Source organism: Burkholderia sp. 28_3 (assembly GCF_003253915.1).
In the GTDB taxonomy this organism is placed as follows: domain Bacteria; phylum Pseudomonadota; class Gammaproteobacteria; order Burkholderiales; family Burkholderiaceae; genus Burkholderia; species Burkholderia cenocepacia.
In genome coordinates, this window is record NZ_QKZF01000004.1 from 56,285 (window position 1) to 112,922 (window position 56,638).

Sequence of the window (56,638 nt, forward strand, 5' to 3'; positions counted from 1 at the left end):
CAGCACGCCGCCACCGTCGCCGGCCGCGCCGCCGCGCCAGCCCCACTTGTCGCCGTTCGCTTTCGCGAAGCAGTTCGACAGGTGCTGCTGCGTCTCGTCGAGCACGTTGACCGCGTAGCCATCCGCGCCGGCCAGCTCGCCGAGGCTCAGGCTGCGACGGTCGACCGAAAACAGGATCAGCGGCGGGTCCAGCGACACCGAATTGAACGACGCGACCGTGATACCGATCGGCATCCCCTCCTTGCGCGGGGCGGTAATCACCGCGACGCCCGTCGCGAACATCGACAGTGCGGCCCGGAAGCGCCGCTGCTCGTCGGCATCCGCGCCGGTTCCGGCATGGTTCTCGCTCATCTCGTCCTCCATGGGTTGCATTGCCGGATTCCGCCGAGGAATCCGCATCAACAAAGCACCGTTAATTAGCTTTGTTATTTAGCTTTTATTAAATGTAAACACAAAGCCCGATTCAAGATGTCGTAAACCCTGATCTTGAAAGCTTTGTTTGAAAGACAACCCTACTCGCGGGATGGATGTTGCACGGCGCGCACGAATGTCCACGTACACTGAGGCAACCGTATTCCCCAGCGCTCGCGATCCATGCGGGACGCCGCCTTCCGGAGCCCCTTTCGATGCAATCCCGTCCGATCTACATGGACTACAGCGCGACGACGCCGGTCGATCCGCGCGTGGTCGCCAAGATGGTGCCGTTCCTGCACGAGCAGTTCGGCAACCCCGCCTCACGCAGCCACGCCTACGGCTGGGATGCCGAGCACGCCGTCGAGGAAGCGCGCGCGCACGTCGCCGCGCTGCTCGGCGCCGATCCGCGCGAAATCGTGTGGACGTCTGGCGCGACCGAAGGCAACAACCTCGCGATCAAGGGCGCCGCGCACTTCTATCAAGGCAAGGGCAAGCATCTCGTGACGGTGAAGACCGAGCACAAGGCCGTGCTCGATACGTGTCGTGAACTCGAACGCCAGGGTTTCGACGTCACGTACCTCGACGTGCGCGAAGACGGCCTGCTCGACCTCGATGCGTTGCAGCAGGCGCTGCGCGCCGACACGATCCTGGTGTCGGTGATGCTCGCGAACAACGAAACGGGCGTGATCCAGCCGGTGGCCGACATCGGTGCGCTGTGCCGCGCGCGCGGCATCGTGTTTCATTGCGATGCGGTGCAGGCGGCCGGCAAGATTCCGGTGGACGTGAATGCGCTGAACGTCGATCTGCTGACGGTGACCGCGCACAAGGTGTACGGCCCGAAGGGGATCGGCGCGCTGTACGTGCGCCGCAAGCCGCGCGTGCGCCTCGAAGCGCAGATGCACGGCGGTGGCCACGAACGCGGGATGCGCTCAGGCACGCTGCCGACCCACCAGATCGTCGGGATGGGCGAAGCGTTCCGGCTCGCGAAGGAAGAAATGGCGGACGAAAGCCGCCGCGTCGGCGCGTTGCGCGACCGGCTGCTGGCCGGCCTGTCGACGCTCGACGAGGTTTACGTGAACGGCGACCTCGCGCGCCGGATTCCGCACAACCTGAACGTCAGCTTCAATTTCGTCGAAGGCGAATCGCTGATCATGGGGATCAAGGGCGTCGCGGTGTCGTCAGGCTCCGCGTGCACGTCGGCGTCGCTGGAGCCGTCGTATGTGCTGCGCGCGCTCGGCCGCAGCGACGAGCTCGCGCACAGCTCGATCCGCTTCACGCTCGGCCGCTTCACGACCGAAGCCGAGGTCGACAGCGTGATCGCGCAGGTGCGCGACACGGTCGGCAAGCTGCGCGAATTGAGCCCGCTGTGGGACATGCATCTCGAAGGGGTCGACCTGGATACGATCGAGTGGGCCGCGCACTGAGCGCGGCGGCCGGCGCGCGTCAGCCTTTTTCCTGGCGCGCGATCATGTGCGCGAGATCGAGCGTCGCGCGATCGCCGTTGGTGACGAGGCGGTCGATCACCGAGCAAAGCGCCTTGAACTCGGTTTTCGTCACGCCTTCGAACAGCACGTTGTTGATGCGTTGCTGCGTATCGGCGAGCGCTTTCAGCAGCTTCGAGCCGGCCGGCGTGACCGTGAGCCGCATCTTGCGCTTGTCGTCGGGGTCCGCGCGTTTGTCGATCAGGCCGAGCTTCTTCAGCTTGCCGGTCTCGATCGTGACGAACGCGCCGCTCAGGTGCAGATGATCGGCGAGGCGGTTGACGGTCACGACGTCGTCGTGCGACAGATGGGCGACCGACACGAGCAATGAATACTGGATGCCGGTGAGGCCGATCAACGAGCCGAAACCGTCGCGCACCGACAGCAGGCGCGCCGCGAACGGCAGCAGCCCGTTGATCAGGTGGCGGAATTCCGTGTCCGTGCCGTCGATCAGGCAGGCCGGGTTGGTAATGGTCAGAACGGACTCCTCTTGCTGCTTGGCCATGACGTCGACGCTCCGTGCGGTCATGCGAATTTAGCTTTGAAACGAAATTATACGGCAAAGGCACCTGCGGCCTCGGCCAGCCCGGCCGCCCGCATGCGGCCCGATTTCCCCTATCAGGAGGTTCGCGCATGCCCTTCCCGCTTCATCCCGCCACGGTTCGCGCGCTGCTCGAATGCTATCTGCGCGCGAAGGACCTGAACCAGGCCGCGCTGATCGCCGACTGCTTCGCGGCCCATGCCGAGCTGAGCTTTTCGCTCGCCAGCGACGACATCGACTTTCCGCCGCGCGTGACCGGTGTGACGGCCATTGCGCATACGCTGGTCGAGGCATTCGGCGAGCGGTTCGAGCAGTGCCGGACCTACTACGTCTGCGCGCAGCCGCCCGTCGACGGGCACGGCGTCAGCCGCATGCCGTGGCTCGTCGTGATGCGACAGAAGGACAACGGCGCACTGCGGATCGGACATGGCACGTACCGCTGGCAGTTCGCCGTCGACGGCGCAAACGACGACGTTGCGCGAGTTGCCGCGCTGCACATTCATATCGCGCGGATGGATACGATCGACGATCCGCAGTCGTTGAAACTCGCGCGGCTGCAGGCGGCGTTCGGGTATCCGTGGCTGCCGGCGCACGCGTTCGCGCGCGGGCTCGCGGACGTCGCGGCGGCGCATCCGGATTGGGCATTCCTCGCGCCGTTCGAGCAGGCGGCCGCGTCGGCCATCAACTGACGCCGCGCTGCATCACGGCGCCGCGCGCGATCCCTCATTGCCGGCCAGCAACTGCGCGGCGGTCATGACGCGCGGGTCGTCGCCCGTCAGATGCGCGCCGTAATAGGCGATCGACGCCTGCTCGTCGAGCAACAGCGGAATCGCGACCCGCCCGAGCAGCGCGCGTTCGATCGCGTCGCCGAACGTGAATCCCGCCAGATAGACGCCGTCCATCACGCAATTCGTCGTGAATACGCGGCCCTGCGCATCGACATAAAACTCGACGTAGCCGAGATCGTCCTCGGCGATTCCGATCATCGTCGTGTCGAGCGCCCGCTCCCACGCGGCAATCTGTTCATCCTGACGCTCCAGTGCGCGAAACGCGATGCCCATCGGCGCGCAGGTCTCCCCGCTGCGCCGGGCCGGCTCCGCCCCCACGATCAACGTGCCGAATTCGCGCAGGATCGTATCGCCCGGATGTTCGCCGTCGCGGGCCGATAGACGGCCGTCGGCAGGGCCGCGCCACCCGGCCGCGACAAACAGCGGCCTGACCGTCAACGGAATCTCGATCACGAAAATGCTCCTGAAGTTACCGCATACGATACGACACGAGCGAACACTCTCCGCAGCGCGGACAGCATGCGCCGCGCTCGCCCTCACACACCGTCGAGCGCGCGCCGCACACCGTCCCAATCGAGCCCGAACCGCGCGAGATACTTGCGCAGGCGGTCCGCGTCGTTCGGCTGCTTCTTGCTCTGCCGCGATACCGCGAACAGCGTGCGCCCGGCTTCCGACAGGCTCGCCGACGTGCGGCACACGTCGAGCACGCGTTCGAGCTGCGCACGGTCGAACAGGTCGAGTTCCGCCGCGCGCGCACCGAACACCGCGTCGACGCACGCATCGGATGCCCCCGTGCCCCCCGGCGGCGACCACGTGCGCGTCAGCCGCTCGACTTCCTGCTCGGCGAGCGCCTCGGTAATGCGCCCCGCATCGGCCAGCGTCGCCATCCGGGTGACCGACGCCGACAACTCGCGGAAGTTGCCGGCCCACGTCGCGCGCGGCGAGGCCGCGAACGCGAGATAGCGCCGCTTCGCCTCGACGTTGAACCGCACCTGCTCGCCCTGCTCGCGACCGAACCGGTCGAGCTCGAATTCGAGGTTCGGCTCGATGTCCTCGCGGCGCTCGGCCAGCCCCGGCAATTCATAGGTCCAGAGGTTGATCCGCGCATAGAGGTCCTCGCGGAACGTGCCGGCCGCCACCATCTGCCGCAGATCGCGGTGCGTGCCCGCGATCAGTTCGAAATCGCTGGTCGCCTCGACGTCCGCGCCGACGGGCAGGAAGCGCTTCTCCTCGATCGCCTTCAGCAGCATCGCCTGTTCGTCGAGCCCGAGTTCGCCGATCTCGTCGAGAAACAGCAGCCCGCCGTCCGCCGCGCGCAGCAGCCCCGCGCGCGCCGACTGCGCCCCTGTGAACGCGCCCTTCACGTGACCGAACAGCGTCGACATCGCCGCGTCGCCGCGCAGCGTCGCGCAGTTGATCTCGATGAACGGCCCCGCGAGCCGATGCCGGCCGCGCTTCAGCTCGTACACGCGCTTCGCGAGAAACGACTTGCCGGCCCCCGTCGGCCCGACCAGCAGCATCGGCGCGCGCGAACGCACCGCCACGCGCTCGAGTTGCTCGATCAGCGCATTGAAGCGCGCGTTGCGCGTCGCGATGCCGGCCTTCAGGAACGACACCGTTTCGTCGCGCTCGCGCGTGAAGCGCTGCGCGATCCGGTTGTAGCGCGACAGGTCGAGATCGATCACCGAGATCGTGCCCGGCCCGCTCGGCCCTTCGTCGGTTCGCTGCGGCGGCCCCGTCTGCACGAGGCGCGCGGGCAGGTAGCGCGCTTCCGCGAGCAGGAACCAGCAGATCTGCGCGACGTGCGTGCCGGTCGTGATGTGGATCAGGTAATCCTCGTGTTCGAGGTCGAACGGATACGCGCGTGCGTAATCGTGCAGCGTCGCATAGACCTCCTCGAAATCCCACGGATCGTGGAGCGTGACCGGCGTGAGCCGCACATCGGTGTGCGGCGACACGCGCGCGAGATCGTCCCGCACCTGGTTGGCGAGACGCGTGTAGTCCAGCGAATGCAGCAGTTCGAGCCGGTCGATCGGCAGGTCGGGCTGCTCGCACAGCGAAATCGTCGGCCGCCATTTGCGGTAACGGCGCGGCGCGCGGCCGCCTTGGTCGAGCACCGTGCCGAGAAAACCGATCGCAACGGTTTTGCGCATGTTTATCTCGTGGGATAAGAAGCGATCCGATTGTATCGGATATTCATGACCGCGAGGTGCCGACAGCGTCGATGCCGGACCCTGCAAATCAGATAATTCCCTTTTAACTTCAATATGTTGCGAGATTTCCAGAAGCACCGGCCGCTCCCTGGCACGCTCCTCGCTAAATAAAAGACGCCGGATGTCCCGCTGGCCCACGAGCCAGGGTTCGACAAGCCCTGCTGGTGCGCCGCCGCCGAACCTCGTTCGTCGCGGTAGCGCATGCCGCCATGGACAGACGAAGGCAACGGGGCGCGCGCCAGGATGCCTCGCCCGGGTTCGAATCCCGGGGCGCCCATTGTTCGAAAGCTCAGCCAGGTGGAGCAGCCGGCGAAAGCCGGCCGGTGGCGGGTTCGAATCCCGCTCGAACGCTGTCCGCAAGGACGGTCTCGTATGAAGGCAGTACCCGCCGGTGCGGGCCGACAGGCCCGCCGCGCGTCGGACCGGTTGCGGTTCCGCGCGATCGGCCGGGCGGCCGCACGGCCCGCGCGAAGGCGCACGACGACGCAATGCAGCAGGCGTCGCCATGCGTTTCGACGCCGGCCGGCGCGCCGCCCGCCCGATTGCGTCGCCCCGCGATCCGCACGATGCGCGTTACCCGGCGGCCATTGAAGAAAAGGACAAAAATATGTGGAAGCGTCATGTGGTGAAAAAGAACGAACGCGCGCTGCTGATGAGCGAGGGCGACTTCGTGAAGGTGCTGGAACCGGGCGTGTTCAAGGCCTTCGATCCGTTCAAGCGCCTGTCGGTGCAGACCGCGCGTCTCGACGCGCCGCTCGCCGACGACGCGCTGGCCGACTACCTGCGTCACGACGCACCGGACGTGCTCGCGCGGTATTTCGTCGCGATGGATCTCGCCGACGACGAATCCGGCCTGCGCTATGAAGACGACGTGCTCGTCGAGATTCTGGCGCCCGGCACGCGCCGGCTGTACTGGCGCGGCCTGACCGCGCATCGGCTGGAGCGCATCGATCTCGCGCAGGACAGCATGCTGCCTGCGGCGCTGGTGAAGCGCATCGCGCAACCGTCGCTGCGTGCGCGCGGCGTGGCGGGGCTGACGGGCGTGCTCCTGGCGCAGGTGCCGGCGTACCACGTCGGCGTGCTGAAGGTCGACGGCAAGATCGAGCGACTGCTGGACGCGGGTGCGTCGGCGTTCTGGCGCTTCAACCGCGACGTCGCGGTCGAGCTGGTCGACCTGCGCTTGCAGGCGATCGAGGTCGGCGGGCAGGAAATCCTGACGCGCGACAAGGTCGCGCTGCGGCTGAACCTGTCGGCGACGTGGCGCTATGCGGACGTGCTGCATGCGTTCGGCCAGTTGCAGAAGCCGGTCGAACACCTGTACCGCGAGTTGCAGTTCGCGCTGCGTTCGGCGGTCGGCACGCGCTCGCTCGACGAGCTGCTGGAGGACAAGCAGTCGCTCGACGAGGTCGTGATCGCGCAGGTGCGCGCCCGTCTCGACGGTTCGGGCGTGGACGTGCGCAGCGTCGGCGTGAAGGATATCGTGCTGCCGGGCGACATGAAGACGATTCTCGCGCAGGTGGTCGAAGCGGAGAAATCCGCGCAGGCGAACGTGATTCGCCGCCGCGAGGAAACGGCGGCCACGCGTTCGCTGCTGAACACCGCGAAGGTGATGGAAGAAAACCCGACCGCACTGCGGCTCAAGGAGCTGGAAACGCTCGAGCGCGTCGCGGAACGGATCGACCGCATCTCGGTGTTCGGCGGTCTCGACCAGGTGCTGAACGGGCTCGTCAGCATCAAGGGCACGTAATGCAGGTTCCGGCGCGATGCAGATGTGTCGCGCCGGTCCCGAAATGAATCAAGTGAAGCAAATGACCGACATGGACATGGATTATCAGGTGATGGAACTGGCGAACGGCAAGCCGGTGAAAATGTGGACGCAAGGCGTCGCCGTCGAGGACGAAGCGCGCGCGCAACTGCGCAACACCGCGCAGATGCCGTTCATCTTCGGCCACGTCGCGGTGATGCCGGACGTGCACCTCGGCAAGGGCTCGACGATCGGCAGCGTGATTCCGACGAAGGGCGCGATCATCCCGGCCGCGGTCGGCGTCGACATCGGCTGCGGAATGATGGCCGCGCGCACGACGCTGACGGCGGCCGACCTGCCCGATTCGCTTGGCGGGCTGCGCAGCGCGATCGAACGCGCGGTGCCGCACGGCCGCGCGCCGGGCCGGCGCGACCCGGGCGCATGGGGCGATCGCACGCCGGCCGCCGTGACCGACGCGTGGAAATCGCTGCAGCCGGGCTTTCAGCGCATCGTCGACAAGTATCCGAAGCTGGCAAAGACGAACCACTACGCGCATCTCGGCACGCTCGGCACCGGCAACCACTTCATCGAAGTGTGCATCGACGAGGCGGACCGCGTGTGGTTCATGCTGCACAGCGGCTCACGCGGCGTCGGCAATGCGATCGGCAGCCTGTTCATCGAACTCGCGCAGGCCGACATGCGACAACACATTGCGAACCTGCCCGACCGTAATCTCGCGTACTTCACCGAAGGCAGCCGGCACTTCGACGATTACGTCGAGGCGGTCGGCTGGGCGCAGGACTACGCGCGGCGCAACCGGCAGGCGATGATGGACGCGGTGATCGGCGCGGCGCGCGGCGTGATCGGCACACCGTTCTCGGTCGACGCGCATGCGGTGAACTGCCACCACAACTACGTGCAGCGCGAACGCCACTTCGGCGAAGACGTGCTCGTCACGCGCAAGGGCGCGGTGTCCGCGCAGAAGGGGCAGCTCGGGATCATTCCGGGTTCGATGGGCGCGAAGAGCTTCATCGTGCGCGGGCTCGGCAACCCGGAAAGCTTCTGCTCGTGCAGCCACGGCGCGGGCCGGACGATGAGCCGTACCGAAGCCAAGCGCCGCTTCACCGCCGACGATCAGGCGAAGGCGACGCAGGGCGTCGAATGCCGGAAGGACGCGGGCGTCGTCGACGAAATCCCGATGGCCTACAAGGACATCGACGCGGTGATGGCGGCCCAGCGCAGCCTCGTCGAAGTGGTGCATACGCTGCGCCAGGTGGTGTGCGTGAAGGGATAGCGCGGTGTGCGGCCGAGGGCCAGCGGCCGCGCACAACGAAAGGAAAACGACAACGATGAAAACCGACAACGCAATGACGGCCGTGCGCAGCGCGCATCCGATCGACCCGGCGGTACGGGCGCGCGTGATGGCGGAGCTCGCGGAAGTCGAACGCCGCCATGATGTATGCGTGCTGTTCGCGTGCGAATCGGGCAGCCGCGGCCGGGGATTCGCTTCGCCGGACAGCGATTACGACGTACGCTTCGTGTACGCGCACCGGCGCGACTGGTACTTGAGCGTCGAACCGCAACGCGACGTGATCGAGCGGCCGCTCGACGACGAGCTCGACGTCAGCGGCCGGGAATTGCGCAAGGCGTTGCAACTGCTGCGACGCTCGAATCCGACGCTGCTCGAATGGCTCGACTCGCCCGTCGTGTATCGCGAAGATGCGCGCTGGGCGCCGCGGCTCAGATCGCTGGCATCGGCGTTCTTCTCGCCGGTACGCGGGCGTCATCACTACCTCGCGATGGCGAAGAAAAATTTCCGCGGCTATCTGCAAGGCGACACGGTGCGTTACAAGAAGTACCTGTACGTACTGCGTCCGCTGCTCGCGGTGCGCTGGATCGACATGGGGCTCGGCATGCCGCCGATGCGCTTCGTCGATCTCGTCGACGGGACCGTGCACGAGCCGACGGTGCGCGCGGAGCTCGATGCGCTGCTCGCGCTGAAGATGAGCGCGAACGAAGGCGAATACGGGCCGCGCCGGCCGGCGATCCACGCGCTGGTCGAGACGATGCTCGCCGATGCCGAACACGATCGCGAATACAAGCGGCCGTGGGGCGACGTGGCGATGCTCGACGCGTTCCTGCGCGACGTGGTCGACGGCCGATGAAAAGTGAACGGCGCGATGCCTGCGGGGATCGCGCCATTTTTGCATCCGCGCTCGTCCGATCGATGCAGGCGAGCAACGATCGTGCCCGCGTACGACGTGTCGTCGCAACGATCGCAGCCCAGCGCGGCGGTATACTCGATGCCGTTCGGCACAGCGCGCCGCCGCATGCGCCGCAGCCTTCGACCTGCCCCGCCTGCTGACGATGCGCTTGCAATCCGACATCTTCCGCCCGTCCATCCACAGTCGATACGAACCGTCATGTCGCACCGCCTTTCGCTCGCCATCGCCGCCCTCCTCGCCGTTTCCCCGTTCGTTGCCAAGGCCCGCCCGCTCGCGCGGCCGCCGGTCGAACGCGACTTCAAGAACTGGTCGGTCGTTTGCGACAACGGCAACCGCTGCATTGCCGAAAGCCACGCGGACGATATCGATGATGCACGCACCCGCCTCATCCTGCGCGTGACGCGCGATGCCGGCCCGGACGCGCCAGCCTCGCTCGACATCTATGCGTCGGCGCCGCTGGACCTGCGCAGCGCACGCGTGGATGGTCGTCCGTTCGATGCAATGGCGGCCCGATGGCATGCGTTCGGCGGCAAACTAGCCGATGACGACGCGCACCCGTTCCGGATCCGGACCAACGATCCGGCAACGGTCGCCGCATGGCTCACCGCGTCGCGCAATGCGCAACTGCTGAGCTTCGGCGATCCGGCGTCGGCCCAAACCGCCCGCACGCCGTTGACGGGATTGAGTGCCGCGCTGCTGTTGATCGACGACACGCAGGGCCGTGTCGGCACCGTCACGGCGTTGCTGCGCCCGGGCACCCGGCCGGCGTCGGCGGTGCCCGTCGCACCGGCACTGCCCCCCGCCGTCACGCCGGCCCCGGCCGTCGCAAACCTGTCGGCCGCGGAGCAACGGCCGCTCGTCGATGCGGTGCTCGCGAAGTTCGGCGGCGACGTGAAGCAATGTGCGACCGATGTCGAAGACGAAATGCCGGCGAACGATCGCAGGAAGGCGTCGACTGCCGTGGCGGTCTCCGCCGACGAAGCGCTGGTCGCGATACCGTGCCAGACCAGCAGCCTGTATAACCACACCGACCTGTGGTATCGCGTGCGGCGAACCGCGCCCTACTCGCCGACGGCGATGAATTTCGGCGAGAACGCGAACGCGGGACTCGATTCGGCGTCGTTCGCAAACGAACTGACCGACGCCGGCTACGATCCCGCCAGCGCGACGCTGTCGAGCAAGGTCAGACTGCGCAGTGCCGGCGATTGCGGCTCGACCGCGTCGTGGATCTTCGACGGCCGGCACTTCGTGCTCAGCGATATCGCCACGCACGGCACTTGCAACGGCTTGTTCGACGATCAGTGGCCACGCCTGTATCGACGGGCCGATGCGAGCGGAAGCCGCTGACGCACGTATCGCACCGAAACACGCCGGCAGACATAACCCATAACGAACCGAGGGGCCGAACCATGCATCACCCGTTTATCGCCGCGTCGCGCCACACAGCCGCGACGCGGCGTACGCGCGAGCGGCTCAGCGCGCTTGCGTTTGCGCTGATCGCCATCACCGCATTCGCGTCGACGCCGGTGCGCTCGGCAAACGCCGACGAGTCGGTCGAGATCCCGTTCTGGTCGCGTGACTGGGCCGGCACGATCGGCAACCGGCACGTCGAAGTCTCGTTGTCGCGCGTCGGCGACACGGTATCGGGCTGGTACTGCTACGCGCCATGCACGTCCGACAAACGCTATCGGCTCGCATTGAAGGGAACGCTCGACGCGCACGGTGCGACGCTGTCGGAACGGGATAGCGGCGCGAAAGCCGACGCCGATCGCGTAACGGGCAAGTGGCGCGTCGCTTCTCTCGACGATGCGGTAACCGGCACGTGGACCGCACCGGACGGCAAGCGCACCTTCCCTGTCTCGCTCGCGCAGAAGCACGACGGCAGAGCGTTTCCCTACGACATCCGCCTCGTCGCCGACCATCTGCCGGACGACGGCGGTTCGTGCACCGACGCGCCTGAAGTCACCGCAATCCGCCTGTACGACCACGGCCGCCTCGTCCAGACGCTAAAGACCGATTCGCGGGGCACCTGCAACCTGTTCACGCCGGATTTCGCCGACGTGAACTTCGATGGCTGGCCCGACTTGATGCTCGCGCAATCGATGGGGGCCGGTCCGAACATCCCGTACCAGACGTGGATCTTCAACCCGAAAACGCGGCGCTTCGCCGATGCGCCGCCGGGACTGCAAGACATCACGTCGCCGGATTTCGATCCGGTGCACCGGATCGTCTGGACGAGCTGGCGCGCGAGCTGCTGCGAGCACGGCGTGACGACCTACCGCTGGCAGGGCAACGACGTGAAGGAGGTCGACTCGGCGAGCAGCTACTTGCTGCCCGTGCTCGACGGAAACACGCGTCGCTATTGCTACATCGTGCCCGGCTACGGCAACGGCCATATCGAGTATCCGCAACGCATCGAGCAGACCGATACCGGGCTGCGCTCGACGCTGGGCGCGCTGAAGGACTGCGAGGCGGGCGATTCGGCTCAGATGTCGCGGGTATATATCGACATCTGGAAGCCGGGCGCGCCGGGTGGCGCCCCGACGCTCGTGCGTACCGAAAGGGTCGCCTGGAAACGGACGTCGACGCGCGCCGGCATGAAGTTCTGCCCGGACGTGCCGTTCTACGACAACGGCCGCATCCGCCGCATCCTGTTGCGCGACGATCCCGACCAGTGCAGCGACTCGAATCCCGACGAGAACTAGTGTGCGGCGCGCCCGCAAGGGCGCACCGGCGTCACTTCACGCGGCGCCCACGATCGAGATCGAGAACCCGTCCCAGCCTTTCTGCCCGACCGTCTGCACGGCGGTCGTCATGAGCGCCGGCTCGGCCGCGAGCCGCGCGAACCCGGCGCGCACGCCGGCCACGTCCGGCTCGCGATTGTCCGGATCGACCACGCGCCCGTTGCGCACGACGTTGTCGACGACGATCACCGTGCCGGGCCGCGACAGCTTCAGCGCCGCATCGAGATAGACGGCGTTGTTGTCCTTGTCCGCATCGATGAAGATGAAGTCGAACGGCGCCTCGCCCGTGTCGATGAGCCGCGCAAGACTGTCCTTCGCGCTGCCGACCACCACCGACACGACCTGCGCGAATCCGGCGCGCGCGATGTTCTGCGTCGCGACCTTCGCGTGTGCGGGGTTCAGCTCGAGCGTCACGAGCGCGCCGCCCGGCGGCAACGCGCGCGCCAGCCAGATCGTGCTGTAGCCGCCGAGCGTGCCGACCTCGAGAATCCGCCGCGCGCCGCGGATCGTCGCGAGCAGCTGCAACAGCTTGCCCTGGTTCGGCGCGACGTTGATCGCCGGCAGCCCGGCCGCGTCGCTCGCCGCCAGCGCGGCGTCGAGTACGGCGTCGGACGGCACGAGCGTCGCCGAGAAATACGCATCCACCTGGTTCCACCGATCCTGATCCATCGCGCACCTTTCGTCTGCGGAAAAGGGCATTCTATGCGCCGCGCCTCCATAAGCAACCCACCATTCGTTCTAAGGGCAGCCGCGCACGTGCTCCTATAATCGCCGGACGGCAGGACCCCTCGACCTTCACAACAACAAACGGAGCACCCATGACCGATCAGGCCAAGCCGAACTGGCGCCTCGAAACCATCGCCGTGCACGGCGGTTATCGTCCCGACCCGACCACGCGCGCGGTCGCCGTCCCGATCTACCAGACCGTTGCGTACGCATTCGACGACACGCAGCACGGCGCCGACCTGTTCGACCTGAAGGTCCAGGGCAACATCTACACGCGGATCATGAACCCGACGACGGACGTGCTCGAGCAGCGGATCGCCGCGCTCGAGGGCGGCATCGGCGCGCTCGCGCTCGCGTCGGGGCAGGCCGCCGTCACGTACGCGATCCAGACGATCGCCGAAGCCGGCGACAACATCGTGTCCGCGAGTTCGCTGTATGGCGGCACCTACAACCTGTTCGCGCACACGCTGCCGCAATACGGGATCGCCACGCGTTTCGCCGACCCGCGCGACCCCGCGTCGTTCGAACCGCTGATCGATGCGCGCACGAAGGCGATCTTCGCGGAATCGGTCGGCAACCCGCTCGGCAACGTCACCGACATCGCCGCGCTCGCGGCAGTCGCGCATCGCCACGGCATCCCGCTGATCGTCGACAACACGGTGCCGTCGCCGTACCTGCTGCGACCGTTCGAGCACGGCGCGGACATCGTCGTGCACTCGCTGACGAAGTATCTCGGCGGGCACGGCACGAGCCTCGGCGGCGCGATCGTCGATTCGGGCAAGTTCCCGTGGGCCGACCACGCGGACCGCTTCAAGCGGCTGAACGAGCCGGACGTCAGCTATCACGGCGTCGTCTATACCGAAGCGTTCGGGCCGGCCGCGTATATCGGCCGCGCCCGCGTGGTGCCGCTGCGCAACATGGGCGCGGCGATCTCGCCGTTCAACGCGTTCCAGATCCTGCAGGGAATCGAGACGCTCGCGTTGCGTATCGAACGCATCAGCGACAACGCGCTGAAGATCGCGCAGCATCTCGCGCGCCACGAGCACGTCGAATGGGTGAACTATGCGGGCTTGCCCGATCATCCCGATCATCCGCTCGTCGCGCGCTACCTGTCGGGCCGCGCGCCGGGCATCCTGACGTTCGGCGTGAAGGGCGGCCGCGACGGCGGCGCGAAGTTCCAGGATGCGCTGAAGCTGTTCACGCGGCTCGTCAACATCGGCGATACGAAGTCGCTCGCGACGCACCCGGCCTCGACCACGCATCGTCAGTTGTCGCCGGCCGAACTCGCGAAGGCCGGCGTGAAGGAGGAAACGGTGCGGCTGTCGATCGGCATCGAGCATATCGACGACCTGCTCGCCGATCTCGACCAGGCGCTCGCGCAGCTTTGACCGCAACGGGCGCGCCGGCCGCTTGCCGGTGCGTCCGCATCAAACCGCTTGACTCTGGAGCGGCTTCAAGGTGTTCAATCCCCGGTTGATGCCGGGGCGATGCCCGGTGTGTACGATCGTGCGACGCAGCGTCCGCTGCGCCACGCCAACCGCCGAGAGGACTCATGACACCGACCGCGAAGCTCGCGCTGCTCACGTTACCGCCCGTGCTGGCGGCCTGTTTCGGCGCCCTCGCGGCCGCGTGGCGCGCGCCCGGCGCGAAAACGTCGAGCGTGATCCAGCATTTCACCGGCGGCATCGTGTTCGCGGCCGCCGCGCTCGAACTGCTGCCGCAGGACCGCGCACATGCGCTGTTTCCGGTCGTCATCGGCTTCGTGCTGGGCCTTGCGCTGATGCTGGCGATCCGCGCGCTGTCGGGCGCGATCGAGACGCGCTTCGAGACGGCGCGGTTGCCGGTGAGCCTGATCATCGTCACCGCGATCGACCTCGCCGTCGACGGCCTGGTGCTCGGCATCGCCTTTTCCGCGAGCGACGAAAGCGGCATCATCCTGACCGTCGCGCTGACGCTCGAGGTGCTGTTCCTCGCGCTGTCGGTCAGCGCGGCGCTGGCCGCGGCCGGCATCGGCCGCTTGCTGTCGATCGTCGTGCCGGTCGCGCTCGCGGCGCTGCTGAGCGTCGCGGCCGTGGCCGGCAATGCGGCGTTCGCCGGGCTGCCGGCGAATATCTATGCGGCGCTGCTGGGGCTCGGCACGGTCGCGCTGTTGTACCTCGTCACCGAGGAACTGCTGGTCGAAGCGCACGAAGTGCCCGAGACACCGTTCGCGACGGCTGCGTTCTTCATCGGCTTCATCGTGTTCTTCCTGATCGAAGGATCGGTGAAAGCCTGACGCGCCGCGCTCGACGGCGCGACGGCTACCAGGTCGTCGCGCCGGTCGGATAGGTATCGACGATCCGCGTGCCGTTGACCGGCGTGACACCCGCGTTGCGCAGCGCGGTCCACAGATCGATCGCATGTTCGCGCGATTTGCGGCTGCCGTCGTCGGTCAGCACGTTCAGCGCGACCACTTCGTCGCGCGTGGTCAGTTGCAGTTGTTCCTTCAGCTTGCGTGACTGATGCGATGCGGTGCGAACGTCGCCAAGCACGATCGCCTTCGCCGCGACGGTCGACTCGTCGCCGGCATCGGCCGGCACGAACGTCAGCCGGCCGTTGGCGACTTCGCATTGCCCACGCGTGAACGTCGCAGTCCACGCGCCGGCCGGCACGGCCGCGAACTCGCAACGCATCCGCTCGTTCGCGCGGCTGCCGGCGTCGTGCGCCGGCGCGTGCGACAGCGCGCGTTCCGGCCAGCCTGCCGCCATCGCGGCCGTCGACATCAGGCATGCCGCCAGCACGATTCCCTTCGCGACATTGCGCATCGCGCTCTCCTTTCCGTCGATCAACGTTCAAAGCACCGCGAAGCGGTTGTCGTGTGCATCGACCATCGGCATCTTCTCGCCGCGATGAACGGTCGCGCGATGAATCTCCTGATTGCGCGCGACGGCGGCCGGACTCGCCGGATAGTCGTGATTCGGGCTCGGAATCACGCCGTCGTGACGCGCGCGCACCAGTTCCTGAATCACTTCCTGACGGCTCTTCGGCTGCGCGGCCACGGCTTGGGAGAACGCTGCAATCGACAGCGCGGCGGCGGCAATGACGATCATCGGACGCGGGATGTTCATGTTGGGGCTCCTTGCTGGAATGCCGTGACTGGAGCCTTCACTTTGATCCCGCGGCGGTGCGGATCCGTGATCGCCTGATGACGGTTTCGTCATCGTTCACGCATCTTTCACATCGCAGTGCGAATGAAATTCACCGCACGTTTCAGCGCGCATGACATTGCGATGACATTTTTCTCATTTGTCCCTCACCGTCACGATCCGAACGCTTTCCAGAATCGCCACCGCAATCGCGATATTCCGGCCCGTCGCGACACAGGTTCGGCGCCGGCATCGAACGATGCACGAAACGATCATCTTGAACTTCAGGGACACACCATGAAAACTCCGGTTCGACTCGTCATGATGTCAGGGGCGCTGCTGACGACCGCGCATGCGGCGCAGGCAACGGAAGTCACGCTGTACGGCCTGTTCGATACGTCGCTGACGGTCGTGTGGAACGCCGATGCGCAGGGCAATAACCTCGTCGGCCTCGGCAACGGCAACCTGCTCGGCAACCGCTTCGGCGTGAAAGGCGCGGAGGATCTCGGCGGCGGGCTGAAGGCGATCTTTACGCTGGAAAACGGCTTCAACCCGAACACCGGCGCGCTCGGGCAAGGCAACCGGATGTTCGGTCGGCAAGCGTTCGTCGGGCTGGAAAGCGCGCGCTGGGGGACGCTGACGCTCGGCCGCCAGTACGACGCGCTCGCCGATGTCGCGTGGCCGATCACCGGCGATTTCTACTTCGGCAGCGTGTACGCGACACCCGGCGACGTCGACAACTACGACACGTCGTCGCGCACCGACAACGCGGTGAAGTACACGTCGCCCGTGGTCGGCGGCTTCCAGTTCGTCGGCATGTACGCGCTCGGCGGTGTGGCCGGCAAGAGCGGCGCCGGCCAAACCTGGTCGGCCGGCCTGTCGTACAACCATGGCCCGTTCGACGCGGCGGGCGGCTACTACTATGCGGCCAACCGCGCCTCGCTCGCCAACGGCGTCCGGACCGGCTGGAACGGCACGTCGGACGGCACGTTCGACGGGTCGCTGGTCAACGGCGGCTACCTCTCCGCGAAGTCGATCGGCATCGCACGCGGCGCGTTGCGCTACACCTTCGCGCCGTTCACGGTCGGTATCGACTACAGCAATGCGCAGTACAAGGCCGATGCGATGTCGGCCTTTCGCAGCACGCAGAAATACGACACCGCGCGCGGATTCTTCAACTATCAGGCAACCGCCAGCCTGCTCGTCGGCGTCGGCTACAGCTACACGAAAGCCCGCGGCGATACGAGCGCGACCTACCATCAGGTGTCCGCCGGCGCCGACTACGTGCTGTCGAAGCGCACCGATCTCTATGCGGTCGGCGCGTGGCAGCGCGCGAACGGCGAACAGCGCACGCCCGACGGCGGCACGCAGGCGGCCCAGGCGTCGATCGGCTCGTACGGCTACGGCGGCACGCGTACGCAGGGCATCCTCAATCTCGGGTTGCGCCACCGGTTCTGACTGCGACAGCCAACCCTGCGCGCTGCGTGACGAAAATTTCATGTTCCGATCAGGTTCGCGATGCGTCGCGTCGCTACGATCGGAACGGTAGCGGGCCATGCCCGTTTCCGTCCACGCAGCGGGTCGCTGCCGCACGGCACGATCACGCATTAGGCCCGGGCTCGCCGAGTACCGGGCTTTTTTTTACGCGGGCCCGACGATCACGGTGCGGAATTGCGCCGCGGGTACACGCACGGATGCGTTTTCACATACAGGTTCGGATTGCCGCAGCGATGCCCGGCATAGTCGATTTGCTCGCCCGGCGTCAGATCGGCCGGCGCGGGCTTGCGCGCGGCAGCAGGGGGGGTGACCGTGGCGCCGGAACGTGTCGATGCGCAACCCGAGAACAACGGGACGATCAGGACTGCGATCAAGGCGAGGCGAATGGCGGGACGATGCAATTTTCGGTCCGGAATGAAGGTCTGAACGACGCCGTCCGCGCTCGATGCTGCTGGCGCGACCGGCACGAACGCCGCCGGCGCGGTCGGCCAGCGGCAGGCTTCATGTTCCGCTTCCCGCTCATCGCACCCATGACGCGAACATGACGGTTGCGTCATGTCGTTCGAGACCGCATGACGCGTTCTTGCCTCCGCAATCTGACGCATTTTTCATCTCGCGATCACGATCACGCACGGCTGCTTTCGCATACTGGGTCCATGGTTCGCCACCCGGCGGCCCTGAACAAGGAGAGCACTCGATGAAAACGGCAAAACTCGCAGCACTGTTCGTCACCGCCACGCTGTCGCTCGGCATGGCCACCCAGGCGGCGTTCGCCCAGACGCAACCGCAAGGCAAGTCCCGCGCGCAGGTCGTCAACGAACTGAAGCAGGCGCAGCACGACGGCGTCGTGCCGACGAGCAAGACGCAGTACCCGCCGACCGGCGAGATCGTCGCGCGCAACAAGGAACTTCACGGGATTTCGGTGCATGGCGGCGAGAAGAAGCCGCAGACCGACAATCACGACAACCTGACCGCGAAGCAATGATGACCGGCCACATGGCCGCGGGCAGCGCGCCGCGCGCGGCCCTCTTGCGGCAAACGCGCGGGCGTCGCCGCCCGCGCTGTCAGGTGCTGATGGCGGCCGGCCGTTGCGGTTCGGCCGGCCGGCGCGGAAAGCGCAGCCAGAAGGTCGTGCGGCGGCCCGGCTCGCTGTCGACGCCGCATTCGCCGCCGTGATTGTCCATGATCGACCGGACGATCGCGAGGCCGAGCCCCGTGCCCGACGCCGAATTGTGCCGCGACGGATCGACGCGATAAAAGCGCTCGAAAATCCGCCCGACATGTTCCGCGGCGATGCCGGGCCCCGTATCCGACACGGCGATCGTCGTCGCGCCGCCCTGCTCGACGCAGTCGATCGTCACGACGCTGCCGCGCGGCGCATAGGTCAGCGCATTCGACAGCAGGTTGCTCAACGCGCGCTGGTACAGCGTCAGGTCCGCATCGACCCACGCGTGGCCGTCGACCTTCACCGTCACGCCTTCGTCTTCCGCCAGCGGCTCGTAGTAGCCCGCCACCCGCTCCGCCTCCTCCGCCGCATTCAGGCGCCGCACGCTGATCGACGTGCCGGCCTGCTCCGAACGCGCGAGAAACAGCATGTCCTCGATCATCCGCGACAGCCGCTGGTATTCGTCGATGCTCGACTCGATCACGCTCCGGTATTCGTCCGCGCCGCGCGGCTGCGACAGCACGACTTGCGCGGCCGCCTGCAGGTTCGTCAGCGGCGTGCGCATGTCGTGCGCGAGGTTCGACGAGAACTGGCTCAGCCGCGTGAACGATTCGTTCAGCCGCGCGAGCATCCCGTTGAACGCGTGCTCGAGCTCCTTCAGCTCGCCTGACGTATCGAGTTCCGGCAGCGGATGCGCGAGCCGGCTCGTCGACATCTGCTCCGCGCGCGCCGCGAACCGCCGCAGCGGGCTCAGCCCGAGCGCCGCGATGCCATAGGCGATCACGGCCGCGAGCACCACGCCGAACACCTCGATCACGACGATCGTATAAGCATGCGTGCGCAACAGCAGCACGTCGGCGCTGCGATCGTACTGCACGGCGACGCGCACCACGGGCGCACCGGCGCCGGCCAGCGGCACGGTCGTCAGCAGATACTGGTGCCGCGCGGCCGGCGGCGCGACGCCGACCGGCACGCGGCCCGCGTTCATCGACATCAGCGGCGCATACGGACGAAAGCCCGGCGTGCCGACGAGGCGCGTACCGGCGGCATCGAAGATCGCGAGATCCATGTTCGGATGACCGTGCAACTGGTCGATCCAGATATCGGTGTTGCGCGCGACGTCGGCCGTCGTGCGCGCCTCGGCCAGGTGCGCCCCCAGGGCGGCGGAAATGCCGGCCATCTGCTCGGCCGCCGTCGTTTCGACGCGGTTGCTCAGCGCCTCGTACAGCGCGACGCCGCTCGACGCGAGGATCACCGACGTCGACAGGATGATCAGCGCGGTCAGGCGGCCGCGCAGCGTCCGCGGCAGCAGGCGCGCGATCATGCGGCCGCGCCGCCGCGCGCTTCGAGCACGTAGCCCATGCCGCGCACCGTGTGGATCAGCTTCGGTTCGTACGCGTCGTCGATCTTCGAGCGCAGCCGGCGGATCGCCGAATCGACGACGTTCGTGTCGCTGTTGAAATTCATGTCCCACACCTGCGACGCGATCGTCGCGCGCGGCAGGATCTCGCCTTCGCGGCGCATCAGCAGCCACAGCAGCGCGAACTCCTTCGCGGTCAGCAGGATCGTGTCGCCCTGCCGCGTGGCCTTGCGGCGCGTCAGGTCGAGTTCGAGATCGGCCACGCGCAGCGTGTTCGAGTCGCGCGGCTGGCCGCGCCGCAGGATCGACTTGATGCGTGCGGTCAGCTCGACGAAGTCGAACGGTTTCGCGAGATAGTCGTCCGCGCCAAGTTCGAGCCCCTTCACGCGATCGCCGACGTCGTCGCGCGCGGTGAGGAACAGCACGGGCGTCGACTTGCTGCGCCGCAGGTTCTGCAGCAGCGTCCAGCCGTCCTGCCCGGGCAGCATCACGTCGAGCACGAGCAGGTCGTACTCCTCCGTTTCGGCCTGGTGCTGGCCCGTGATGCCGTCCTCGACCCAGTCGACGACGTAGCCGGCCTCGGTCAGGCCCTTGCGCAGATACGCGCCCGTCTTCGGTTCATCCTCGACAATCAGAATTCGCATCACGCATTACCCTTGAAGAAACCCAGCCGGCGCAGCACGCCCGCGCCGAAGCCGCCACGCAACGCCGCGCGCCACGACACCGCATGGCTGACCCGGTACAGCACCGGCAGCACCAGCAGCGTCAGCGCCGTGGACGACAGGATACCGCCGATCACGACCGTCGCAAGCGGACGCTGCACTTCGGCGCCGGTGCCGGTCGCGAACGCCATCGGCAGGAAGCCGAGCGACGCGACCAGCGCGGTCATCAGCACGGGGCGCAGCCGCGTGAGCGCGCCGTCGTGCACCGCGGCGTCGAGCGGCATCCCTTCGTCGCGCAGGTTGCGGATGAACGAGATCATCACGAGACCGTTGAGCACGGCCACGCCGGACAACGCGATGAAGCCGACCGCCGCCGTGATCGACAGCGGAATTCCGCGCAGCCACAGCGACACGACGCCGCCGCTCAGCGCGAACGGAATGCCGGTGAACACCAGCAGCCCGTCCTTCACGTTGTTGAACATCACGAACAGCAGCACGAACACCATGAACAGCGCGAGCGGCACGACGAGCTTCAGGCGCTCGCTCGCGCTCTGCAACTGCTCGAACTGGCCGCCCCACGACACCCAGTAGCCGGCCGGCACGCGCACGTCCTGCTGCAACTGCTCGCGCGCATCGGCGACGAACGAGCCGACGTCGCGACCGCGCACGTTCGCGCTGACCACCACCCGGCGCTTGCCGTCCTCGCGGCTGATCTGGTTCGGGCCCGGCGCCACGTCGATCGTCGCAAGCTCTGCGAGCGGCACGTACGGCGCCGCCGCGAGCGGTGCGCTGGCGCCGGCGGCCGGCGCGGGCAGCGCGATCGGCAGCCGCTTGATCGCCTCGATGTCGGAGCGCAGCTCGTCGGGCAGCCGCACGACGATGTCGAAGCGACGGTCGCCCTGGAACAGCGTGCCGGCCTTCTGCCCGCCGACGGCCGCGGCCACCGAATCCTGCAGGTCGGCCACGCTCACGCCGTAGCGCGCGAGCTTGTCGCGGTCGAGGTTGACGGTCAACACCGGCAGGCCCGTGGTCTGCTCGACCTTCACCTCCGACGCGCCCGGCACCTTCTGCAACGCGGCCGCGATCTGCTCGCCGGTCTGGTTCAGCACGGCCATGTCGTCGCCGAAGATTTTCACGGCGACGTCGCTGCGCACGCCGGAGATCAGTTCGTTGAAGCGCAGCTGGATCGGCTGCGAGAATTCGTATGCGTTGCCCGGCAGCTCGGCGAGCGCTTCCTCGATCTCGCGCACGAGCTGGTCGCGCGGCTTCTTCGGGTCGGGCCACCGGTCGGCCGGCTTCAGCATGATGTAGCCGTCCGACAGGTTCGGCGGCATCGGGTCGGCCGCGATCTCGGCCGTGCCGGTACGGGCGAACACGCGCTCGATCTCCGGGAAGCGCGCCTTCAGCGTCTTCTCGATCGCCTTCTGCATCTCGATCGATTGCGACAGGCTCGTGCCGGGAATCCGCAGCGCGGACACGGCCAGATCGCCCTCGTTGAGGCTCGGGATAAATTCGCTGCCGAGCCGCGTCGCGAGCCCGAGCGTGACCAGCACGATCGCGCCCGCGCCGATCATCACGCGCGTCGGGCGCGTCATGAACGCGGCGAGCACCGGTTCGTACGCGCGCCGCGCCCAGCCCATCAGCCGGTTCTCCTTCTCCTCGACCCGCTCGCCGATGAACAACGCGACGGCCGCCGGAATGAACGTGACGGTCAGCACCATCGCGGCGGCGAGCGCCATCACGACGGTCGTCGCCATCGGATGGAACATCTTGCCTTCCACGCCGGTCAGCGCGAAGATCGGCAGGTACACGACCATGATGATCAGTTGCCCGAAGATCAGCGCGCGGCGCGCCTCCTGCGACGCGCCGAACACTTCGGCAAAACGCTCGTCGCGCGTGAGCGGCCGCCCGGCCGCCGACTGCGCATGCGCGAGCCGCCGCACGCAGTTCTCGACGATCACCACCGCGCCGTCGACGATGATCCCGAAGTCGAGCGCGCCGAGGCTCATCAGGTTCGCGCTCACCTTCGCGTTGACCATCCCGGTGAAGGTCATCAGCATCGACAGCGGAATCACGAGCGCGGTGATCAGCGCCGCGCGGATGTTGCCGAGGAACAGGAACAGCACGGCGATCACGAGCACCGCGCCTTCGAGCAGGTTCTTCTTCACCGTCGCGACGGCCTTCTCGACGAGCACCGTGCGGTCGTACACCGGAATCGCCTTCACGCCGGCCGGCAGCGTGCGGTTCACGTCCTCCATCTTCGCCGCGACGGCCTTCGACACCGTGCGGCTGTTCTCGCCCATCAGCATGAACACCGTGCCGAGCACGACTTCCTCGCCGTTCGACGTCGCGGCGCCGGTGCGCAGTTCGCGGCCGATGTCGACCACGCCGACGTCCTTCATCCGCACCGGCACGCCGCCGACGTTGGTCAGCACGATGTTCGCGATGTCGTCGACGGTGCGCGCCTGGCCCGGCACGCGCACCAGATACTGCTCGCCGCGCTTTTCGATGTAGCCGGCGCCGACGTTGTCGTTGTTGCGCTCCAGCGCGCGCACGACGTCGGCGAGCGTCAGCCCGTACGACATCAGCTTCGCCGGATTCGGCGCGACGCGATATTCCTTCACGTAGCCGCCGATCGAGTTCACCTCGGTCACGCCGCGCACGTTGCGCAACTGCGGCCGCACGACCCAGTCCTGCAGCTCGCGCAGGTCGGCCGCCGTATAGCGCGTGCCGTCGGGCTTGCGCGCGTCGGCGTCGGCCTCGACGGTCCACAGGTAGATCTCGCCGAGGCCGGTCGACGTCGGCCCCATCGCGGGTGCGATGCCGGCCGGCAGCTTGTCCTTCGCTTCCTGGATGCGCTCGTTGACGAGTTGCCGCGCGAAGTAGATGTCGGTGCCGTCCTTGAAGATCACGGTGACCTGCGACAGCCCGTAGCGCGAGATCGAGCGCGTCTGTTCCAGCCCCGGCAGCCCGGCCATCACGGTCTCGACCGGATACGTGATGCGCTGCTCGGCCTCGAGCGGCGAGTAGCCGGGCGCGGACGTGTTGATCTGCACCTGCACGTTGGTGATGTCGGGCACGGCGTCGATCGGCAGCCGCTGGTAGCTGAACACGCCCAGCGCGGCCACGGCCGCGATCGCCAGCATCACGAGCCAGCGGTGCGCAATCGCGAAGCGGATCAGGCGCTCAAACATGTCGGGATTCCTTGAAACGAGGCACGGTCGCCCGTACCGGGCGGGCCGCGCGGCCCGTCACCCGGCGGACCGGAAAGCGGGCCGCATAGCGGGCCGCCAGTCGCGCCACGACGCACGCGTATTGCTGCTCATTCATGTTCCGCGCTCCCCTTGCCGAGTTCCGCCTTCAGCACGAAGCTGTTCGATGCCGCGTATTCCTGGCCGGGCTTGAGCCCCTTCAGCACTTCGGTCGCGCGTTCGTCGCGCCGCCCTGTTTCGACGGCCTGCGCGACGAAGCCCTTCGGCGAGCGCACGAATACCGACGGCGCGCCGTCGACGTCCTGCAGCGCGTCGCTCGCGACCGCGAGCGGCACACCCTGCTTGCCCGCGTCGACCGACACGTTCACGAACATCCCCGGCCGCCACACGCGGTCCGGGTTCGGCAGCACGACGCGCGCCGGCGCGGTGCGCGTCTGCTCGCCGAGCAGCGAACCCACGTACGCGATCGGGCCGCTCGAGCGCGATTCGAACGCGGTCGCGATCACCGTTGCGTCGCGACCGACGCGCACGTCGTTGAGCCGCTGCGCGGGCACCGCCATCTCGGCCCATACGGTCGACAGATCGGAAATCACGAACATGCTCGCGTCCGCGGCAATCGCCTCGCCGGGCGTCGCATGCTTCTCGACGATCGTGCCCGCGAACGGCGCGCGCAGTTCATACCGGTTCAGCGCGCCCGCGCCGACCGGTGCATTCAGCGCGGCGAGCTTCTGCCGCGCGTTCTGCACGGCGATCTCGGCCTCGCGCAACTGCACCTGCGCCTGCTGATAATCCTGCTCGGCCGAAATGCGTTCCTGCCACAGCGTGCGTTCGCGCTCGTAGGTTGCGCGCGCCCCCGACAGCCGGCGCTCGGCCGTCAGCAACTCGCTGCGGCGGTCGGCCAGATCGGTGCTCGCGATCACCGCGAGCACCTGCCCCTTCGCGACGTTCTGCCCGAGCGATACCGATACCTGCTCGACGATGCCGGCCACGCGCGGCACCACGTGCGCGGTGCGATCCTCGTTGAACCTGATTTCGCCGGGAAGCTGGAACGGCGTCGCGATCTGCGCGGGGCCGGCTTTCGCGAGCGCGATCTTCGACGTCGCCAGTTGCGCGTCGGTCAGCGCGATCGCGCCGTCGGCGCGCGCGAACGGGAACGACGCGGCGTCGTTGCCGGCCTTCACGTCGATCGTCGCATCGAACACGTGCGGCTTCGCGATCGACTGCGCGGACACGAACTTCGGGCCGGCCGCGTCGAACCGCAACGGTTCGTGCGTGCGGTCGTAGCGCACCAGCGTGCCGGACACGGTCACGCCCTTGTCCACCGGCTTGCCGTCGACGAACGGATAGACGACGAGCCGCGCGTCGCCGGGCTTTTCCGTCATCACGATCTCGACGGACAGCTTGCCGCGCTTGAGTACGACACCGCCGCGCGCGCCGGCGCCGGCGGCCGGCTGCACGACTTCGGCGGCGGTCGGCGCGGATGCACCGCCGCCGCCCCGCGTGACGGCGAGCGCGCCGATCACGATCCCTGCGCCGCCGAGCACGGCCGTCGCAATAACGAAGATTCTGCTGCGTGACATGATGATCCTTCAGGTAGGAGGGGCGCTTATCGCGCGACGGCCGCGAGCGGCGTGCCGACGAGGCGGCCGATATCGGCGCGGGCCGCATGGGCGCCGGCGAGCGCGCGCACGTATTGCGACTGCCCCTGGAACAGCGTGCGCTGGGCGTCGAGCACGTCGAGGAAGCTGAACTTCCCGAGTTCGTAGCCGCGCGACATCGCATCGAGCGCAAGGCGCGCGGCCGGCAGGATGTCGGACTTCAGCCGCTGCGCTTCCTGCTCGGCCGCCTCGAAATTCGCGTATGCCTGCGTCAACTCCAGCCGCAGGCGGGTGCGTTCGCGATCGAGATCGGCGTTCGCGCGCTCGGCCTTGTGCGTCGCCTCGAGCAGCGCGCCCTTGTTCGTGTTGAACAGCGGAATCGGGATCGACACGCCGACCACCGCCTGGTTGTCCGGCACGCCGCCGGTGGTCACGCGCTTCACGCCGGCGCTGACCGTCACGTCCGGAATGCGCCGCGCGCGTTCGAGCGATATGGCCGCGTTCGAGCGCAGCATCTCGGCGCGCGCGACCCGCGCGAGCGGCGCATCGTCGAGTTGCGCGGTCAGCGCGGACAACGGCTCGACCGGCGGCACGGTTTCCAGGTCGCCGAGCACCGCGAGCCGGTCGTTGCGCGCCTCGCCCATCACCGCGTTCAGTTTCTCGCGCGCGACCTCGACACGGCCGCGCGCGGTCACGACTTCGATCTGCACGCCGGCCGCCGCGACCTGCGCCTTGGTCGCCTCGACCGGCGACACCTTGCCGGCCTGCGCGCGGCGCCCCGCGAGGTCCGCCGAACGCGCGGCGATCGCGGCCGACTCCTCGGTCACCTGAAGCTGGCGCTGCGCGGCGAGCAGCCCGTAGAACGCAGCGATCACGTCGGCGCGCACGGCGGCGCCCTGGTCGTCGAGCGACGCGCTGGCCGCCTCCCGGCCGTATGACGCGACGTCGAGCCGCGCGCGGCGCTTGCCGCCCAGCTCGATGGTCTGGTTGATCAATGCGGTGGACGTGCGTTCGGCGCGGCTGAAACCTTCCTGTAGGAACGACACTTCGGGGTTCGGCCGCGCGCCGGCCTGCATCAGCGCGCCGGCCGATGCATCGACATCCGCGCGCGCGCCGCGCAGCGCCGGATTGTTCCGGGCCGCGACCGCGAGCGCGTCGGACAACGTCAACGACGACGCAGGAAGCGCATCGGACGGCGGTGCGCCGATCGGCGCGGCGGCGGCAGCCGGGGCCGGCCCCGGCGACAGCGATGGCTGCGCATGAGCCGTCGCGGCCATCGCGAAAACGATGGCCACGGCGAGGTAGGGCTTGAGCATGTTCGGTTCTGCGGTAACGGTTTGCGACCGATGCTACGGACCAGCCGCAGTGCGAACATGAGGCGAAGATGATATTTCCGTCATGTTTGGTGCGATGTACTCGCCGAATCGACGTGCATATTTGCTCGGACGGTCACGTCAGCAAAAAAATATCTTTCTAAATTTAGAATTAGTTCTATAGACGTATTCGCTCGAAAAGATGACTGTTCAAGGCCCCGGTAACACGAACAAAACCATGCTGCTCTATGACCTCAAGGTCGTGCTACCCGCTTGAAAACCTACGAATCGAGACTTTGAATCAATGAAAAACCTCTTCGATCACAACAAGTACGACTTTGACGCTAACGAAGAAAAAGAATGGTTTCTCGTTCACTCCGGAGCCGTCACCAACACAAACCCGGGATCGATGGTTGACGTTTACATCAACACAACACCCATCTGCCCCAACATGACCAATCGACAATTTAGAATTACGGCATCGCGACTACTTAAATGGTCCATAATTCTGGTTGAACGCAGGATTACCGATCTGAAGCGATATGACAAAACAACCAAGGACAGAATGATCTATTGGTTCAATCGATGCGATGAAAATACACGACAATACCTTCTCGACGGCTTCTCACGACATCTCTCCATTCTCAAAACGCTAACACCACACCATTTCGTTCGAAGTGATCCGAATCTCGATAGAATGTTAGGTTGTGTTCCGAACATGGTCGATATCGACAATGAAGCCGCTCACGTTTGCGGGCCCAACACGGAACGCAGGCTTATCAGTATTGCGATGAAGTTTTGTACCGGCTTACGCGATCAGAATATGTTCGGAGATTCCCGCCTATCCACGGTCATTCACGAAGTCACTCACTTCGTCGATACCTTCGGTAGCGGCGACCCTCGTTACGGGCTCGATCCCACGGCGGCCGCATGGGCAAGGGCCAATCCCGACCAGGCATTGAGGAACGCGGATACACTCACAGGATTCGTGATTTACGGCGAAGAATTATTTGCAGAGTAAGGAGCCGAATTCATCATGAGAATTTTTATTGCGTCACTAATCGCAACTATCGCAACGCCGTTCCTTTTCCCGGCAAGCTCTGCGGCGGAATGTCAGGAGTCACAAAATCTGCCATCACGGCAATTTTTCGTAGCCTTCCCCCACAACAGCCACGAGATCTCAGAATCCGAGCAAATACGAATTGGACAATGGATTTCAGCAATGAACTCCGATTATCCAATACAAAACTGGATCACTATAATTGGGAGCGCTTCCAAGATTGAGGCCAATCCGGTACGACTTGCAACGAAACGGGCTTCCGCGACGGCGAAAGTCGTCATAGACGACGGTCTGACAAACGCACCGCTTCAGATAAAAACGCAAATTTACCCCGCCAGCAGTACAGCCGGATCGACGTCGGAAACACGTGAAGTCACCATTCAAGTGAGCCCCGGCTGCCTTGACAACTGCTGTACCGGCCATTGACATGAAGTCGGCTCATTCACTGCCCCCGCGCTCGCGTTGACCCGTGTACCTCCAACGCTCGCGTGCAACGGTCCATCGAACCCATCCGGACGAGCGTTTGATGTTCGATTCGAGCGATATGTCAATCAGCGAACCCGGGAAGCTATCCGTGCACTCTCGAGAATCAAACGCGCCCTTGCTTCCCCCGCCGTCGCCGCACAAGCCAGTCGAGCAGTTGCCGCCCGTCGCGTTCGCCGAACCAGCGCGCGTGCCCGATCAGGTAGCCGTCGTACGCGATGTCGACGATCGCCGGCGCGTCGATGATGCAGCCGAAATACGCGACTTCCGACAGCGCGAACTCCGTATGCACGATCGGCAACAACGCGACCAGCGCCGCATACGCGTCGTCGCTCAGCGGTTCGAGCGATTCGTAGCCGTCGAGCAGCGCGTCGATCTGGTCGTATTCGACGCGCCGCGCATCGGCCGGCGCTATCCAGTCGACCGTATTGCGCTCGATCGCGAGCGCGAGGTCCATCACCGCGCAGGTGCGGTCCGACAGGCCGAAATCGAGCACGGTCCGCACCTGCGCGCCGGGCCCCGCATCGGTCCACAGCAGGTTCGACGCATGCCAGTCGCCGTGCGTCCACAGCGGCGGCAACGCGGGCAGCAGCGGCACGAGGCGCGCGTGATACGGGCCAATCGCATCGGCCACGTCACCACGCCAGTCGCGCGCGCCCAGCGCGCGCACCAGCAGCGGCTGCGCATCGACCCAGCGTTCGAGCGCGCCCGCCAGGTCGGTGGACGATAGCACGCGAAAACTCGACAGCAGCGTGCGCACGGGCCGTGCGGGCGCATCGTAGCCGGCCGACGCGCGATGCAGTTCGGCCAGCGCGCGGCCGGCCGCGTACGCATGCGAAGGATGCGTGAACGGCTGCCACGACATCACGCCGCGATACGGATCGACGCCGGGCGCGAGAACATGCACCTCGTATGTCCATTCGCCGGACGCGAACGCGGTCGCACCATTGCGATCGGCCAGCACGTCCACCACCGGCATCCCGCGCTCGCGCAGATGCGCGATGAAGCGATGCTCTTCCTCCAGCCCCGCGACATCGCGCAGGCTCGCGTGATGACGCTTGACGAACAACCCGCGCCCGTCCGCCATCCGCACCAGCACCGCTGCCGCGAACTGCCGCGGGCTATGCCACGTCAGCCGTACCGGCTCGCCCGCGCCGTCGATCCGCGCGAGCACGGCCGCCACCTCGTCGTGCGTCATCAGCGGCCAGTCGCGTTCGGCCTGCTCGCCGTCCACGCCGAATTGCGGCGGTGCGACGTCACGCGACAGGGGGCCGTCCGGCTCGAGGGGGAATGACATGACCGACGTTGCTCCGTAGTTGAATCCGTGCGTGAATCAGCGGGCGCCGCCGCCCGATGCGCGCGGGCCGCCCGCGGCTGCCCGCAATGCGGCGGCCGTGCGGCTCCAGTCGCGCCAGCCGACCACCGCCAGCCCGATGAACAGCGCATAGAGTCCGGCCGTCAGATACAGCTCCTTGAACATGAACATCCCGACGTAGACGACGTTCACGACGATCCACAGCCCCCACGACGCGATGTAGCGCCGCGCGGTCCAGTATTGCGCGACGAGGCTGAACGCGGTCAGCGACGCATCGACGAACGGCAGCGCCGCATCGGTCCAGCGCGCCATCATCCCGCCGAGCAACGCGCTGCCGATGACCGCCGCGACCAGGTCGGGCAGCATCCTGAGCGGCCGTACGCCGGTGACGGGCGCGACATCGCCGGCTGGCGCCGCCTCGCCGTCGGCCTCGCTCGCGCGCTGCGCGAGCCAGCGCTGCCAGCCGTACACCTGCAGCACCGCGAACGCACCCTGCAGCAACATGTCCGAGTACAGCTTCGCGTCGAAGAAGATCCAGCCGTACAGCGCGACCGACGCGAGGCCGACCGGCCAGCACAGCATGCGCCGCTTCGCGGTCAGCCAGATCGCGAGCGCGCTGACGATCACGCCGGCGATTTCGAGTGGGGACATCGTCTGTGCTCTCCTGGTGGGCTGCCGGGGCCGCGCGTCACGCGGCCGATGCCGGTCGGTCAGAAATCATAGGTCAACGATACGCGCGCGGTGCGCGGCGCACCCGGGAACAGGTACGCATCGCCCTGCTGCTCGCCTGCGTCGCGCCAGTAGAACTTGTTGAACAGATTGTCCACCGACACGCGCAACACCGTGCGATGGCCGCCGATCTTCGTCGTATAACGCGCGCCGAGATTGAACACGAACCACGACGGCACGCGCGCGGTGCCTTCCTCGTTCGCGTTGCGCGCCGCGCTGTATTCCACGCCGCCGAGCACGTTCAGGCCCGCGACGCCCGGCACCGCGTAGTCCGCATACAGCGACGCGCGCAGCGCGGGCACGTTGATGATCTGGTGCCCTTCGTAGGCGGGCGAGCCCGAATCGACCGCGCGGGCGCGAATCGCCGCGACGCTGGCCGTCAGCCCCAAGCGCTCGGTCACGCGCCCGGCCGCGCCGAGTTCGATCCCCTGGTGCCGCTGCGTGCCGCGCTGCACGAACGTGTAGGACGTGCCCGACGCGTCGGGGTCGGCGAACTGGAACGGCTTGCTGATCGAGAACACGGCGGCCGTGAGGCTGAGCCGGTCGAGCCAGTCGTATTTCGCGCCGACCTCGAACTGGTGCGATTCGACGGGCGGCAGGAACGCATACGCGTTGGTCGCGCGCACCGGCGCCTGATCGCCGAGCGACAGCGCCTTGCTGTACGACGCATACAGCGACAGCACGTTCACCGGCTTGTAGACGAGCGCGACCTGCGGCAGGAACACCGAGCGGTCGGTATGCGTCGTCTCGCCGTCGAGGCTGCTCCAGCTGCGCTGCCGCAGCAGCACTTCCTTGCCGCCCGCGAGCACCTGCCAGTGTTCGCCGATGCTGATGCGATCGAGCCCGAACACGCCGTACTGCCACGCGTCGAGGCGCGGGTACGACGGCCCGGGCGAATTCGGCGACGGCGAAAAGGTCAGGTCGGGCCCGTAGACGTTCTCGCTGCCGACGTAGTCGTACACGGCGTCGGCCATGTGCACGACGCGGCGCTGCACGCTCACGCCGAGCGTCAGCTCGTGCCGCAGCGGCCCCGTCGCGAACTTGCCGGTCGTGACCGCGCGCAGATCGTCGTTGCGCCGGTATTCGCCGGGGCTGCGGAAATCGTACACGTCGTAGTCGCCGTTCGCGCCGAAGAAGAACGGCGACGTCGCGCCGGCCGCGCAGCTTGCCGCATACGAACAGCCGTACGCGAACGCGCTGTTGTCGTCGATCATCGTGCGGCTGCGGCCCGCGGCGATATAGGCCTTCCAGTCGTCGTTGAACTGGTAGTCGAAACGCGCATTCAGGTTCAGCGCATCGGTCGTCACCGGCTTCGCCCACGGCTGCGTGCCGAGCGCCTTCGACGTCGTCTTGACCGACGGCACGACGGTGCCGCCGAGCAACTGGTAACCGGGCGCGGAACGCTGGATCCATTGCTGGAATTCGGCATTGAGCTGCAGGCTCGCGCGCGGGCTGATGTCCCAGTCGGCGGCGATCGAGCCGAACGTGCGTCGCCCGTTCGTGCCGTCGATATAGGAGTGCATGTTCTCCTTCGCCGCATTGATCCGGAACCCGAACTGATGGTCGGGGCCGAAGCGCCGGCCGAGATCGACGGCCGCCGACGTCGAGCCGCGGCTGTCGACGCCGCCCGTCACGCTCGCCACGTTCGCGGAGCGCTTGGTCACGAAGTTGATCACGCCGCCCGGCGCGACGACGCCGCTGTCGATGCCCGCGAGGCCCTTCAGGATCTCGACGCGCTCCTTGTTCTCGAGCGGCACGTTCTGCTCGCCGGACACCGTCAGCCCGTCGATCCGGATCGCGCTCGCGAGATCGACCGGAAAACCGCGGATCGCGAAGCCTTCGAAATAGCCGACCGGCGCATAGTCGTTGACCACCGACGCATCGTTGCGTACGACGTCGCTCAGCCGCTTTGCCTGCTGGTCGTCGATCAGCGCGCGCGTGATCACGTTCACCGACGCCGGCGTGTCGCGCAGCGGCGCGTCGTCGAGCCCCGCGACCGACGCTTCGCGCGCGCGCAGCGGGTGGCCGCGCTCGCCGCTCACCGTGATCGCGGGCAGCGTCGCGTTGCCCGCCGCGTCGGCGCCCGGCGCGGGCGTGTCGCCCTGGGCCGCGGCCGCCTGCGCCGCGAAAAGCGTGACGCCGAGACCGACACCGAGCCCGACTTTCGCGCGCCGCCGCCGTGCGGGCGCCGCTGTTGTTCTATTCACCGTCATTGTTCTGGATGGAAAACTCGCCACTCGATCTGTCGAAACCCGTTACGAAGCTGCGAAGCGTGCGCCCGCGAATGCCGCCGGACACGTGCGTCGACACGATATTCATCAGACGAACCGGACCTTGCGGCACGCAGGCGGGCCGACCGGTCGGAACAACGCAGGATGGGACATCGGATTCGGATGACGCGCCGGGAACCGACGCAGCGGCCGACGGGTTCGTCGGATGCCTGTCGGCCGGCCGGCTGCCTCGCGCGGTCGTGTCATGCGGGGGACGCTTCGAACGCCCCGGTGCGGGCGGCGGGCACTCACGCCGGCCGTTCATCGGAACGGCGGCCTGCCCGGCGCGCGACATCGCGGCGTGGCGCGCATTTTACCCCGGGCGCGGCGAAGGGCCGCGGAATCGGGCGGAACGGGAAACGGGGAAGGGGGGAACAGGGACAGGCGGTTCGGGCGGTGCGACGACGGTGGCGATGTGGTCGTGATGTGGCCGCGATGCCGGTGGTGCCGTGCCGGCCACTGACATCCGCGCGATCGTGCGCCGATCAGGCGACCTCGAACCGGAGCGGCAATGGCGGCGCGCTACCGGCTCACCGGCCGCTCGCTCAGAAACCCTGCATCGTCACGGTCGGATCGACGACCAGATGCACGACGCCGTAAATCACCGCGCCGACCAGCAGCGCAAGCAGGATCGCCACGAACGGCAGCAGCGTGAAGTTGGCGTTCGCGAGGTCGGTCGCGTGCGCCTTGCTGTTGCGCACGCCGAAGAAACTCCACAGGACCAGGCGGACCATGCCGAGCAGTTTCATGATGGGCTCCTTTATCGAATCGGTTGACGCTATCGTCGATCCGGACGGCATCCGAAAAAAGAAGCAGTTGCGCGCGCTTTTTGCGCAGCAGGCCCTCCGCGGCCGCATGTCGCAGGTGCGTCAGCAATCCAGCACGAGCGGCGCCGTCGCGCCTTGCGCGGGCCGCGCGACGCACAGCAGCGCGCAGCCCGGTTCGACCGGCGCATCGGGCGTTTGCGCGTAGTCGATCGCGCCGGACAGCACGCGCGTCGCGCACGTGCCGCACGAACCCGAGCGGCATTCGGCCGGCACGGCCACGCGCAGCCCTTCCGCAAATTCGAGCAGCGTGCCGTCGGCGGGTGTCCACGCAGCTTCGCGCCCCGTGCGCCGGAACACGACCGGCACGCTTGCCGCCGCGGGCGCGGCAGCCTCGCGGGTCGCACTGCGCGACACGCTCGACGGCCCGAACGCCTCGAAGCGGATGCGTTCGTCCGGCACGTTCAGCGCGCGCAGCCCGTCGTACAGGTCGCGCATGAACGCCGACGGCCCGCACAGGTAGAAGTCGTAGTCGTCGAACGACAACACCCGCTTCAGTTGCCCGATGTCGATCCGGCCGCCCCGCGCGGCCGAGCCCTCGTGAGGATGACTGTCGAACCAGTGAAGCGACACGCGTGCATCGGCGGCCGCGCTGCGCACCAGTTCCGCCGCGAACGGCCGGTCGGCCGCTTCGCGTGCGCCATGCACGAACACGACGCGGCGCGACGGCGTGCCATCGGCCAGTGCCCGGCGCAGCATCGCGACCATCGGCGTGATGCCGATGCCGGCCGACACGAGCACGGCCGGCCGCGGACTCGCGACATCGAATGTGAAGCGGCCGCGCGGCATCTGCGCGTCGAGCGTCATGCCGGCCTGTGCGTGATCGTGCAGCCATGCCGATACGCGCCCTTCGCGCTTCACGGTGATCCGGTAATGCGCGCCGCCCGGCGCATCGGACAGCGTGTAGCTGCGAATCGCTGGCGCGTCGCTGTCGGGCAGCGCGACGCGCAACGTCAGATGCTGGCCGGCTTCGTACGCAGGCAATGCGCCGCCGTCCGCCGGCTCGAAATGAAACGACCGGATCGCACGCGCTTCGTCGACGATCTTCGCGATCCGCAGCGACCGCCATGCGGGCGCCGATGCCGGCGCGGCCGCGGACGGTACCTCCCCGGCCGTTGCCACCGCCCCGCTCGACGCCATCGCCATCGCCGCGAACTGCGGCGCGCGCTCGACCGCCGACCACCGGAACGGCAGCACCGCCCGCATGCGCCGCACTTCCCGCACATGAAAGCGCACCACGCGCTGCGCGCCGTCGAACGACGCGACGACGGGCCCGTCCCACACGATCTCCGCGTGCGCGGCGACATACAGCAGATCGCCGCTGTCGAAATCGACGAACAGCAACCCCGCGCGCGGATCGTGCTGCAGGTTGCCGAGCGTGTTGAAGAACCGGTTGCCGCTGAAATCGGGCGTCGTCAGCGTGCGCGCGTCGTCGACGCGCACGAAGCCCGGCATCCCGCCGCGATGCGACACGTCCGCGCCACGCGCCGCGCCCGCCCCCGCGGACGTGTTCGCGCTCGCGACGAAGAACGTATCGGCCTGCGCGAGCAGCGCGCGATCCGCGTCGCCCAGCGCATCCGACACGTCCGGCGCGACGGACGCGTCGACGTCCCGCGCGACGAAGATCGGCTTGCGGCCCTGGATGTACTTCGCGCAATTGCCGAAGCTCTGCTCGACCGCGATCGTCAGCGCATCGCCGTCGACCGCGCGCACGACGCCGTTCACGCGATTGCGGCGGCGTGTATCGAATTCGATCCCGAGCCCGCCGAGCGGCGCGCCAACGTGCCACGCGTCGGCCAGCGGATCGCCCGGCAGCGCACGCGCCGCGATGCGCAGCGTGCGTGGATCCGGCGACGTGACGAACCCCGGCGCGCCGGCTCGCAGCGTCGCCCACGGCTGGCCGTGCGCATCGACGCCGCCGAGCACGAAGAACGGCAGTTGCGCGAAAAACGTCCGGTGCTGGTCCGGCATGAAGCGCCGGATCCCGCGCCGGCCGGCCGCGCTCGCCGCGTCCGTCACGCCTGCGCGCTGCTGCACGGCAAGCTCGCCCGCATGAAACGGCGCGGTATCGAGTTCCCAACCCGGGACGACGGCGGTCGGCGCATTCATCGCATTCTCCTGAACAGGCGCGGTGGCAGAGGCGTCAGGCGGCGAGCAGGCCCGCGCGGGTCGTCGGCATCGCGACGAAGCCCGGCAACGCCTCGATTCGGGCGAGCCATGCGCGCACGTGCGGATACGGTTCGAGCGACACGCCGCCTTCCGGTGCGTGCGCGATGTACGTGTACGCGGCAATGTCCGCGATCGTCGGTTGCGCGCCGGCCGCGAACGGCTTGCCGGCCAGTTCGCGATCGATCACGTCGAGCACCTTTGCGGCCGTGCGCTTGGCCGCTTCCGGGTCGAGCGGCGCGCCGAACACGGTCACGAGCCGCGCGGCAGCCGGACCCGACGCGATCGGGCCGGCCGCGTACGACAGCCAGCGCTGCACGACGGCCGCGCCGACCGGGTCGTCCGGCAGCCAGTGCGCATCGCCGTAGCGCTTCGCGAGGTACACGAGGATCGCGTTCGAATCGGCGATCACGGTGCCGCCGTCGTCGATCACCGGCACCTGCCCGAGCGGATTCAATGCGAGAAACGCCGGTTCGCGCTGCGCGCCGGCCGCCAGATCGACGTCGATGGTCTTCGACGGCAACCCGAGCAGCGACAGGAACAACCGGACGCGGTGCGCGTGGCCGGACAACAGGAACGAATAGACACGGATCGGCGAGGCAGGCTTGCTGGCGGCAGACATGGAAACACTCCGGAATCTCGCGCCGCCGGGGATCGGCGACGAACGGCTCCAGCGTAGCGCTCGCCGTTCGTCGCCAGAAGACGGATAATCGCGGAAACATTATCCGTTTCCATAGGACAATCGACGATGGCCGATCTGCGCGACGTGAACCTGAACCGGCTGGCGATCTTCGTCGCGGTGGTCGAGGCCGGCTCGCTGACGGCCGCGGCCGAGCGGCTCGGCCTCGCGAAGACGGTCGTCAGCACGCACATGCAGCGCCTCGAATCCGAGGTCGGCGCGAACCTGCTGGTGCGCACGACGCGGCGGCTGAGCGTGACCGATGCCGGACGCGTGTTCTACGACGCGTGCCGCGACATCGTGCGTGCCACCGAAGCCGCGCTCGACGCGGTGTCGTCCGACGCCGGGCCACTGCGCGGCACGCTGCGCGTGAGCGTGCCGATCGACTACGGCGCGCTGGTCGTCGCGCCGGCCGTCGTCGCGCTGCGCGACCGGCATCCGGGGCTCGATGTCGAACTGGTCGCGAACGACCGCGTGATCGATCTCGTCGCGGACAACCTCGACGTCGCGGTCCGCATCGGGCGGCTTGCCGATTCCAACTATCGCGCGGTGCAGCTCGGCACCTACGAGAAATGGCTGGTCGCGAGCCCGGCGTTCGTCGCGCGGCACGGACTGCCGCGCGACCCCGATGCGCTCGCCGCGCTGCCCTTCGTGATGTTGTCGTCGCTGCCGCGCCCGCATACGCTCGACCTCGACGATGCGCGCGGCGGCCACGCATCGGTGCGCTGCGTCGCGCCGGTCGTGTCGAACACCGCGACCGCGTGCCGCGCGATCGTGCTCGCGGGCGGCGGCTTCGGGCTGCTGACGGATTTCTCGACCGCGGACGACGTCGCCGCCGGCCGGCTCGTGCGGCTGTTGCCGGGCTGGCGCACGGCGCCGGCCGGGATTCACGCGGTGTATCCGTCGACGCGGCTGCCTTCGCCGAAGGTGCGGGCGTTCATCGATGCGATGAAGGCGAGGCTCGGGGAGACGCCTGCAACGCCCCGCGCACGCCCCGGTCGGCCGAAACGCGCGAACGGCTGACCGGTCGCTCGCCCGTCACATGAACTTCACGTAGCACGCCTTTTTTTCGACTTCTTCGCGCTTGAATCCCTTTTCGCTCATGCAGGCAGTAAATTCGTCGGGGAACGGGTTCAGATTGAAGATCCGGTCCTGGATATTGGCGGGGATGCCCTGGTCCAGCTGGGCTTGCGCTTCCGCACAGGTCGCCTTCGCGAGCGACAGCCTGACGGGCTCGCCGCTGATGCGGTTGCGGATTTTTTCATACGCCCCGTCCTTGCAGGCCGATACCGCGTCCTTGAGGTGCTGCGTATAGAGGGCGTCGCGACAGACATCGCCTGTCCGGTCCGCATCCCTGAACAGCGCCCCGACCGTTTGCGATTTCCACTCGGTTTCATAGCGCGTGGTCTCGCTAAACGGCCAGCAGCCGCAGCCCGTCAGCATCAGGACGGAAACGGCCATCCCCGCCGACGTCACGCGGCGCCCCCATCGGTTGCGTGCTTGCATGATTTCCTTGTTATTCATCGACCACCATTGATGTGCGCGGCGAACGGCCCCGTCCCCGCGAATCTACGCCGCCTGCAACGTCCCCAGCAGCACCTTCCTGCAACTGGAGATCATCTGCGCCTCCGGATCGCGATAGTCGGTCAGCAGCCACGCCGCGCCGACGTTCGTCATCGCGCCCACCAGCGCGAGCCCGATCAGCCGCTGCTCGGTGCGCTCCGCCGGCGTCACGGCCTCGCGCGGCGCGCCGATCGCCATGATCAGCTTGCCGAAGTCGATCAGCATGCGCTGATACGTCATGTCGGTATCCGCGCTCACGCCCATCACCTCGAGCAGCAGCACGCGCGCCGCGCACGGGTCGCGCAGAAACGCGAAGAACGCGGCGAGCCCCGCGTCGACGCGCTCGCGCAGCTCGCCGCCGCGCGCGGCGACCGCCTGCGCGACCGCGTCATGCAGTTGCTGCGCGTGATGCAGGTAGGTGCAGCGCAACAGATCCTCGGTGCTGTCGAACGCCGCATAGAAGTAGCGATCGTTCAGCTTCGCTTCCTGGCAGATCGACCGCACGGTCGCCTTGCGAAAACCCACCGTGCCGAACACGCGCGTCGCCGCGCGAATCAACGCGTCGCGCCGCTCGGCGGCCCGTACCTCGGGCGCCACGCCGCCGTACGACCGGCCCCTTTTTTCCGTTTCGAGTGCTTTCTCCATTCCGCTATTTGACATCAGGACACCCGAAAACTAAAGTGGTGACACACAACACCACAATAGACGCGCCGCCGGTGCAGCGCAAGCGGAACGGGAGGAACGACGGATGAAGGGATTTTCCGGCAAGGTTGCCGCGATCACGGGCGCCGGTTCGGGCATGGGCCGCAGCCTCGCGGTCGAACTGGCGCGGCGCGGCTGCGCGGTCGCGCTCGCCGACGTCAGCGAAACGGGGCTCGCCGGCACGGCGGCCCTCTGCGCGCAGCACGGCGTGCGTGTGAGCAAACGCCGGCTCGACGTCGCCGATCGCGACGCGGTGTTCGCGTGGGCCGATTTCGTTCGCGCCGAGCACGGCAAGGTCAACCTGATCTTCAACAACGCGGGCGTGTCGCTCGCCGCCAGCGCCGAAACCGCGCGTCTCGCCGATCTCGAATGGATCGTCGGCATCAATTTCTGGGGCGTCGTGCACGGCACGCAGGCGTTCCTGCCGCATCTGCGCGCGTCGGGCGACGGCCACGTCGTCAACACGTCGAGCCTGTTCGGGCTCGTCGCGATGCCGACGCAAAGCGCGTACAACGCAACCAAGTTCGCGGTGCGCGGCTTCACCGAGGCGCTGCGGATGGAACTCGAACTCGACGGCGCGCCGGTGAGCGCGACCTGCGTGCATCCCGGCGGCGTCGCGACGGGCATCGTCGACGCGAGCCGCGTCGATACCAGCATCCACGCGCTGACGGGCCAGGACGAAGCGACCCATCGCCGCCAGGCGAACCGCCTGATCAATGCGACGACGGCCGACGAGGCCGCGCGGCAGATCCTCGCGGGCGTCGAGCGCAATGCGCGCCGCGTGCTGGTCGGCGCCGACGCGCGCCGGCTCGACCGGATCGCGCGCCTGCTCGGCGCCGGTTACCAGTGGCTGGTGCTGCGCCACGTGCGCCGCGCCCGCGCACGCAATCTCGAACGCGCGCCCGCCCCGGCCGCGCGCCCGATCACGCCGACCAAGGACCCCGCATGACCTCGACGACGACCGACCGGCGCGATGCGCCGCCCGCCCCCGGCGCCCGCCGCGACAGCGGCGACAACCGCGACCTCGACGTGCTGATCGTCGGCGCCGGCCTGTCCGGCATCGGCGCCGCGTATCACCTGAAGCAGCGCTGCCCGCATGCGAGCGTGGCGATCGTCGAGGCGCGCGACGCGATCGGCGGCACCTGGGACCTGTTCCGCTATCCGGGCGTTCGTTCGGATTCCGACATGTTCACGCTCGGCTACAGCTTCCGCCCGTGGCACAGCGACAAGGCGATCTCCGACGGACAGACGATCCTCGACTACATCCGCGACACCGCGCGCACCTACGGCATCGACAAGACGATCCGCTACGGCCAGAAGGTCGTCGCGGCCGACTGGGATTCGAATCGTGCGCGCTGGACGGTACGCATCGAGCGCACGCAGGACGGCGCGACCGACACGCTCGTCTACACCTGCCGCTTCCTGTTCATGTGCAGCGGCTACTACGACTACGACGCCGGCTACCTGCCCGACTGGGCCGGCATGGACACGTTCGAGGGCAAGCTCGTGCATCCGCAGCACTGGCCGAAGGATCTGTCGTACGCGAACCGGCGCGTGGTCGTGATCGGCAGCGGCGCGACGGCCGTCACGCTCGTGCCGTCGATGGCGGCCGACGCGCAGCACGTGACGATGCTGCAGCGCTCGCCGACCTACATCGTGTCGCTGCCCGCGCGCGACAAGATCGCGAACGCGCTGCGCCGCGTGCTGCCGTCGCGGCTCGCGCACCGGCTCGTACGCGTGAAGAACGTCCTGCTGACGATGTACCTGTACAACGTGTCGCGCCGCAAGCCCGACCGGACGAAGCAATTCATCATCCGCGCGGCCAGCAGGCAGCTCGGCCCCGACTTCGACGTCGCGAAGCACCTGACGCCGCGCTACATGCCGTGGGACCAGCGCGTGTGCCTCGTGCCGAATGGCGACCTGTTCAAGGCGATCCGCGCGGGCCGCGCATCGATCGTCACCGACGAGATCGAGCGCTTCACGCCGACCGGCCTCCAGCTGAAGAGCGGCCAGCAGCTCGACGCGGACGTGATCGTCACCGCGACCGGGCTGAAGGTGAAGATGCTCGGCGGTGCGCGCGTGACGGTCGACGGCCGCGTGGTCGACTTGCCGGAGACGGTGTCGTACAAGGGCATGATGTACAGCGACGTGCCGAACCTCGCGTCGTCGTTCGGCTACACGAATGCGTCGTGGACGCTGAAGGCCGAGCTGATCGCGCGCTACGTGTGCCGGCTGCTCAACCACATGCGCGCGAACGGGTACGACACGTGCGTGCCGCGGCTCGGCGCGGGCGATCTCGGCGACGTGCCGGCCGTCAACCTGAGCTCGGGCTACATCCAGCGCGCGGCCGGCATCCTGCCGAAGCAGGGGCACCGCAAGCCATGGAAATTCCACCAGAACTACGTGCTCGATCTCGCGTCGCTGAAGTTCAGCGCGCTCGCCGATTCCGCGATGCATTTCGAGCGCCGCGCCACGACCGGCCCGGCGGCCACCGCGCCGGCCGCCGAACCCGCACTCGAAACCCGCTGAGGCCGACATGACTCCTACGCTCCATCTGATCCAGAACGTGCTGCTCGGCGTCGTCGCGGTGCTCGCCGCGCTCGCGCTGTTTTCCGCTTACGTGGCCCGGCGCGTGACCCGCGCGTTTCCGCCCGAAGGCCGCTTCGTCGACATCGGCGGCGACCGCATCCACTACGTCGAATACGGCAACGGCCCGCCGATCGTGTTCGTCCACGGGCTCGCGGGGCAATGGCGCAATTTCGCGTACCTGCCGCTCACGCGGCTCGCCCAGCAGCATCGCGTGATCCTGCTCGATCGCCCGGGCGCCGGCCGGTCGCTGCGCGGCGCGGCGTCGCAGGCGAACGTGTTCGCGCAGGCCCGTACGGTCGCCGCGTTCATCGACGCGCTGAAGCTCGACAAGCCCGTGCTGGTCGGCCACTCGCTCGGCGGCGCGATCGCGCTCGCGGTCGGCCTCAACCATGCGGACCGCGTGAGCCGGCTCGCGCTGATCGCGCCGCTGTCGCACGAGCAGACCGAGCCGCCCGCGCCGTTCAAGCCGCTGATGCTGCCGTCGCCGCTCGTGCGCCGTTTCGTGTCGTGGACCTTCGCGATCCCGCTGACGATCCTGACGGGCCGCCAGGCCGTGCGCCAGGTGTTCGCGCCGGAAGACGTGCCGCGCGACTTCCCGGTCAAGGGCGGCGGCCTGCTCGGGATGCGCCCGCACGTGTTCTACGCGACGGCGACGGACCTGCTGTCGGCGCCCGTCGACCTGCCCGCGATGGAGCGTCGCTATCCGGAACTCGCGCTGCCGGTCGACGTGCTGTACGGTCGCGCCGATCCGATCCTGAACTGGCGCGAGCACGGCGACGCGCTCGCGAAGAAATCGGCGCGCGTGCGGCTGAAGGTCGTCGAGGGCGGCCACATGCTGCCGGTCACGATTCCCGACACGACGGCCGACTGGCTGCTCGAAGTCGCCGCCGCGCCGGCCGACACGGCCACGCAGACGGTACGCATCGCGTAGATCGCGGCAGCGAAGCGGCGCCTGATCCTGCTTCCCCGCTCCCGCCGCCGGGCAGCCGGCGCCGCGACGGAATCAGGCTTCGTCGTCGGGTATCGACAGTCCGAGATCCGAGAGCACCTCGCGCGCGCTGCGAAACGCCTCGACCGCGGCCGGCGCCCCCGCGTACAGCGCGCTGTGCAGCAAGACCTCGCGAATCTCGACGAGGCTCGCGCCGTTGTTGAGCGCGCCGCGAATATGCCCCTTCAGCTCCGTGCCGCGGCCGAGCGCCGCCAGCATCGCGCACGTGCACAGGCTGCGCGTCTTCAGGTCGATCCCGCCCCGCTGCCACGTGCTGCCCCACGCATGTTCGTTCAGCCAGTTCTGCAGCGGACGCGAAAATCCGTCGAGGTCGCGCATCGCGCGCTCGACGAACGCCTCGCCCATCACGTCGATCCGCCGCGCCTTGCCGTATTCCCTGTCCTGTTCGCTCATGTCGGTGTCCTGGTGGTTGGAGTCGTGGCCGCTGTCGCGCTGCCGGCGGCCGGGGATGTCGCGCCATGTTCAGCGCGACCGCGCGTTTCGTCAAAGATGCGGCGCTCGGTTCGCGGCCGTTCGCGTCACCGGCGGCCGGACGCTACGTAACATCCTGCCGCGCGTTACGGCGCCTTACGGGAACATCGCAGCCGCGACGTTCGCGCACCGCACGTGCCTGTCGCGCGAAACCGCCTTTCCTCCGTTTAAATCGCGTCGATAGTCCCGATTTCCGCAACAAATCGCGACACCGTTTCGCCAAACATGTCGTGGCGCGGAATTTGCAGAGAAGGCCTGGACACACTTCCAATGTCGAGGCCAACATGCAGAATCTCTTCAAGAAGACGACGGTAACGATGGCCGTCTCGTCACTGCTCGCGCTGTACGGCTGCGGCTCGGTCGATGGACCGACGACCCCGCCGACGATCAAGCCGAGCACGTCCGGGACGAGCGGCACGTCGGGGACTTCGGGTACGTCGGGCGGCGGTTCGTCGGGGACTTCGGGTGGCGGTAGTTCGGGGACTTCGGGGTCGTCGGGGACTTCCGGTACGTCGGGGACTTCCGGCACCTCGGGTACTTCCGGTACGTCGGGCACTTCCGGCACCTCGGGTACTTCCGGCACCTCGGGTACTTCCGGTACCTCGGGCACTTCTGGCACCTCGGGTACTTCCGGCACCTCGGGTACTTCCGGCACCTCGGGTACTTCCGGTACCTCGGGCACTTCTGGCACCTCGGGTACTTCCGGCACCTCGGGCACTTCCGGTACGTCGGGCACTTCCGGTACGTCGGGCACCTCCGGTACGTCGGGTACTTCCGGCACCTCGGGTACTTCCGGCACCTCGGGCACTTCCGGTACGTCGGGCACTTCCGGTACCTCGGGTACTTCCGGTACCTCGGGTACTTCCGGCACCTCGGGTACTTCCGGTACCTCGGGTACTTCCGGTACGTCGGGTACTTCCGGTACCTCGGGTACTTCCGGTACCTCGGGTACTTCCGGTACGTCGGGTACTTCCGGTACGTCGGGTACTTCCGGTACGTCGGGTACTTCCGGTACCTCGGGCACTTCCGGTACGTCGGGTACTTCCGGTACGTCGGGTACTTCCGGTACCTCGGGCACTTCCGGTACCTCGGGCACTTCCGGTACCTCGGGCACTTCCGGTACCTCGGGCACCTCCGGTACTTCGGGCACCTCCGGTACTTCGGGCACCTCCGGTACTTCGGGCACCTCCGGCACCTCGGGCACCTCCGGCACCTCGGGTACGTCCGGCACGTCGGGCACTTCCGGCACCTCCGGCACGTCCGGCACCGGCGTCACCCCGCTCGGCAACGTCCTCCAGAAATCCGGCAACCTCGTGACGGCGCTCGGCACGACGGTCGTCAACGGTGGCAGCCAGATCGGCGGCGTGCAGATCCCCGGCACGAACCCGACGACGGCCACCAGTGTCGGCAACGCGGTCGGCAGCCTCGGCAACGGCGTGCAGTCGCTCGGCAACGGCATCGCGGCCGGCCTCGGCTCGATCGGCGTGTCGGCGAACCCGCTCGGACCGACGCTCACGTCGACCACCGGCCTGCTGACGGGCGCCGGCGGCGCGGTCAACAACCTCGGCAATGCAGTGACGAGCCTCGGCACCGGTCCGCTGTCGCCGCTCGCGCCGGCGACGACGCTGGTCGGCAGCCTCGTCAACACGGTCGGCACCGCGGTCAACTCGACCGCCTCGGCGCTGAATACGGCACTGAACAGCTCGCCGGTCCAGCAGCTCGAAACGCAGCTCGGCAAGGTGATCAACCCGATCACGAACACGCTGACCGGCGGCGTCACGACGCCCGGCGCGACGCAGACGCTCGGCGGCGTGACGCTGCTCGGCACCCCGCTCAACGGCCTGGTGAGCACGCTCGGCAACGGTCTCGCGCTTGCGGGCACGAAGGTCGGCGGCGCGACCGACAACCCGGTCGGCACGGGCCTCGGCGGCGTCGTGACGCAGCTCGGCAATACGGTGACGTCGACCGGCGGCCTCGTCCACGACAACAACGCGGGCAGCTCCAGCAGCGGCACGGGCGGCACCAACCCGCTCGCCCCGATCACGGGCCTGCTCGGCACGTTGACGGGCGGCCTCGGCGGCGGCAGCTCGAGCGGGTCGGGCGGCACGAGCGGCACCAGCAGCGGCGGCCCGCTCGCGCCGATCACCGGCCTGCTCGGGACGGTGACGGGCGCACTCGGCGGCCTCGGATCGGGCGGCACCAGCGGTACGGGCGGCACGAGCGGGACCGGCGGCACCAGCGGCACCGGTGGCGCAGGGCTCGGCGGTCTGCTCGCACCGGTCACCGGCCTCGTCAACTCGCTGACGCCGCTCGGTGCAAGCCTCACCGGCACCGTCACGACGCCGGGCGGCAACCTGTCCGGCACGCTCGGCGGCGTGCTGACGAGCGGCCCGGTCGGCACGCTCACGGGTGCGCTGGGCACGCCGGCCGGCTCGGCCGGCGCCACCGGCACGGTCAGCCCCGGCGGCGCAGCCGGCACCGTGACGACGCCGGGCGGCAGCGGCTCGGTGGTGACCGGCCTGACCGGCAGCACGGGCGGCGGCGCCGCAGGCGGCACCGGCAACCTGCTGTCGCCGGTGACCAACCTGCTCGGCGGTCTGCTGGGCGCCGGCACCAAGAAGTAAGCTTTAACGCATCACGTACCAGAACGACAGGCCAATGGCCGGGCACACATCGATAAACAGCCCGGCCGACGGCCGGCGTCACCCGCCAAGCGGGGGCGCCGGCCCTCATCCCTACGAGGATCCGATCATGAACTCCACGCTCGACGGCATCGTCGCTGCCCCGGACCGCCCACCCCGTTCCGCCACGCCGTTCCGCGCCGGCCTGCTCGGCATCACGGCCGGACTCTTCGCGCTGTGGATCACGCGCGACCACCCGGCCCTCGATGCGGCCACCCGCGCGGTCATCGCGAGCCTCGCGATCATCGGCACGATCGCGCTGCACGAACTCTTCATCTCGCGCGTCTACCTGCGCCCGAGCGCGGGGCTGTCGCGGCAGGCCGTCCGGCCGCTCGGCCTCGCGCGCGTCGCGACGCGGCTCGGCGCGCTGACGTCGATCTACGCGGGCATCGGCGCGATCTACTGGCTGCTGCCCGAATACCACGGCGCGTTCTACCTGCCGTTCTGGTCGCTGCTGCGCTCGCTCGCGCCGTACGTGATCGTCGCCGCGCCGTTCTACTTCGCGTGGATGGACCGCCACCAGCGCGAGACCGACGACGCGTACCTGCTGTGGGGCCGCTTCCTGTTTCGCCGCGAGCAGCCCGCGAGCTGGAAGCCGGTGCGCGAGATGCTGGCCGGCTGGGGCGTGAAGGCGTTCTTCCTGCCGCTGATGACCGTCTACCTGTCGAAGGATGCCGATCACCTGAGCGCGTCGCTCGCGAACGCGATGCACGCGCCGATGACGATCGCGACCTTCGTGTTCATGTACGACCTGTCGTTCACGATGGACCTGATGTTCGGCACCGTCGGCTACCTGTGCACGTTCCGCATCCTCGACAGCCACGTGCGCACCGTCGAGCCGACGACGCTCGGCTGGGTGGCCGCGCTGATCTGCTACCAGCCGTTCTGGTCGCTGATCTCGAACAACTACATCCGCTACGAAGGGTCGGTGTTCTGGGACAACTGGCTGCTGTCGGCGCCGACGCTGCGCGTGATCTGGGGCACGGTGATCATCCTGCTGCTGCTGACCTACGCGCTGTGCACGATCTCGTTCGGGCTGCGGTTCTCGAACCTCACCAACCGCGGGATCATCACGTCGGGCCCGTACCGCTTCACGAAGCACCCGGCGTACATCACGAAGAACCTGTCGTACTGGATGGTGTCGGTGCCGTTCGTCGAGCCGCTCGGCTGGCAGATCGGGCTCATGCACTGCGCGGGGCTCGTCGCGGTCAACCTGATCTACTACACGCGCGCGAAGACGGAAGAGCGTCACCTGATGCGCGATCCCGACTATCGCGCGTATGCCGAATGGATCGCGCAGCACGGGTTGTTCGCGCGGATCAGGCAGACGTTCGGCGGGCGGCAGGCGGTGTGACGGAGCGGCCGGGGCGGCCGCCATGCCGCTCCGGTCCCTCGCGTGGGTGTCGGATCGGTCGCGGACTTCGCATCCGCAACGACACTGTTGCACGCATGCTCTCCGGCGCTGGGCGATGCGCTTTCGCGTGGATCGCCCGAACGTTTGAGCACCCCCATGCGGCCAATTGTCGCGAAACAGCGCGATTCTCCGCTTTTCGTCGCTTTTCTCCCCCAGTCCGATTGCCCGCCCCCGACGCGTCGCGTATGGTACTGGCCGTCCGCGCACGATCCGTCGCCGGACCCCGACCGTCGTCCCGCACGACGGCCGTGCGGGCCGTGCCCGCCGCTCACCGTCTCCGCGACGCCGCCCGCCGGCGCCGCGCATTCATGAGGAAAGAGGCGTGATCCACAAAGTCCTGATCCTGTTCGCACTCTGCATCGCGGGCCTCGCCGCGATCGCCGCCGGTTTCCAGCACATCCCCAGCTGATGCGCGGCCCCGGCTCGCTTCGCCGAGCCCGGGGGCCGCTTCCCTTTCCGCTTCCCCGTTGCCATGCACTCCTTTCTCGATGCGCCCGAGACGGGCGCCTTTCGCCATGCGTATCGACGTACAGCATTCCCAGCACGACATCGACGACGAACTCGACACCCTTTATGAACGCCTCCACCAGCCGGGCCATCGCCTGCACGGCCTGCCGGGCGTCGCGCTCGGCCGCTCGGGCCTGGTCGTCCGCCATCGCGAAGCGGACGGCGAATACTTCCTGTATGTCGAGGATCTGGCCGCGCGCCAGCTCGCCGGCTACACGGTGTTCAACCGCCTGCCCGAAATCCCGCGCCGCGCGGACCGCTACCTGCGCGCGCCGCACACGCGGCTGCGCGGCTCGGCGCAACGCAAGGGCCTCGCGACGACGCTGTACCGTTGGGGGCTCGACGCGGGCCTGTGCCTGATCAGCGGCGCGCGCCAGTCGGTCGGCGCCGCGCGGTTGTGGACGGCGCTCGCGCAGCACTACCGGCACGGCTTCGTCGATGTCGAAGGCCGCGCGCTGCGCTATCTCGGCGATACCGTTGCCGACGACGTGCACGGCGCACTGCATACGCGGCGGCTGTTGCTCGGGAGCGGCTGGGGCATCGGAGAATTCGCGCAGGCGGCCGGGATGAGCGACGCGGCGCGAACGCCGATGCGATAATCCGCCGAGCCCGTGCGACGCGCCGGCTCGACCCGCCAATCGAAACGCCCTGCGATGACCATCGATCCCCGAACCGACGTCGGCCGCCCGCTCGACATCGTCGCGCTGTGCGGCAGCCTGCGCGCGCAGTCGTACAACGCGGCACTCCTCGACGCAGCCGCGCTCGTTGCCCCGCACGGCATGCGCATCGCGCGCTTCGATCGTCTCGGCGCATTCCCGCTGTTCAATCCCGATGCCGAATACCCGACACCCGCCGCGGTGCGCGACCTGATCGACCGCCTGAACGCGGCCGACGGCGTGCTGATCGCGAGCCCGGAATACGCGCACGGCATATCGGGCGTGATGAAGAATGCGCTGGACTGGGTCGTGGGATGCGAGGCCGTCGTGTACAAGCCGGTCGCGGTATTGAACGCGTCGCCGCGCGCGACGCATGCGGACGCGGCGCTGCGCGAAACGTTGTCGGTGATGTCGGCGCGCATCGTCGAGCCCGCCTCGATCGCGCTGCCGATCCTCGGAAGCCGGCTCGACGCGGCGGGCATCGCCGCGCATCCGCCGTTCGCATCGGCGCTCGTCGACGCATTGCACGCGCTGCGCGCGGCGATCGCCGAGTCGGCGCCAGGCCGCTAAGTACCCCGCACGCCTGCCCCCTGGGGCGTCGCGTTATCGCGCCTTGGTGCGCGTCGTCTTTCTCGCCGGTTTGGCCGCCTTCGCACGCGGCGCTTCCTTCTCGGGCTGCGCGCCGCCGCCGGCGAGATCCTCGAGCCATGCGAGCGCATCGACGTACGACAGGAACTGCTGCAGATAGTCCGGCGACAGCTCGCGCATCGTCGCGAGCGAGCGGTGCACGAGGCTGTTCGAATTGAGCGGCCCGGCGTTGCGCGGCACCTGGTCGAGCGACTGGCGGTATTGCTGTTCCGTGCGGACTTTCGACCACATCGTGCGGAAGTAGTCGACCAGCTCGGGATCGAGCCCGCGCCGGTCCGCTTGCGGATCGCGCGCGAGCCCTTCGACGAGCGCGGCCAGCGCGCCGCGCGCGGGCCTGCTCGTCGCGGCTTGCCCCGTCTCGCGCGTGACTTCGGCATCGTCGTCGGCGCGCGCGACGAGCGCCGCAAACCCGTCGATCAGCGTCGCCAGCCGCGCGTCGAGCAGCGCGCGTGCCGCGCCGTCGAGCACGGCCGCGCGCCGCTCGAGCGCATCGATCCGGTGAAAGCGCACGGGATCGAGCCGGTCGGCGCCCTGCTCGCGCCAGGCGTCGAGCGTCGCGCGCACCTGCGTCGCGTCGTCCGTCACTTTGCGTTGCCTCCGTTCGACGCCGACTTGCGCGGCACCGGCGCGATTTCCACGCGGCGGTTCTTCGCGCGGCCTTCATCGTCCGCATTCGAACTGACCGGCTGTTCGGAACCGAACGCGGCCGCGAACACCGACGACGCCGGCACGCCGGCATCGATCAGCGCGCGCGTGACCGTCAACGCGCGCTTGGCCGACAGTTCCCAGTTGTCCGCGAACAGGCGGTTGCCGGCGTGTACCTGCTGGTCGTCCGCGAAGCCGCTGACCATCAGGATCTCGTCACGGGTCTTCAGATAGGTGGCGAGCGGTACGGCCAGCGTCTTCAGCAAATCACGGCCCGCGGGCTGCAACTGGTCGGAGTTCAGCGCGAACAGCACGTTGCCGCTGATGCCGATGCGCCCGTTCACGAGCGTCACGCGGCCGGCCGCGAGCGGCCCGGCGAGCGCCTGTTCGAGCGACTTGCGCTGCTGCGCCTCGAGCTGGCGCGCGCGCACCGCTTCCTCGAGCTTCGACGTGAGCTGAAGCTGCATGCCGATCACGCCGACGAGGATCAGCACGAACGCGCCGAGCAGCACCGACATCAGGTCGGCGAACGCGGGCCATACCGGCGCCGATTGCGCGCCGCCGTCGATTTCGTCATGCATGCGTTACGCTCCGACAGGCGCTCGCCGGCCGGCGAGCTGCTGCAGGTCTTCGACGATCTGCTTCTGCGACATCACGCTCAGGTCGATCACTTCGCGCGCCTGCGCGACGTAGTATTCGAGCTGCTCGTCGCTGCGCGCGAGCGATTTCTCGAGCGCGGCCTCGATGCGCTGCAGATGGGTCAGCAGCTTGTCGTTCGATTCGCCGAACACCTGCACGGCCATCCCGAACGCGTCGCCGAGGCTCGCCACTTCGACGGCGCCGGCCGTGACCTGCGCGGCCACCGAATCGAGCTTGCGCGTTTCGGCCTCGACGGTGTCGTTGAAGCGCGCGCCGACGCGATCGAGCAGATCGGCCGACGTGCTGACGAGCGCGTCGATCGCGGCGCGCTGTTCGGTCGACGCGTGATTGACCGCGCCGAGCAGCGTCTCCAGCGTCGCGAGCAGACGGCTGCGTTCCTCGAGCGTCGCGGTGTCGCGCACCATGCTGTCGGACAGGCGCTGGCGCAGCTCGGCGACGACGTCGGCCGCGGCCTTCGGCGCTTCCGACGCGGCCTGCACGAGCCGCGCGATTTCGTTGATCGTGTCGCTCGCGTGAACCTGCGCCTGTGCGGTGATGTCGCTCGCGGTGCGGGTCAGCGTGTCGCAGATGTCCTGCTGGCGCGCCGCGGCCTGCGCGCTCGTCTGCGCCCATTCGTCACGCAGCGCGGCGGCCATCGCGGCGAGCGAATCGTTCCACGCGGCGAGGCGGGCTTCGTCGCGCGCGGCCAGTTGCGATTGCAGGCCAGTGTGCGATTCGCGGATCGTCGTCAGCAGATCGTTCGAGCGTTGCTCGAACGTCGACGCCTGTGCGGCGAGATCGCGCGTCGTTTGCGCGAGGGCGTCGCAGATTTCCTGCTGGCGGCCGGCGCTGTGCACGCCTGCGCGCTGCCATTCATCGCCGAGCTTCGCGGCCATCGCGGCCAGCGAGTCGTTCCATGCGGACAGACGTGCTTCATCGCGCGCCGCCAGTTGCGATTGCAGACCGGTGTGCGAATCGCGGATCGTCGTCAGCAGATCGTTCGAGCGTTGTTCGAACGTCGACGCCTGCGCGGCGAGGTCGCGCGTCGTTTGCGCGAGGGCGTCGCAGATTTCCTGCTGACGGCCGGCGCTGTGCACGCCTGCACGCTGCCATTCATCGCCGAGCTTCGCGGCCATCGCGGCCAGCGAGTCGCTCCATGCGGACAGACGTTCTTCGTCGCGTGCAGCCAGTTGCGATTGCAGACCGGTGTGCGACTCGCGGATCGTCGTCAGCAGATCGTTCGAGCGTTGTTCGAATGTCGATGCCTGTGCCGCGAGGTCGCGCGTCGTTTGCGCGAGGGCGTCGCAGATTTCCTGCTGACGGCCGGCGCTGTGCACGCCAGCACGCTGCCATTCATCGCCGAGCTTCGCGGCCATCGCGGCCAGCGAATCGTTCCATGCGGACAGACGTTCTTCGTCGCGTGCAGCCAGTTGCGATTGCAGGCCGGTGTGCGATTCGCGAATCGTCGTCAGCAGATCGTTCGAGCGTTGTTCGAACGTCGACGCCTGCGCGGCGAGGTCGCGCGTCGTTTGCGTGAGCGCGTCACAGATTTCCTGCTGGCGGCCCGCGCTGTGCTCGCCCGCACGCTGCCATTCGTCGCCGAGCTTCGCGGCCATCGCAGCCAGCGAATCGTTCCATGCGGACAAGCGTGCTTCGTCGCGCGCGGCCAGTTGCGTCTGCAATCCTGCGTGCGACTCGCGCATCGCGGCGAGCGTCGCGGCCGAATGGCGCTCGAACGTCGCGGCGGCTTCGCCCAGCGCGCGCGCATGCTGGCCGGCCAGCGTCTCGCCGACCTGCTCCTGGCGCGCCAGCGCGTCGCGCCACGCGTCCGACAGGCGGCCTTCGGTCGATTCGAGGCGCGTCGCGACACCATCGAGCAGATCCGACGAACGCTGCGCGAACGTGTCGGTGAACTGGCCGAGCGTCGTCTGCAACTGCTGCGCGACGGCGTCGCCCGCGCGACGCTGTTCGTCGAGCGCGCGATTCCACACGGCCGTCACGTTGCCGGTGGTCTTCTCGAAGCCGTCCGTCAGCCCGTCGAGCTGACGCTGCACCGCGCCCGTCACGGTGTCGCGCAGCGCGGCCATCTCCTGCGCGAGCCCCGTCATCGTCGCGGCGACGACCGGCTGCAGCGCGGCGCCGGCCACGCGCGCGCTTTCGGCGGCGCTCTCCTTCAGCGCGTCGCCGACGTTCGACGCCAGGCCCGCGTACGCCCGCTCGGTCCGGTCGAAAAACGCCTGCTGGCTTTCGAGCTGGCGATCGTGCAGCGCGACGCTGCGCGCCTCGAGCGTCGTCATCATCGTCTGCAGCCGGTCGACCAGCGCCGGCATCACGTCGGCCTGGCGCTGCAGCAGCCGGAACGATTCGTCGCGCTGGTGCGCGGACGAATGCACGCGCAGCGTCGTCGCGATCTTCGCGTCGAGCTGCTGGGCCGCATCGATCCGCTCGCGGCGCACGAGCGCGGACAGCAGCCCGAGCATCGCCGAGGTGGCCACACCGGCGATCGACGTGCCGAACGCGAACCCGAGCCCCTTCACCGGCGCGATCAGCGACGCGCGGATCGCATCGAGATCGGTCGCGCTCTCGAGCGCGGCGCCCGTGCCCTTCAGCGTGACGACCATCCCGAGCAGCGTGCCGAGCATCCCGAGCAACACCAGCAGGCCGACGAGGTAAGGCGTGAGCGCCGGGCCCGGCAGCGCGACGCGCGCGCCTTCGACCCGGGCGCGCACCGCGCCGCGCAGGCCCGGATGCAGCGTGTCGAGCCACGGGTCGAGCTTCGCGGGCGGCTCGGTCAGGCCGGCGACCGCGTGCGACAGCGTGGCGGTTGCCTGCCGGTAGCGCAGCAGTTCCCATGCGCCGGCGACGTAGCACGCGCCGATCAGCAGCGTGACGGCCGCCGCCAGCGGGTTCGACGCGACATAGCCGGCACCGATCCAGCCCACAGCGAGCAGACCGGCGACGAAGACAACGAGATCAAGGCGAATTCTGGACATAGCGTGTTGATTAGCAGGTGCGAAGGGCCGCGAGCAGCCCGTCTACCGTTTGAAACCGGACTTCGAGTTCGGCAAGCAGGATGCTTTGCATCTCGTCGCGAAACGTATCGAGCCATGCGCCGGGCACGATCGCCGCGACGGTCGGGGTGTCGGCCGCCGCCGCGCCTTCATCGGCCGCAGTGGCGGCATCGGGCGCATCGGAACCGGCGGCCGCAGCAGCGGCGGATTCGGCGTCGGCCAGCGCCTGCCGCTCCGCGTCGCGCAACCGCGCGAAGCGCGTGCCGAGCAGCGCGGGCACGGCCGACAGCAGGCTGCGCTCGCGCGCGCCGAGCACGCGCTCCATGATCGTGTCGAGCGTCGCGAGCCGCGCCATCCCGGACGAGCGCGCGGCGAGCGCGACTCGCAGGCGGCCGCGCAACTGGCCGATCGCCGTTTCCATGTCCTGCTGCAGGGTCAGATAACGCTGGCGGAAGTCCGCGAAATCCGCCGTATCGGCCGCCGGCGGCGGCAGGTCGCCCGGCCGGCGCCGCGTGCGCGGCCGGTTGGCGGCCATGATCGCCTGCGCGAGGTCGTGGCGCACGCGCGCGCAGTCGCGCTCCGCGTCGTAGCCGCGCACGCCGGCCGCGACGCCCGGCGGGCTCGCATTCAGCGCGGACGACAGCGTGATCGCGTCGGTCCAGCCGAGCCACTGGCTCAGCCGGTCGGACAGCGGTTGCCGGGATTCCGCGACGTCGGCATCGGCCAGGCGCGCGAGCAGCCGGACGAGCGTCGGACCGCTCAACGCCGGGCGCGGAGATGCTTGCACCATGCTGCAAACCGTCAAAAAAGGCAGCAGTTTACACGTCGTCGGCCGGTCGACCGCCAGAATCGGGGAAGCGGCGCGGTTCGGCGCGCCGGGTGACACACGCGAACGCCCGTCGTGCAAGGCTCGGCGTGGGATGGTGGCGGTCGGGAAACACGGTCGGCGGCGGCCGGCGAGCGGCCGCGCCATCGGGAAGCGATGCGTCGGCGGGCCGCCGACGCGTACTCGGGCGGGCGACCCGGCCGGTCTCGCCGGTTCGCGCCGACGGCCCGCGACGGCCATGACCGCCGCCGCGCGCGCCGACGCGGATCAGCAATGAAAGCGCTCAGATCCCCGCTTTCGGCGCATTCAGGATCAGCCGCAGCCCGAGCAGCGTGATCGCGCCGGCCGCGATGCGGTCGACCCACTTCTTCGCGCGCAGGTAGAGTTCGCGCGGCCGGCGCGTCGAGAAGCACAGCGCGACGAGCGTGTACCAGCCGAACTCGACCGCGAACACGAGCGGCGGCAGCACGAGATAGCACCACAGCGGCGGATGCTGCGGGAGCAGCGCCGCGAAGATGCTGCCGTACCAGATCGCCGTCTTCGGGTTGCTGAGCTGGGTCGTGAGGCCCGTCAGGAACGACTTGCGCGCGCTGCCGCCGGCCATCGCCTGCGGATCGTCCATCGCGATCGGCCGGTCGGCGCCGCGCCAGATCTTCGACGCCATGTAGATCAGGTAGGCGCCGCCCGCGACCTTGAGGCCCACATACAGCCATTCGACGGCCTGCAGCAGCGTGTACAGCCCGGCCAGCGCGACGCCGCCGAACACGATGCCGCCGATGCCCATGCCGAGCGCGGTGGCCAGCCCGTCGCGGCGCGACAGCCCGATCGAGTTGCGGGCCACCAGCACGAAGCTCGGGCCCGGAATCATCGCGCCGAGAAACAGCGCAGCCAGGATGGCGAGTACGGCAGCCGATGCGGTCATCGAAGTCTCCTTGGTCAGCGACGCCGCTGCGCCGGCGCCTGCGTGTCGTTTCCGACGGTCGAGCCGCTGATTCTGGCACGCTTCGCGCATCGCCGAAAGCGGCCGTGCGCTGCTATGCTGGCCCTCTTTCCCGTCATCACGCGCCACCCATGATCGAGATCCGCGCCGCCCGCTATCCCGACGATGCCGCCGCCGTCGAAGGGATCTTTCGCGAGTACGTCGCGAGCCCGACCGTCAGCCTTGAATTCCAGGACTACGAGCCCGAAATTGCCGCGCTGCCCGGGAAATACGCGGCGCCGCGCGGACGGCTGCTGCTCGCGTGGCGCGGCGAGCGCGTGGTCGGCTGCGCGGCGTTCCGCGAAATCGACCCGGCGACCTGCGAGATGAAGCGCGTGTACGTACGGCCCGAGGCGCGCGGGCTGAACGTCGGCCGCCAGCTCGTCGAACGGCTGCTGCACGACGCGAAGGCGGCCGGTTACGCGCGCATGTGCGTCGACGTGCTGCCCGAATTCGTCGCCGCCCGGCAACTGTATGCGTCGCTCGGCTTCACGCCCGCGCCGCCCGTCGCGTTCAATCCGGTGCCGGGCACGGACTTTCTCGGGCGCGATCTGTAACGCCGCGCGACTCCTCCCCTTTTCTCCTTTCGACCGGACCGCCCGCCATGCGCGCTCTTCGCCTTGCTGCCCTGCTGCTGCCGCTGCTCGCCGCGCTCCCGCTCGGCGCCCGCGCCGACAGCCTGCCGAAATCGATCGCCGCGCAACTGCCGGCCGGCTACCAGCCGTTGATCGCGCACGCCGGCCCCGATCTCGACAACGGGCGGCACAGCTTTCTGGTGGTCGTGCATCGCGCGGTCGATACGCGCGACCAGCCGTCGCCGCGCCCGCTGCTGATCTACGAGGAACAAGCCGACCACACGTACCGTCTCGCGGCCCGCAACGACCAGGCCGTGCTGCGCGCCAACGACGGCGGCCAATGCGATCCGTTCGATCCCGACGATGCGGGCGACAACGGCTTGGCGGTGAAGGGCCGCTATTTCACCGTGCAAAACGTCGTCGCGTGCGGGCAGCACTGGACCGACTACGTCACGTTCCGCTACGACCCGCGCACGCACGGCTGGCTCTTTTCGAGCCAGATCGTCACCGAATCGTTTCCGCTCGACGACCAGCCCGACCACGTCACCGTGACGCGCGCCGACGCGCACCGGCCGGTGTCGTTCGGGCAGTGGACGCGCAAGGACTAGACGCCGCCCGCGGCAGTGCCGTTTTTCAATACGACGCGTCGTCCGGGCGCCGCTCGCGGCCCCCGGCCAACCGGTCTACCATAGGCGCTCGTCGCCCGCGGGCGACCGCCGGCACGGCATGCGGCTTGCGCCCGCCCCTTTCCTCGTTGCACCCGCACAGGAGGACGTCATGACGCAACACTTCGATGCGATCGTCATCGGCACCGGCCAGGCCGGGCCGCCGCTCGCCGCGCGCCTCGCCGGCGCCGGAATGAAAGTCGCGATCGTCGAGCGCGGCCGCTTCGGCGGCACTTGCGTAAACACCGGCTGCATCCCGACCAAGACGCTGATCGCGAGCGCATACGCCGCGCAGCTCGCACGGCGCGCCGGCGAGTACGGCGTGTCGGTCGGCGGCCCCGTCACCGTCGACATGAAAGCCGTGAAGGCGCGCAAGGACCAGATTTCCGGCCGCTCAAACCACGGCGTCGAGCAATGGGTACGCGGCCTCGACAACACGACCGTCTTTCAGGGTCATGCCCGGTTCGAACGCCCGAACGCGGTGCGCGTGGGCGATGACGTACTCGAAGCCGAACGCATCTTCATCAACGTCGGCGGACGCGCGCAGGTGCCCGCGATGCCGGGCCTCGACTCGGTGCCGTACCTGACCAACTCGACGATGATGGACGTCGACTTCCTGCCCGATCATCTGGTGATCGTCGGCGGCAGCTACGTCGGGCTCGAATTCGGCCAGATGTACCGGCGCTTCGGCTCCAGGGTCACGATCATCGAGAAAGGCTCACGC

At 68.2% G+C, this 56,638-nt stretch carries 52 protein-coding genes and 1 tRNA gene (2 of these 53 cut by a window edge); 26 read left to right on the plus strand and 27 right to left on the minus strand.

Annotated features, from left to right (window positions below):
• A protein-coding gene (locus tag DFS13_RS10920; RefSeq protein ID WP_006496073.1) for a flavin reductase family protein crosses the window boundary here: on the minus strand, positions 1-372 show its 5' portion. Its footprint begins 177 nt before the window's first position; only the first 372 of its 549 coding nucleotides appear in the window; the start codon lies at positions 370-372; the stop codon falls past the left edge of the window.
• Between the two features lie 254 nt (positions 373-626).
• Here DFS13_RS10920 and DFS13_RS10925 point away from each other — a divergent pair, with 254 nt between their 5' ends.
• Positions 627-1,838 (plus strand): IscS subfamily cysteine desulfurase, encoded by a 1,212-nt coding sequence (locus DFS13_RS10925; RefSeq protein WP_006490476.1) that lies wholly within the window; start codon positions 627-629, stop codon positions 1,836-1,838.
• A 19-nt stretch (positions 1,839-1,857) separates the two neighbouring features.
• Here DFS13_RS10925 and DFS13_RS10930 read toward each other — a convergent pair whose 3' ends face one another.
• Entirely contained in the window at positions 1,858-2,400 is a 543-nt protein-coding gene (locus DFS13_RS10930; protein WP_006490479.1) for a MarR family winged helix-turn-helix transcriptional regulator, read from the minus strand.
• 128 nt (positions 2,401-2,528) lie between these two features.
• Here DFS13_RS10930 and DFS13_RS10935 point away from each other — a divergent pair, with 128 nt between their 5' ends.
• On the plus strand, positions 2,529-3,125 hold the full coding sequence (locus tag DFS13_RS10935) for a nuclear transport factor 2 family protein (protein WP_060212685.1): 597 nt from the start codon (positions 2,529-2,531) through the stop codon (positions 3,123-3,125).
• A gap of 12 nt (positions 3,126-3,137) precedes the next feature.
• On the opposite strand, the gene DFS13_RS10940 is transcribed toward DFS13_RS10935, so the two are convergent.
• Positions 3,138-3,677, minus strand: coding sequence for an SUKH-3 domain-containing protein (locus DFS13_RS10940; protein WP_006490472.1), 540 nt, complete (start codon positions 3,675-3,677; stop codon positions 3,138-3,140).
• An 83-nt stretch (positions 3,678-3,760) separates the two neighbouring features.
• Complete coding sequence (gene rtcR / locus DFS13_RS10945; protein ID WP_006490467.1) at positions 3,761-5,377, minus strand: RNA repair transcriptional activator RtcR; 1,617 nt, start codon at positions 5,375-5,377, stop codon at positions 3,761-3,763.
• Between the two features lie 338 nt (positions 5,378-5,715).
• Here rtcR and DFS13_RS40270 point away from each other — a divergent pair.
• The 6 genes from DFS13_RS40270 to DFS13_RS10970 all read left to right on the plus strand — a co-directional run bounded on the left by DFS13_RS40270 (position 5,716) and on the right by DFS13_RS10970 (position 12,111).
• A tRNA-Phe gene (locus DFS13_RS40270) sits at positions 5,716-5,788 on the plus strand.
• Between the two features lie 256 nt (positions 5,789-6,044).
• Positions 6,045-7,184, plus strand: a complete 1,140-nt coding sequence (locus DFS13_RS10950) for a slipin family protein (RefSeq protein WP_060212987.1) — start codon at positions 6,045-6,047, stop codon at positions 7,182-7,184.
• 61 nt (positions 7,185-7,245) lie between these two features.
• On the plus strand, positions 7,246-8,475 hold the full coding sequence (locus tag DFS13_RS10955) for an RtcB family protein (RefSeq protein WP_034178562.1): 1,230 nt from the start codon (positions 7,246-7,248) through the stop codon (positions 8,473-8,475).
• A gap of 55 nt (positions 8,476-8,530) precedes the next feature.
• On the plus strand, positions 8,531-9,346 hold the full coding sequence (locus tag DFS13_RS10960) for a nucleotidyltransferase domain-containing protein (RefSeq protein WP_034202696.1): 816 nt from the start codon (positions 8,531-8,533) through the stop codon (positions 9,344-9,346).
• A 258-nt stretch (positions 9,347-9,604) separates the two neighbouring features.
• Positions 9,605-10,753: a DUF1176 domain-containing protein gene (locus DFS13_RS10965; RefSeq protein ID WP_181461612.1), complete on the plus strand. Its 1,149-nt coding sequence runs from the start codon at positions 9,605-9,607 to the stop codon at positions 10,751-10,753.
• A 62-nt stretch (positions 10,754-10,815) separates the two neighbouring features.
• Positions 10,816-12,111: an XAC2610-related protein gene (locus DFS13_RS10970; protein ID WP_060212687.1), complete on the plus strand. Its 1,296-nt coding sequence runs from the start codon at positions 10,816-10,818 to the stop codon at positions 12,109-12,111.
• 36 nt (positions 12,112-12,147) lie between these two features.
• Here DFS13_RS10970 and DFS13_RS10975 read toward each other — a convergent pair whose 3' ends face one another.
• Positions 12,148-12,819: an O-methyltransferase gene (locus DFS13_RS10975; protein ID WP_034202698.1), complete on the minus strand. Its 672-nt coding sequence runs from the start codon at positions 12,817-12,819 to the stop codon at positions 12,148-12,150.
• 149 nt (positions 12,820-12,968) lie between these two features.
• Between DFS13_RS10975 and DFS13_RS10980 the strand changes: the two genes are divergently transcribed.
• Both DFS13_RS10980 and DFS13_RS10985 read left to right on the plus strand, forming a co-directional pair.
• Complete coding sequence (locus tag DFS13_RS10980; protein ID WP_034202699.1) at positions 12,969-14,264, plus strand: O-acetylhomoserine aminocarboxypropyltransferase/cysteine synthase family protein; 1,296 nt, start codon at positions 12,969-12,971, stop codon at positions 14,262-14,264.
• A 164-nt stretch (positions 14,265-14,428) separates the two neighbouring features.
• The gene (locus tag DFS13_RS10985; protein ID WP_060212689.1) at positions 14,429-15,151 is read left to right on the plus strand and encodes a ZIP family metal transporter; all 723 of its coding nucleotides are present in this window, start codon (positions 14,429-14,431) and stop codon (positions 15,149-15,151) included.
• Between the two features lie 25 nt (positions 15,152-15,176).
• Here the strand turns inward: DFS13_RS10985 and DFS13_RS10990 are convergent, their stop codons facing one another.
• Together DFS13_RS10990 and DFS13_RS10995 are read right to left on the minus strand one after the other, a co-directional pair.
• Positions 15,177-15,680, minus strand: a complete 504-nt coding sequence (locus tag DFS13_RS10990) for a hypothetical protein (protein ID WP_060212990.1) — start codon at positions 15,678-15,680, stop codon at positions 15,177-15,179.
• Between the two features lie 27 nt (positions 15,681-15,707).
• On the minus strand, positions 15,708-15,983 hold the full coding sequence (locus DFS13_RS10995) for a DUF4148 domain-containing protein (RefSeq protein ID WP_006490480.1): 276 nt from the start codon (positions 15,981-15,983) through the stop codon (positions 15,708-15,710).
• Positions 15,984-16,298: 315 nt separating this feature from the next.
• Between DFS13_RS10995 and DFS13_RS11000 the strand changes: the two genes are divergently transcribed.
• The gene (locus tag DFS13_RS11000) at positions 16,299-17,459 is read left to right on the plus strand and encodes a porin (protein WP_060212691.1); all 1,161 of its coding nucleotides are present in this window, start codon (positions 16,299-16,301) and stop codon (positions 17,457-17,459) included.
• A 200-nt stretch (positions 17,460-17,659) separates the two neighbouring features.
• Here the strand turns inward: DFS13_RS11000 and DFS13_RS11005 are convergent, their stop codons facing one another.
• Positions 17,660-18,103: a hypothetical protein gene (locus DFS13_RS11005; protein ID WP_021033473.1), complete on the minus strand. Its 444-nt coding sequence runs from the start codon at positions 18,101-18,103 to the stop codon at positions 17,660-17,662.
• A 92-nt stretch (positions 18,104-18,195) separates the two neighbouring features.
• Here DFS13_RS11005 and DFS13_RS11010 point away from each other — a divergent pair, with 92 nt between their 5' ends.
• A complete protein-coding gene (locus DFS13_RS11010; RefSeq protein WP_006490475.1) occupies positions 18,196-18,483 on the plus strand; it encodes a DUF4148 domain-containing protein in 288 nt (95 codons plus the stop codon).
• A gap of 79 nt (positions 18,484-18,562) precedes the next feature.
• Here the strand turns inward: DFS13_RS11010 and DFS13_RS11015 are convergent, their stop codons facing one another.
• From DFS13_RS11015 to DFS13_RS11035, 5 genes are all read right to left on the minus strand, one after another.
• Entirely contained in the window at positions 18,563-19,987 is a 1,425-nt protein-coding gene (locus DFS13_RS11015) for a heavy metal sensor histidine kinase (protein WP_084751330.1), read from the minus strand.
• Positions 19,984-20,667, minus strand: coding sequence for a heavy metal response regulator transcription factor IrlR (gene irlR / locus DFS13_RS11020; RefSeq protein ID WP_006490455.1), 684 nt, complete (start codon positions 20,665-20,667; stop codon positions 19,984-19,986). The genes DFS13_RS11015 and irlR overlap by 4 nt, the downstream gene beginning before the upstream one ends.
• On the minus strand, positions 20,667-23,879 hold the full coding sequence (locus DFS13_RS11025) for an efflux RND transporter permease subunit (RefSeq protein WP_006490482.1): 3,213 nt from the start codon (positions 23,877-23,879) through the stop codon (positions 20,667-20,669). The genes irlR and DFS13_RS11025 overlap by 1 nt, the downstream gene beginning before the upstream one ends.
• Before the next feature lie 128 nt (positions 23,880-24,007).
• Positions 24,008-25,477 carry an efflux RND transporter periplasmic adaptor subunit gene (locus tag DFS13_RS11030; RefSeq protein ID WP_060212695.1) on the minus strand — a complete coding sequence of 490 codons (1,470 nt, stop codon included), beginning with the start codon at positions 25,475-25,477 and terminating at the stop codon, positions 24,008-24,010.
• 26 nt (positions 25,478-25,503) lie between these two features.
• A complete protein-coding gene (locus DFS13_RS11035; protein ID WP_060212698.1) occupies positions 25,504-26,811 on the minus strand; it encodes a TolC family protein in 1,308 nt (435 codons plus the stop codon).
• 301 nt (positions 26,812-27,112) lie between these two features.
• Here DFS13_RS11035 and DFS13_RS11040 point away from each other — a divergent pair, with 301 nt between their 5' ends.
• Entirely contained in the window at positions 27,113-27,829 is a 717-nt protein-coding gene (locus DFS13_RS11040) for a M35 family metallo-endopeptidase (protein WP_060212700.1), read from the plus strand.
• Between the two features lie 15 nt (positions 27,830-27,844).
• On the plus strand, positions 27,845-28,294 hold the full coding sequence (locus tag DFS13_RS11045; protein WP_012493149.1) for an OmpA family protein: 450 nt from the start codon (positions 27,845-27,847) through the stop codon (positions 28,292-28,294).
• Positions 28,295-28,457: 163 nt separating this feature from the next.
• On the opposite strand, the gene DFS13_RS11050 is transcribed toward DFS13_RS11045, so the two are convergent.
• From DFS13_RS11050 to DFS13_RS11075, 6 genes are all read right to left on the minus strand, one after another.
• Positions 28,458-29,648, minus strand: a complete 1,191-nt coding sequence (locus tag DFS13_RS11050; protein ID WP_060212703.1) for a phosphotransferase enzyme family protein — start codon at positions 29,646-29,648, stop codon at positions 28,458-28,460.
• Between the two features lie 36 nt (positions 29,649-29,684).
• Positions 29,685-30,317 (minus strand): nicotinamide riboside transporter PnuC, encoded by a 633-nt coding sequence (pnuC, locus tag DFS13_RS11055; RefSeq protein ID WP_006496092.1) that lies wholly within the window; start codon positions 30,315-30,317, stop codon positions 29,685-29,687.
• Positions 30,318-30,376: 59 nt separating this feature from the next.
• Entirely contained in the window at positions 30,377-32,608 is a 2,232-nt protein-coding gene (locus tag DFS13_RS11060; protein ID WP_060212705.1) for a TonB-dependent siderophore receptor, read from the minus strand.
• 602 nt (positions 32,609-33,210) lie between these two features.
• Positions 33,211-33,414, minus strand: a complete 204-nt coding sequence (locus DFS13_RS11065; RefSeq protein WP_006486164.1) for a DUF2970 domain-containing protein — start codon at positions 33,412-33,414, stop codon at positions 33,211-33,213.
• A 120-nt stretch (positions 33,415-33,534) separates the two neighbouring features.
• Positions 33,535-35,598 (minus strand): pyridoxamine 5'-phosphate oxidase family protein, encoded by a 2,064-nt coding sequence (locus DFS13_RS11070; RefSeq protein WP_060212707.1) that lies wholly within the window; start codon positions 35,596-35,598, stop codon positions 33,535-33,537.
• A 34-nt stretch (positions 35,599-35,632) separates the two neighbouring features.
• Positions 35,633-36,277 (minus strand): glutathione S-transferase family protein, encoded by a 645-nt coding sequence (locus tag DFS13_RS11075; protein ID WP_006496096.1) that lies wholly within the window; start codon positions 36,275-36,277, stop codon positions 35,633-35,635.
• A gap of 126 nt (positions 36,278-36,403) precedes the next feature.
• Here DFS13_RS11075 and DFS13_RS11080 point away from each other — a divergent pair, with 126 nt between their 5' ends.
• Entirely contained in the window at positions 36,404-37,357 is a 954-nt protein-coding gene (locus DFS13_RS11080) for a LysR family transcriptional regulator (protein WP_006486155.1), read from the plus strand.
• A 15-nt stretch (positions 37,358-37,372) separates the two neighbouring features.
• Here DFS13_RS11080 and DFS13_RS11085 read toward each other — a convergent pair whose 3' ends face one another.
• Both DFS13_RS11085 and DFS13_RS11090 read right to left on the minus strand, forming a co-directional pair.
• Positions 37,373-37,858 (minus strand): hypothetical protein, encoded by a 486-nt coding sequence (locus DFS13_RS11085; protein WP_006496097.1) that lies wholly within the window; start codon positions 37,856-37,858, stop codon positions 37,373-37,375.
• Positions 37,859-37,903: 45 nt separating this feature from the next.
• A complete protein-coding gene (locus tag DFS13_RS11090) occupies positions 37,904-38,557 on the minus strand; it encodes a TetR/AcrR family transcriptional regulator (protein WP_034178474.1) in 654 nt (217 codons plus the stop codon).
• Between the two features lie 88 nt (positions 38,558-38,645).
• On the opposite strand from DFS13_RS11090, the gene DFS13_RS11095 reads away from it, so the two are divergent.
• From DFS13_RS11095 to DFS13_RS11105, 3 genes are read left to right on the plus strand one after another with little or no spacing between them, the layout of a single operon-like run.
• Complete coding sequence (locus DFS13_RS11095; protein ID WP_006496098.1) at positions 38,646-39,548, plus strand: SDR family oxidoreductase; 903 nt, start codon at positions 38,646-38,648, stop codon at positions 39,546-39,548.
• Positions 39,545-41,128 (plus strand): NAD(P)/FAD-dependent oxidoreductase, encoded by a 1,584-nt coding sequence (locus tag DFS13_RS11100; protein WP_006486159.1) that lies wholly within the window; start codon positions 39,545-39,547, stop codon positions 41,126-41,128. The genes DFS13_RS11095 and DFS13_RS11100 overlap by 4 nt, the downstream gene beginning before the upstream one ends.
• Positions 41,129-41,135: 7 nt before the next feature.
• A complete protein-coding gene (locus tag DFS13_RS11105; protein WP_060212709.1) occupies positions 41,136-42,119 on the plus strand; it encodes an alpha/beta fold hydrolase in 984 nt (327 codons plus the stop codon).
• Positions 42,120-42,191: 72 nt separating this feature from the next.
• Here the strand turns inward: DFS13_RS11105 and DFS13_RS11110 are convergent, their stop codons facing one another.
• A complete protein-coding gene (locus DFS13_RS11110) occupies positions 42,192-42,590 on the minus strand; it encodes a carboxymuconolactone decarboxylase family protein (RefSeq protein WP_006486153.1) in 399 nt (132 codons plus the stop codon).
• A gap of 362 nt (positions 42,591-42,952) precedes the next feature.
• On the opposite strand from DFS13_RS11110, the gene DFS13_RS40805 reads away from it, so the two are divergent.
• The 4 genes from DFS13_RS40805 to DFS13_RS11130 all read left to right on the plus strand — a co-directional run bounded on the left by DFS13_RS40805 (position 42,953) and on the right by DFS13_RS11130 (position 48,496).
• Complete coding sequence (locus tag DFS13_RS40805; protein ID WP_111441721.1) at positions 42,953-45,292, plus strand: collagen-like triple helix repeat-containing protein; 2,340 nt, start codon at positions 42,953-42,955, stop codon at positions 45,290-45,292.
• Between the two features lie 127 nt (positions 45,293-45,419).
• Complete coding sequence (locus DFS13_RS11120; RefSeq protein ID WP_006495601.1) at positions 45,420-46,703, plus strand: isoprenylcysteine carboxylmethyltransferase family protein; 1,284 nt, start codon at positions 45,420-45,422, stop codon at positions 46,701-46,703.
• 575 nt (positions 46,704-47,278) lie between these two features.
• On the plus strand, positions 47,279-47,869 hold the full coding sequence (locus tag DFS13_RS11125; RefSeq protein ID WP_006485515.1) for a hypothetical protein: 591 nt from the start codon (positions 47,279-47,281) through the stop codon (positions 47,867-47,869).
• Between the two features lie 54 nt (positions 47,870-47,923).
• Positions 47,924-48,496, plus strand: a complete 573-nt coding sequence (locus DFS13_RS11130; protein ID WP_059722470.1) for an NADPH-dependent FMN reductase — start codon at positions 47,924-47,926, stop codon at positions 48,494-48,496.
• A 33-nt stretch (positions 48,497-48,529) separates the two neighbouring features.
• Here DFS13_RS11130 and DFS13_RS11135 read toward each other — a convergent pair whose 3' ends face one another.
• Genes DFS13_RS11135 through DFS13_RS11150 form a run of 4 tightly spaced genes read right to left on the minus strand, consistent with a single transcriptional unit; the run spans position 48,530 to position 53,659 of the window.
• A complete protein-coding gene (locus DFS13_RS11135; RefSeq protein WP_034202712.1) occupies positions 48,530-49,159 on the minus strand; it encodes a DUF2894 domain-containing protein in 630 nt (209 codons plus the stop codon).
• Complete coding sequence (locus tag DFS13_RS11140; protein ID WP_006491235.1) at positions 49,156-49,800, minus strand: OmpA family protein; 645 nt, start codon at positions 49,798-49,800, stop codon at positions 49,156-49,158. Before DFS13_RS11140 ends, DFS13_RS11135 begins: the two co-directional genes overlap by 4 nt.
• A 3-nt stretch (positions 49,801-49,803) precedes the next feature.
• On the minus strand, positions 49,804-52,851 hold the full coding sequence (locus DFS13_RS11145; protein ID WP_060212714.1) for a DUF802 domain-containing protein: 3,048 nt from the start codon (positions 52,849-52,851) through the stop codon (positions 49,804-49,806).
• Positions 52,852-52,861: 10 nt separating this feature from the next.
• Positions 52,862-53,659 (minus strand): DUF3348 domain-containing protein, encoded by a 798-nt coding sequence (locus DFS13_RS11150; RefSeq protein WP_060212716.1) that lies wholly within the window; start codon positions 53,657-53,659, stop codon positions 52,862-52,864.
• On the opposite strand from DFS13_RS11150, the gene DFS13_RS39865 reads away from it, so the two are divergent.
• Positions 53,658-53,972 (plus strand): hypothetical protein, encoded by a 315-nt coding sequence (locus tag DFS13_RS39865; RefSeq protein WP_124550816.1) that lies wholly within the window; start codon positions 53,658-53,660, stop codon positions 53,970-53,972. The genes DFS13_RS11150 and DFS13_RS39865 overlap by 2 nt on opposite strands.
• A 6-nt stretch (positions 53,973-53,978) precedes the next feature.
• Here the strand turns inward: DFS13_RS39865 and DFS13_RS11155 are convergent, their stop codons facing one another.
• Positions 53,979-54,617 (minus strand): LysE family translocator, encoded by a 639-nt coding sequence (locus DFS13_RS11155; RefSeq protein ID WP_012493146.1) that lies wholly within the window; start codon positions 54,615-54,617, stop codon positions 53,979-53,981.
• A gap of 149 nt (positions 54,618-54,766) precedes the next feature.
• On the opposite strand from DFS13_RS11155, the gene DFS13_RS11160 reads away from it, so the two are divergent.
• From DFS13_RS11160 to DFS13_RS11170, 3 genes are all read left to right on the plus strand, one after another.
• A complete protein-coding gene (locus DFS13_RS11160) occupies positions 54,767-55,231 on the plus strand; it encodes a GNAT family N-acetyltransferase (protein ID WP_006485921.1) in 465 nt (154 codons plus the stop codon).
• A gap of 47 nt (positions 55,232-55,278) precedes the next feature.
• The gene (locus DFS13_RS11165) at positions 55,279-55,857 is read left to right on the plus strand and encodes a hypothetical protein (RefSeq protein ID WP_006485913.1); all 579 of its coding nucleotides are present in this window, start codon (positions 55,279-55,281) and stop codon (positions 55,855-55,857) included.
• A gap of 169 nt (positions 55,858-56,026) precedes the next feature.
• Positions 56,027-56,638, plus strand: partial view of an FAD-containing oxidoreductase gene (locus tag DFS13_RS11170; RefSeq protein WP_006485924.1) — the 5' end (the start) only. 768 nt of this gene lie beyond the right edge of the window; the window shows 612 of its 1,380 coding nt (coding positions 1-612); its start codon is at positions 56,027-56,029; its stop codon lies off the right edge, out of view.

Coding starts and splice junctions, on each gene's coding strand:
- DFS13_RS11100 (WP_006486159.1), top strand. CDS start 39,545: ATGACCTCGACGACGACCGACCGGCGCGATGCGCCGCCCGCCCCCGGC.
- DFS13_RS11005 (WP_021033473.1), bottom strand. CDS start 18,103: ATGCGTCAGATTGCGGAGGCAAGAACGCGTCATGCGGTCTCGAACGAC.
- DFS13_RS10925 (WP_006490476.1), top strand. CDS start 627: ATGCAATCCCGTCCGATCTACATGGACTACAGCGCGACGACGCCGGTC.
- irlR (WP_006490455.1), bottom strand. CDS start 20,667: ATGCGAATTCTGATTGTCGAGGATGAACCGAAGACGGGCGCGTATCTG.
- DFS13_RS11080 (WP_006486155.1), top strand. CDS start 36,404: ATGGCCGATCTGCGCGACGTGAACCTGAACCGGCTGGCGATCTTCGTC.
- DFS13_RS11000 (WP_060212691.1), top strand. CDS start 16,299: ATGAAAACTCCGGTTCGACTCGTCATGATGTCAGGGGCGCTGCTGACG.
- DFS13_RS11060 (WP_060212705.1), bottom strand. CDS start 32,608: ATGACGGTGAATAGAACAACAGCGGCGCCCGCACGGCGGCGGCGCGCG.
- DFS13_RS11065 (WP_006486164.1), bottom strand. CDS start 33,414: ATGAAACTGCTCGGCATGGTCCGCCTGGTCCTGTGGAGTTTCTTCGGC.
- DFS13_RS11090 (WP_034178474.1), bottom strand. CDS start 38,557: ATGTCAAATAGCGGAATGGAGAAAGCACTCGAAACGGAAAAAAGGGGC.
- DFS13_RS11140 (WP_006491235.1), bottom strand. CDS start 49,800: ATGCATGACGAAATCGACGGCGGCGCGCAATCGGCGCCGGTATGGCCC.
- DFS13_RS10985 (WP_060212689.1), top strand. CDS start 14,429: ATGACACCGACCGCGAAGCTCGCGCTGCTCACGTTACCGCCCGTGCTG.
- DFS13_RS11150 (WP_060212716.1), bottom strand. CDS start 53,659: ATGGTGCAAGCATCTCCGCGCCCGGCGTTGAGCGGTCCGACGCTCGTC.
- DFS13_RS11045 (WP_012493149.1), top strand. CDS start 27,845: ATGAGAATTTTTATTGCGTCACTAATCGCAACTATCGCAACGCCGTTC.
- DFS13_RS10995 (WP_006490480.1), bottom strand. CDS start 15,983: ATGAACATCCCGCGTCCGATGATCGTCATTGCCGCCGCCGCGCTGTCG.
- DFS13_RS10955 (WP_034178562.1), top strand. CDS start 7,246: ATGACCGACATGGACATGGATTATCAGGTGATGGAACTGGCGAACGGC.
- DFS13_RS11015 (WP_084751330.1), bottom strand. CDS start 19,987: ATGATCGCGCGCCTGCTGCCGCGGACGCTGCGCGGCCGCCTGACCGCG.
- DFS13_RS10975 (WP_034202698.1), bottom strand. CDS start 12,819: ATGGATCAGGATCGGTGGAACCAGGTGGATGCGTATTTCTCGGCGACG.
- DFS13_RS11105 (WP_060212709.1), top strand. CDS start 41,136: ATGACTCCTACGCTCCATCTGATCCAGAACGTGCTGCTCGGCGTCGTC.
- DFS13_RS11120 (WP_006495601.1), top strand. CDS start 45,420: ATGAACTCCACGCTCGACGGCATCGTCGCTGCCCCGGACCGCCCACCC.
- DFS13_RS10980 (WP_034202699.1), top strand. CDS start 12,969: ATGACCGATCAGGCCAAGCCGAACTGGCGCCTCGAAACCATCGCCGTG.
- DFS13_RS11035 (WP_060212698.1), bottom strand. CDS start 26,811: ATGCTCAAGCCCTACCTCGCCGTGGCCATCGTTTTCGCGATGGCCGCG.
- DFS13_RS11085 (WP_006496097.1), bottom strand. CDS start 37,858: ATGAATAACAAGGAAATCATGCAAGCACGCAACCGATGGGGGCGCCGC.
- pnuC (WP_006496092.1), bottom strand. CDS start 30,317: ATGTCCCCACTCGAAATCGCCGGCGTGATCGTCAGCGCGCTCGCGATC.
- DFS13_RS11155 (WP_012493146.1), bottom strand. CDS start 54,617: ATGACCGCATCGGCTGCCGTACTCGCCATCCTGGCTGCGCTGTTTCTC.
- DFS13_RS11125 (WP_006485515.1), top strand. CDS start 47,279: ATGCGTATCGACGTACAGCATTCCCAGCACGACATCGACGACGAACTC.
- DFS13_RS11070 (WP_060212707.1), bottom strand. CDS start 35,598: ATGAATGCGCCGACCGCCGTCGTCCCGGGTTGGGAACTCGATACCGCG.
- DFS13_RS11010 (WP_006490475.1), top strand. CDS start 18,196: ATGAAAACGGCAAAACTCGCAGCACTGTTCGTCACCGCCACGCTGTCG.
- DFS13_RS11050 (WP_060212703.1), bottom strand. CDS start 29,648: ATGTCATTCCCCCTCGAGCCGGACGGCCCCCTGTCGCGTGACGTCGCA.
- DFS13_RS11040 (WP_060212700.1), top strand. CDS start 27,113: ATGAAAAACCTCTTCGATCACAACAAGTACGACTTTGACGCTAACGAA.
- DFS13_RS10935 (WP_060212685.1), top strand. CDS start 2,529: ATGCCCTTCCCGCTTCATCCCGCCACGGTTCGCGCGCTGCTCGAATGC.
- DFS13_RS11095 (WP_006496098.1), top strand. CDS start 38,646: ATGAAGGGATTTTCCGGCAAGGTTGCCGCGATCACGGGCGCCGGTTCG.
- DFS13_RS11030 (WP_060212695.1), bottom strand. CDS start 25,477: ATGTCACGCAGCAGAATCTTCGTTATTGCGACGGCCGTGCTCGGCGGC.
- DFS13_RS11130 (WP_059722470.1), top strand. CDS start 47,924: ATGACCATCGATCCCCGAACCGACGTCGGCCGCCCGCTCGACATCGTC.
- DFS13_RS39865 (WP_124550816.1), top strand. CDS start 53,658: ATGCTGCAAACCGTCAAAAAAGGCAGCAGTTTACACGTCGTCGGCCGG.
- DFS13_RS11165 (WP_006485913.1), top strand. CDS start 55,279: ATGCGCGCTCTTCGCCTTGCTGCCCTGCTGCTGCCGCTGCTCGCCGCG.
- rtcR (WP_006490467.1), bottom strand. CDS start 5,377: ATGCGCAAAACCGTTGCGATCGGTTTTCTCGGCACGGTGCTCGACCAA.
- DFS13_RS10960 (WP_034202696.1), top strand. CDS start 8,531: ATGAAAACCGACAACGCAATGACGGCCGTGCGCAGCGCGCATCCGATC.
- DFS13_RS11110 (WP_006486153.1), bottom strand. CDS start 42,590: ATGAGCGAACAGGACAGGGAATACGGCAAGGCGCGGCGGATCGACGTG.
- DFS13_RS40805 (WP_111441721.1), top strand. CDS start 42,953: ATGCAGAATCTCTTCAAGAAGACGACGGTAACGATGGCCGTCTCGTCA.
- DFS13_RS10950 (WP_060212987.1), top strand. CDS start 6,045: ATGTGGAAGCGTCATGTGGTGAAAAAGAACGAACGCGCGCTGCTGATG.
- DFS13_RS10930 (WP_006490479.1), bottom strand. CDS start 2,400: ATGGCCAAGCAGCAAGAGGAGTCCGTTCTGACCATTACCAACCCGGCC.
- DFS13_RS11160 (WP_006485921.1), top strand. CDS start 54,767: ATGATCGAGATCCGCGCCGCCCGCTATCCCGACGATGCCGCCGCCGTC.
- DFS13_RS10970 (WP_060212687.1), top strand. CDS start 10,816: ATGCATCACCCGTTTATCGCCGCGTCGCGCCACACAGCCGCGACGCGG.
- DFS13_RS10965 (WP_181461612.1), top strand. CDS start 9,605: ATGTCGCACCGCCTTTCGCTCGCCATCGCCGCCCTCCTCGCCGTTTCC.
- DFS13_RS11025 (WP_006490482.1), bottom strand. CDS start 23,879: ATGTTTGAGCGCCTGATCCGCTTCGCGATTGCGCACCGCTGGCTCGTG.
- DFS13_RS10990 (WP_060212990.1), bottom strand. CDS start 15,680: ATGCGCAATGTCGCGAAGGGAATCGTGCTGGCGGCATGCCTGATGTCG.
- DFS13_RS11075 (WP_006496096.1), bottom strand. CDS start 36,277: ATGTCTGCCGCCAGCAAGCCTGCCTCGCCGATCCGTGTCTATTCGTTC.
- DFS13_RS11145 (WP_060212714.1), bottom strand. CDS start 52,851: ATGTCCAGAATTCGCCTTGATCTCGTTGTCTTCGTCGCCGGTCTGCTC.